Below are 55,318 nucleotides of genomic sequence, written 5' to 3'. Positions count from 1 at the left end.
TTGTGGCTCCTTGGGTTCTTGAACGGATGGAGGCCCTTCATGCGAAGGCCTCGCCACAAAGGCGCAAACGCCGTGCCATATGCACGCGCATCTCGCAGTCCATACCCAAGTCCTTGATTCAAAAGGAATTTTTCAAACCCTCAGGCGATTCAGGCAGGCATCTTGTTTCAATTTCATTTCATTTTTGAAACCATAGAATCCGCGAGATGAACGCCGCCGCCCCATTTCCGCGCCCTCCGCACTCCGCCCGCCCCGCATCGTGGCCGTGGCCCGCCACCGGCTGGGCCGCGTGCTGGCCCGGCTGGCGCCCGCGGTGGCGGCCCAGGCGCAGGTCGAACTGGTCGCGCATGCCTTCGACGAGGCGGTGGACGCCGTGCGCGCGCTGCACGCGCGTGCGCCGGTCGATGCCATCGTGGCGGCCGGCGCCAGCGGCGAATGGCTGCGCCGCCACCTCGACATTCCGGTGGCCATGGTCGAGGTCCGCGGCTTCGACCTGATGCGCGCGCTGGCGGCCGCGCGAGCCATTTCCCCGCGCGTGGGGCTGGTGTCGTTCGACGGTCCTTCGGAGCACCTGGCGCAGCTCGACGCGCTCTTCGGCATGGGCATCGCCCAGTTCAGCTACCGCGGTCCCGGCGACGCGCCCGCCTGCGTGGAGGCGCTGCGCGCCGCCGGTGTCGGCGCCGTGGTCGCGCCGGGCCTGGTCTCGGACCTCGCGGAGCAGGCCGGCATCGCCAGCGTGCTGATGTACTCGGACGACGCCGTGCGGCAGGCGCTGGAAGACGCGATCCACCTCGCGCGCCTCGGCCGCGCCGACCGCGCGCGCCACGAACGGCTCAACACCGTGCTGAGCCAGCTGCAGGACGGCGTGATCGCGGTCGACCTGCACCAGCGCATCGAGGCGCTGAACCCGGCCATGGCGGAGCTGATGGGCGTTGCCGCCACGGAGCTCGCAGGCCGCGTGCTGGGCGACGTCGAACCCGTGCTCGACCTCGGCGCCACGCTGCACCTGCGCGAGGCACCGGCCGACGAGGTGCTGCAGATCGGCACGCGAACGCTGGTGGTGCGGCGCGCGCCCATCGTGGAAGCCGGCGAGGTCACCGGCGCCCTGCTCGTGTGCCGCGACCCGGCGGCGATCCAGCGCGCCGACCGCCACCTGCGCGCCAACCAGCGGCAGCGCGGCGCGCCCGCACGCTACCGGCTCGAGGCCTTCGCCGGGGACAGCCCCGCCGCGCGCCGCGTGCGCGAACTGGCCGCGCAGTGCGCGGCGAGCGACGCCACCGTGCTCATCGTCGGCGAGAGCGGCACCGGCAAGGAGCTGGTGGCGCAGGGCATCCACACCGCGAGCCGCCGCGCGAGCCAGCCCTTCCTGGCCGTCAACTGCGCCGCGCTCGGCGAAAGCCTGCTCGAGAGCGAACTGTTCGGCTACGAGGAAGGCGCCTTCACCGGCGCGCGGCGCGGCGGCAAGACCGGACTGGTCGAGGCGGCGCACACCGGCACCCTGTTTCTCGACGAGATCGGCGACATGCCGCTGGCGCTGCAGACGCGGCTGCTGCGCGTGCTGCAGGAGCGCGAGGTGCTGCGGCTGGGCGCGACGGCCGCGGTGCCGGTCGACCTGCGCGTGATCGCCGCCACCCATGCCGACCTGGCAGCCCAGGTCGACCGCGGGCTGTTCCGGCGCGATCTCTACTACCGGCTCGCGGTGCTGCGCATCGGGACGCCGCCGCTGCGCGAGCGCGGCAGCGACATCGCACTGCTCGCCGCCGACCTGATGGCGCGCCGTGCGGCCAGGGCCGGCGTACCGTCCGCGCAGGCCTCGGCGTGGCTCGCGGCCCTGCTCGAACTGGCTGCGGGCTACGCGTGGCCCGGCAATGTGCGCGAACTCGAGAACATGGTCGAACGCTTGCTGGCGTGCAACGGCTACTTGGCGCCGGATGGCACGCTCGACCCTGCACGGCTGCTGGAGGTGTTCCCAGAATGCGCGCAGGCGCGTCCGGCGCCCGTGCGCGATCGCCTGCTGAAAGGCGCACGCCGCGCCGCCGAACTCCGCCGCGTGCACGAGGTGCTGCAGTCGGTGCACGGCGACCAGGCGCAGGCCTGCGCCGTGCTGGGCATCAGCCGCGCGACGCTGTGGCGGCGGCTGCGCGACGAAGGGGCGGCAGCGAAGCCTGCAGAAGGCGGGATGCCGGCGAAGGCACCGCGCGCCGCGCCGAAGAAGACGCGCGGCTGATCCGCGCGCGCCACAGGCTCACTGCGCCTCGACGATCGTCTTCGGCTCCATGAACGCCTCCATGCCGAACACACCGAACTCGCGGCCCACGCCCGACTGCTTCACGCCGCCGAAAGGGGCCAGCAGCTCGGGCGCGATGCGGTTCACCAGCACCGAGCCGGCCTGCAACTGCGACGCCACGCGGTGGGCGCGCGCGGGTTGCGAAGAGAACACGTAGGCCTGCAGCCCGTAGGCCGAGTCGTTGGCGATGCCGATTGCCTCGTCTTCGTCCTCGTACGCGATGACCGACAGCACCGGCCCGAAGATTTCCTCGCGGGCGATCTCCATGTCGTTGCGCACGTCGGCAAACACCGTGGGCCTGACGTACCAGCCGCGCTCCAGCCCCTCCGGCCGGCCCTCGCCGCCCGCCACCAGCGTGGCGCCCTGCTCCAGCCCGCGGCGGATGAAGCGCTGGATGCGCTCGTACTGCGCCTTGCTGGCGAGCGGCCCAATGGCCGTGGCCGGATCGCGCGGATCGCCCACGCGCAGGCCCGCGACGATGGCGGCGATGCGCTCGCGCACTTCCTTCATCTTCGAGCGCGGCACCAGCAGGCGCGTGCCCGCGACGCAGGCCTGGCCGTTGTTCATGAAGGCCACGTTCAGGGCCTGCGGCAGCACGGCGGCCAGGTCGGCGTCGTCCAGCACGACGGTGGCCGACTTGCCGGTGAGCGCAAGGCTCACGCGCTTCATGGTGTCGATGCCCGCGCGCGCGATGAACTTGCCCGTGGCCGTCGAGCCGGTGAACGAGATCCTGGCAATGTCGGGGCTGGTGCTGATCTCGTCGCCCACGTCGGTGCCGCGGCCCAGCAGGATGTTGAAGACGCCGGCCGGCAGGCCCGCATCGTGCAATGCCTCCGCCACCACCTGCGACTGGATGGGGCTCAGCTCGCTCGGCTTGATGACCGTGGCGCAGCCGGCCGCGATCGCCGAGGCCAGCTTGCTGCAGGCCGTGCCCGCCGTGCTGTTCCAGGGCGCGATGAGGCCCGCCACGCCGACCGGCTCCATGATCACGGTGGCTTCGCCGATGCGGCGCGTGAGGTCGTAGGCCGCCAGCGTCTTCGCCGCACCGGCGAAGCACTGCGAGGCGTACTGGCTCACCCATTGCGCACGCGCCAGTGGGCCGCCGTACTCCTCGATGGTGACGTCGCGAATCTGCTCGGTGCGCGCCAGCACCGCGGCCGAGAGGTGTTCGAGCATGTCGATGCGCTCGGCCTTGCCGGTGCGGCGCAGTGCCTTCTGCGCGCGGACCGCCGCGGCGATCGCGCGCTTCGCGTCGTCGCGGTTGCCCAGGGTGGCGGTGCCGATGCGCTGCTCGGTCGAGGGGTCGAGCACCTCCACCACCTCGCTGCCCTGCACGGGGACGAACGCGCCGTCGATGTATGCCTTGTCGATGTTCCACATGGTGATGCCTTGCCTTTGCGTGGGTTGAAATGCCAGTGAATCTGAGTGCATGGAACGAAGTCTAGGCAGCGTCGATTGTTCTGGGAATATGATGAAACATGGACGAGTCATCACGAAAACCGGAACAATGCACAAGAGCGGACTGACCGAACTCGAGGTGGTGCTGGCAGTGGCGCGGCGGCGCGGCTTTGCAGCCGCCGCGGTCGAGCTCGAGATGTCGACCACCGCGGTGAGCAATGCCGTCGCCAACCTCGAGGCCCGGCTCGGCGCGCGGCTGTTCCATCGCACCACGCGCAGCGTGTCCCTCACCGAGGCGGGTCACCGGTTCGTGGAGCAGATCGGGCCCGCGGTGACGCACATCCGCGACGCGATGGCCGCGGTGAGCGACAGCAAGGCCACGCCCGGCGGCACGCTGCGCATCAACAGCTCATTGGGCGCGGCGCTGATGGTGTTCCAGCCCATCGTGCTGGAGTTCCTGCGGCGCTACCCCGGCATGACGGTCGACATCGTGACCGAGGGACGCATGGTGGACATCATCGGCGAGGGCTTCGACGCCGGGCTGCGCGCCAGCTCGCTGGTGCCGCGCGACATGATCCGCGTGCCCATCACCGAGGACGTGCCGATGACCGTGGTGGGTTCGGCCGAATATTTCAGCAAGCGTCCGCCGCCGGCCAGGCCGGCCGACCTGTCGCAGCACGCCTGCATCCGCGCCCGGCTGCCCAGCGGCATGCCTTCGCCGTGGGAGTTCGCGCGCAGGGGCAAGACGCTGAGCATGGAAGTGCCCGGGCCGCTGGTGCTCGATGCGCCCATGCTGATGCTTGAGGCGGCGCGCCAGGGCACCGGCCTCGCCCAGCTGGCGCACTGGTACGTGGCGGACGACCTGGCCAGCGGCCGGCTGGTGCGCGTGCTCGATGCATGGACGCCGCCCGCGCCGGGGCTGTGCCTGTACTACTCCGGTCACCGCCACCTGCCGGCGGGGCTGCGCGCGCTCGTCGACCTGATCCACGAGCTGGTCGAGGACCGCCGCCAGCGGACGGCGAAGCGGCAAGGCTGAAGCGCAGTCGTCCGCTCAGGCCTTCTCGGCCGCCGCACCGGGAACGTCTGCGGCCGACGCCACGGCCGCCACGCGTTCGCGCAGCCACGCATGGCCCGCGTCATGGTCGTTGCGCCGGTGCCAGACGGCCCGCGTGATCGTGCGGCCCGCGCTGTAAGGCGGCTGGCGCATCAGCAGGTCGCTGCTGCGCGCGAGCGCCTTCGCCAGCGACGCCGGCACGATCGACAGCATGTCGGTGTCGCGCAGCAGCGCGGGAATGGCCAGCGAATGCGGCACCGTCACGCGCAGTCGCGGCGGCAGGCCGGTGGCGTGCAGCGCTTCGCCGAGGGCATGGCGGTCGAACATCTCCGACTGGCGCGCCAGTCCGCGCTCGAGGATGAAACCGTCGACCGCGCCCTCCTCCTGCCCGCCCACCGAGATGGTCACCAGCGGGTAGCGCGCGAGGTCCTTCACCTGCAGCTTGCGCCGCGAGGCCGGGTGCCCCTTGCGCATCAGGATCACCTCGCCCTGCGACATGAGCGTGCGCGTGTTGAGCCGGGCCGGCACCTGCGAAAAGATGCCGATGGCCAGATCGATGCGGCCCAGGTCGATCTGCTCGGCAAGGTCCAGCCGCGTGGAAGGCCGGATCACCAGGTCCACGCCGGGCGCCGACTGCTGCAGTTCGCGCGACAGCGGCGCCACGATGACCGCGGTGACATGGTCGTTCGCCGCGATCACGAAGCGGCGTGCCGACTGCGCGGGTGCGAACGGCTCCACGCCCAGCGCGGCCTCGATGCGGCGCAGCGCGTCGCGCAGCGCGGGCGCCATCGCCATCGCGCGGCCGGTGGGCGCCATGCCCTTGCCGGTGCGCAGGAACAGTTCGTCGCCCACCAGCTCGCGCAGCCGCGTGAGCGCATGGCTCACCGCCGACTGGCTCAGGTTGAGGCGGCGTCCCGCGAGCACCAGGTTGCGGTCTTCGTAGACCGCGTCGAACACCTTGAGCAGGTTGAGGTCCATGCGGCCGATGCTCATCGCGTGTCTCCGTGAGTTGAATGGTGTGCATTCTGTCATTGCAAAGTTGCCAGTTCCATTCAACTCATCGCGCGCCGATCATTCGCGGCACCGTCATCACATGGCACCACGAAGCGAGGCCCACATGGAAACTTCACCGCTCTCCCGCCGCACGTTCGCGCGCCTGGCGCTCACCGTTCCGGCAGCGGGCTGGCTGCTTCCCGCGCTGGCGCAGAACGCCGGCGCACCGGGCAAGCTGCTGGTCGGCTACCCGGCCGGCGGCACGCTCGACACCACTGCGCGGCAGCTCGCCGAGGCCTGGCGCAAGCAGGGCCGCGCGTACATCGTCGACAACCGCGTCGGCGCGGCGGGGCGCATCGCGAGCAGCCTGCTCAAGCGCGAGCGGCCCGACGCGAGCACGCTGCTGTGCACGCAGACCTCGGCGTTCACCATCTACCCGCACGTGTACGCGCGCCTGCTGTACGACCCGGTGGCCGACTTCGTGCCCGTGTCGCCGGTGGTGACCGCGACCTGCGCACTGGCGCTGAGCAGCGCCGTGCCGGCCACGGTGAAGAACCTGCATGACTACGCGGCCTGGGTGCGCAGCGCCCCGGGCAACGCCACGTATGCCTCGCCGGCCGCGGGCTCGCTCGCGCATTTCCTGGGCTACCAGTTCTCCGAGGCGGGCGGGCTGAAGCTGCAGCACGTCGGCTACCGCGGCTCGGCACCCGCCATGCAGGACCTGGTGGGGGCGCAGATACCGGCGTACTTCGGCTTCGTGGCGGACTTCCTGCCCTACCTGCAGCAAGGACGCATCCGCATCCTTGGCGTGTCGGGCGAGAAGCGCTCGCGCTTCATGCCGGGCGTGCCGACCTTCGCCGAGCAGGGCTTCGCCGGCCTGCGCGGCGGCGAGACCTACGGCGTGTTCGCGCCGCCCGGCACGCCCGAGGCCACCGTACAGGCGCTGCACGAAGCCATCGTGGCCGCCAGCAAGGACCGCGCCCTGCTCACCGCGTTCGAACAGGTCGGCCTCGAGGCCACCACCCTGGCGCCGCGCGACTACGCGGCGCTGATCCAGCGCGAGCGCGAGACATGGGGTCCGGTGGTCCGGGCCTCCGGCTTCCGCTCGGAAGAGTGAAGCGCCCGCATCCATCCGGAGCAAGGAGACCACGATGACCCACGACCACAACCATGACCACGATTCCGGCGCAGGCCCGGAAGCCCTCATTGCGCGCAGCATTCCCTTTCTGGAGGAAGTGCAGGACATGACCGCCGGCACCGACACCGAGCGCTGGCTCAACCGGACCTACGGCCCCGGCAGCGAGCTCTACGAGACGCTCGCGCGGCTGGTGAAACAGGGCGTGCAGGACGGCTGGGCCGCCAACGTCGCGCTCGACGGGCCGGTCTACCGCCGCAGCCGCATCGCGGAGCCTTCGGAGCGCACGCGGCACTTCAGCATCACCGCGGTGTACATGGACAGCACGGGCAACACGCAGGGCAACCCCGGCAACAGCTACCGGGGCCAGTACCACGCGCATCCGTACGGGGAGCTCAACATGGTCGTGCCGCTGAACCCGGGCGCCGCGCTCAACGGCCCCAACGGCTGGTGCGAAGCCGGCTGGACCGCGCCTGCGCCCGGCAGCCATCATTTCCCCGAGGCGAAGAACGGTGCGGTGATCGCGCTGTTCTTCCTGCCCGCGGGGCGCATCGCGTACCACCCCGAGCCGCAGGGCTGAGGAGGCAGCGTGCAAACGCAGCAGCAGCAGCAGCCACAGCCGCACGCGGTGCCGACCGATGCGGCGCGCTGCGTGGACGGTGTCCTGCGTGCCCGCCGGTCCGTTCGCGCCTACCGCCCCGAGCCACTGCCGCTGGCCACGGTGATGGACATCCTGCAGGCGGCGGCCGCCGCGCCGAGCAACTCGAACACGCAGCCGTGGCGCGTGCATGCGCTCGCAGGCTCACCGCTGAAAGCACTGGGCGACGATCTCGTCGCGGCTTCCAGGCGCGGCGGCTTTCCAGCACCCGCGCACTTTCCCGATCCGCTGCCGGACGAACTGTGCGCGCACCAGGCGGACTTCGCCGAGCGCTACTACCGCACCCTGGGCATCGACCGCGAGGACGCACCGGCCCGCAGGGCGCAGACCGAACGCAACTACCATTTCTTCGGCGCACCCGTGGGGCTGATCTTCAGCATCGACGCACGCCTGCAGCGCCACAGCTGGCTCGACCTCGGGCTGTACATCCAGAGCGTGATGATCGCGGCCAAGGCACGCGGCATCGACACCTGCCCGCAGGTGTCGTTCGCGCCCTTTCATGCGGTGATCGCACCGCACCTGCAGATGGCACCCGGCGACATCACGGTCTGCGGCATGTCCATGGGCCATGGCGATGCCGAGGCGCAGGTGAACCGCATGGAGATGCCGCGGTGGCACGTGCAGGCGTTCGTGCGGCACGCGGGGTTCTGAGATTCATTGTTGCGCGCCATGAAACATCGCGATGCGGCCGCGCCGTCTTCCCCCTCGAGCATGCCGTGCCTAGCATCAGATCCAGTGGCCCTCAGCCCGAAGACCACACCGTCCGCCATATCGATCACGGGGTGAGCACATGAACCAGGCACAGCTTCAGCAGGAAAACGCCGACCATCAAGGCCGCGGCGGCGTGAGCGCCGAGAACCGCTCGTTCGGATTCCGGCCCGCGTTCCGCAACGCGGACACGGGCAACGTCTATGCATCGCGCTTCGCGGACGGACGGCTCGCGCCGGTCCACGTGATCGACGGCCTGCCCGACGAAGTGGTGGTCGCGCGGTCGGCCACCGGCAAGGTCACGTGCGTGAAGGCGAGCGTGCAGTCGGGCTTCGTGCGCGACGGCTGCTTCTATGACCGCGCGGCGGCCGCCGCCTACCTGGCACGCCGCATGGACGACATCGGGCGGCAGGCCTGGGCGTGAGGGTCCGGCTTTTTTCCATTTCCTCGAGGACGCACGCGGTTTCGGCCAGGACCAGGCCGATGCATTCGCGCTCCGGCCGCGCCGTGGAGACTCCGGCATTCGGTCGCACGCACATGAAAGACCGACCTGGACCGGCCCACTAGACTGGTGCCTTTTCGAGGGAGGAACCGTGCAACACAGCCCGATGCAGTACGCGATTTTCGTGAGCGGAAAAAAGGGACAGGAGGTGCTGCACACGGCACCGGTGGCCGAGCACGACGCGCGCTATCTCGGCGAGCGCGCGCTGCCCACGCTGCAGCCGCTGGACGACGAGACCTACCTGAACGGCCCCGCCATGATCCTGCACACGGGTGCCCGGTCCAGCTATGTGCTGGACGGCCACGACCTGCTCTGGTGCGTCGAATGGGAGCCGGGCCTGCTCGTGCTGCGCTTCTCACCCGATGGCCGCATGGCATGGACGGCGCTGCGTTCGCCGGTCCCGGGGTTTGGCGGACGCAAGCCGATGCCGCAGGATCTCGAGGGCTACGACGAGGATGCCGAAGACCCGCAATACAACCTCGTCTTCCACGCATGGGATGCGCAGTTCGACGAATTCTCCCGCGAGCATTTCGGCTTTGCGCCGGCCGGCGACGAGGCGATTCAACGCCATGCCTCGGCCTTGCGCCACCCGGACAGCCTTGCGGGCCAGGCACGGGCCCGCAACGCCAGGGAGCAGAAGGCATGGATCGCCGAATGCCAGCGCCGCATCGCAAGCTGGGCCGGCGAGGGGCTGCGGCTGGGTTGACGGCAGCGGCTAGGGCTTGCCGGGTTGCAGGTAGCCCGAATAGCACTCGGGACTCTGCTCGCTGCCCTGCACGCAGTCGGAGTGCCGGTACAGCGTCTCGATCTCGATCACCGGGACCGGCTTGCCTAGCAGCACATCCTGCCCGGTCACGCGGCCTTCCAGGCTCAGCAGGGTGTATGGGGCCACGAGGTTCCGGTCGTACCCGCCCGCGCCGCACGCGACGAACTGCTGCGCATCGCGGGGCCACTGCAAAACGCCTCGTGCATCGAAGGTCGCATGCAGCATGGTGAAGCACTGGCGGCCGCCTTCACGCGCGTCGATGGCATTGATGCCGCCGCTCCAGCGCACCCGTGCGCCCAGCGCTTGCGATGACAGCGCCTGTGCTGGCGAGAGATCCACGGCCTGCGGCCTCGATGCGGCTGCAGGCCCGTCGGGCTTGCGATCCGTTCCGGCCGCCGCGCGCGGTGTGGCGGGCGCTTCGTGGCTGGCGGGTGTATGGCAGGCAGCCAGCAAGGCCGCGGCACACAGCGCGGCAGCGATCTGCGGGTGTCGATGAAGGAGCATCGCTGCATCGTACTGTGACGATGCATGCGGCCTGGCGCCGCCGGGTGCGACCTTCGCTTCGGCTCGCCCGGCCGCTGTCACCCCGCCAGGGCGGCCAGCTTCTTTCTTGCGCTGTGAAGAAAACCCGTCCGCTCCATCGGCGCCTGCGCCTTCGAATCGCCCGGCTTGATGATCTCGAAGGCTGAACCGTCGGCGAGTCTGGCATGGAGCGAGTCGCGCGCGGTCAGGGCACCGTAGCGCGTGTGCGAGATCACGTGCACCGCGAAGTTGCGCCTCGTGGCCCTCGACAGCTTGTGGATGGCCTCCGACATCGCCGACTGTTCGGGTGCCTTCTGGCCGTGAACGATGAGTACCTCGATGGTGCCCGCATCGTCCTCGCCGAGCACGAACGCCCGGAGGACAGAGTCCTTGAACCGGGAGCGCAGCATCGCGCGCAGCGGTTCCGCCCCGGCGAAGGACTTCAGGGCGATGCTGCGCAGCTCGGCATGGAAGATGAACTGCGAGTTGACGCCGAACGCCTCGGGCTCGTCGCCCCGGGCCTTGTGGCGCGTGAGGATGCCGCTGGTGACGAGATGGTCGAGCGTGCGCTGCACCTCGTCTTCATCGAGCCGGGTCGCCTTGGCGAGCGCCCTGACCGGGAACTGCGAGTCGGCGCCGGCGTAGGCGACCTTCAGGAGCTTTTGTACTTCGGGGGAAAGAAGAAAGTCGGCAGCGCTCATGCGTTCGGTGTGCGGCGTGGATTCGCGAAGAGGAAGGACGATGAAGGAGTTCGCCGGTCCAGGCTGCATCCGGGCAAGCCGGCAGTCGAGAACGCGAACGGCAAACCCTCATCGTAGTTGCGACATCGGCCGGTCCGGCAACGAGACGTTGCAGGCCCGGCCATGCAATGTCCGTGGGCTATGCTGCACCCCCCTGTTTTTTTTGATTCTGGAACGTCCCGATGGAAGAAGTGAAGATCCTGCAGATCATGCCCGCCGATGGTTGGGTTGCCGTGTACGACGGCGGCGACGAAGGAGAGATGGAAGAGCCGCTGGCCTGCTTTGCACTGGTCTCTGCCGACTACCAGAACGGCGAGGGCCCGCAGACCGAGGTCCGCGGCATGTCGCCCGACGGCAAGTCCATGGTCTTCGTGGAAGACGCCTCGAACTTCGTGACGATCCGCCCGGCCGAGGAAGAGGCCGAGGACGAAGACGACGAGGAAGAAGGCACCGGCAGCGACGACTGAACGTCGCGAAGCGGTGGCACGGGGATCGAGGCGATGCCCGTGCGCCGCAGGCGCAACGCTCGCCTAATTCCGCTCCCGGACAATGCGCGCATGCTGCCGCGCCATCGCATCGTCCCGCTCATCGTCGCCTCGCCCCTTTTCCTTCAGAACCTCGACACCTCGGTGATGGCCACGGCGCTGCCGACCATCGCGCATGCGCTCGGCGTGAGCGTGCTGCACCTGAACCTGGCGATCACCTCCTACCTGCTGAGCCTCGCGGTGTTCCTGCCGGTGAGCGGCTGGTTGGCCGAGCGCTTCGGGGCCAAGCGGGTGTTCTGCGTGGCGGTGGCCTTCTTCTCTCTGGGTTCGACGCTGTGCGGTGCGGCCCAGACACTGCCGCAGCTGGTCGGGTTCCGGGTGCTCCAGGGCCTCGGCGGCGCGATGATGCTGCCGGTGGGCCGGCTCATCCTGCTGCGCAGCGTGCCACCGGCGCAGATGGTGTCGGCCATGGTGTGGTTCACGGTACCTCCCGCCTTCGGACGGCTTGCGGGTCCGCTGTTCGGTGGCGCGATCGTCACTCTGACTTCGTGGCGCTGGATCTTTCTCGTCAACATTCCCTTCGGCCTGATCGCGATTGCCGGCGCGCTGCGCTTCATCAACGACACGCCCGAAGACAGCTCGCCCGCGCCCTTCGACCTCGAGGGCTTCGTGCTGCTGGCGATGGGCCTGACCGCACTGCTCGGCAGCCTCGAGATGGTGGGCAAGGGGCTGCTGCCGGCACCGGCGATCTGGGCGATGGCGGGCTTCGGCGCGCTGGCCTCGCTGGTCTACCACCTGCGAAGCCGCGGCAAGGCGAATCCGTTGATCGACCTGGGCATCCTGCGTTTTTCCACCTACCGCGCATCGATCGTCGGCGGCACGCCGCTGCGCATCGCGATCGGCGCGTCGCCTTTCCTGCTGCCGCTGATGCTGCAACTGGGCTTCGGACTTTCGCCATTGGCATCGGGCAGCCTGACGATGGCGACGGCACTGGGCTCGCTGGCCACGCGCACGGTGATGGCCAGGGCCATTCGCACGGTCGGATTCCGTCCGCTGCTGGTGGGCGCGACCTGCCTCACGAGCCTCTTCTACCTGAGCTGCGGCTACTTCCGGCCGGGCACGCCGCACGTGCAGATCTTCGTCACGCTGATGTTCGGCGGACTGGTCAACTCGATGGCGATGGTGTCGCTGCAGACGCTGGGCTACTCGCAGATTCCGAAGCCCCGCATGAGCCATGCGGCCACGCTGAACAGCATGGCGCAGCAGTTGTCGCTGAGCCTGGGCGTGACGCTCGGCGCCACGCTGGTGACGCTGGCGGCCTGGTGGAACGGCAACGGCGCGCGCGGGCTGACCGCGGAAGATTTTTCCCCGGCGTTCGGCGTGGTGGGCGCCATGACGCTGCTGTCGCTGCTCTCGTTCACCAGGCTCTCGAAAGACGAGGGCGCGGGGCTGCGCTGAGCGTGCCGGCTACGCCACCGCTGCCAGCAGGCTGGCGATGCCGATGCCCAGTGCGGCCAGCGCGTCGCCGGCAATGAGGCCGCCGCCGAAGAGCGACGCGCTGCCCATGTCCTGCGGCGCGTCGTGCCGCGCGGGTGCCCGCGACGACCAGAGGCTGCCCGCGACGCCGCCGGCGCCGAACCACAACGCAGTCGGCAGGTTGATGAAGCCGCCGAACGACAACGCGTAGGGCGAGGGCAGCACGATCGCGTCGATCACGAAGCTGCGCGGGCGCAGCCACTTGCGCAGCGCCTCGATGGCCAGGCCCGCCACGATGCCGACGCCGATGGCGGTGCGCTGGAACGGCAGGTCGTCGGTCAGGCTGCGCAGCACGCCCACGAACTTGTAGGTCATGGCGGAACTCCACTCCGGCGGCTGCTGGCCAGCCTTCATCACGGTCTGATCCTGCAGCAGCACCGGATACGCCGCCATGAAGAGCCGCGCGAACACCACCGCCAGCACCGCGCCCACGACGACGCCCAGCACCTGGTAGCGGAACTGCACCACACGCGAGGTTCCGAGCCGCCAGCCGGTGGAGCGGTCCTGCTGCATGTCGCAGGCCACGCTGGTGGCCACCAGCAGCACCGCGCCGGCCATGAGTCCTGTGCCCGGGTCGCGCAGGCCCAGCGCGGCAAGGATGACGACGGTGACCACGAACGCGGACGAGATCGGGTTGGAGTCGCTCACGCCCACCGAGATGCCGTTGACCAGCGCGAACAGGAACACCAGCGCCACGGCCACCGCCAGGAAGAACACCGGCTGCCCCAGCAGCCAGTGGCCGGTGGCCACCACGGCGGCCGCCCAGCACAGCACCCAGAGCACCAGGCGCAGCGTGTTGACGCGGCGCCAGTCGCCGGATGCCGGTGCCGATGGCGGCTCCGATGCATCGCGCATCGCGGCCTGCCGCCGCCCGCGCGGCAAGGCGTGCGCGAAGATCAGCGCCATGTCCACCAGCGCGGCGCCCATGATCGCGCCCAGCGCGATGAGGAACATGATCTTGCGCGGCGGGTCGCCCGGCTGGAGCCAGCCGATCGACACGAAGTACGGCTGCAGCACCACGCCGATCAGCGCGCCCGTCACGGCCGGAATGCCGATGCGCGCACCCACGACCAGGCCCGCGCCGAAGGTGGAGGCCGACAGCCCGATCGCGCCCAGCACGGCCAGCCGGGCCGACGCCAGCCCGGCCACCACCCCGAGCCCCATGCCGCCGCCGAGCTGCAGCACCGAACGCCGCAGCAGCACGGGGTCGGTCAGCGCCCGCAGGATGTTGGCCACGGCCAGGCCCGACGGGTAGGCCAGGCGCATGCGGTCGACCAGCACCGGCGTGTAGAGCATGCCCACGCCCACGCCGAACATGCCGACGCAGCCGAGGTAGAGCACCATCTGCCAGGCCGGTGGTTGCGGCATGCCCGTCCACGCCATGGCCTGCAGCAGCACGCCCAGCCCGCTCATGCTGGCCACCGAGGCGGCGGCCGTCTGGATGAAGTTGGCGCCATGCCGGCCCGCCGCGCCGTAGCCCGCGGTCACGGCGGACCCGAGCAGGCCCGCCAGCACCTGTCCGCCGACGAAGAAGCCGATGGAGAAGTTCATGTAGGCCGCCGTCACGCCGGCCAGCGGCCCCAGCACGAAGATGCCCAGCGCTGCGAGCAGCAGGTGATAGCGCCAGGAGCCCTCGGCGGGCAGCCAGCGCCAGCGGCGGGTGGTTGGAGAAGAACCGGTGTCCATGGGCGGAATGATGTCGCATCGCACCCTTACGCGCGCGCAGCGCCGGTGAGCGGGCGTTCGACTAGCATTCCGGCCGTTGCGCACAACGCCGGGGCGCTCGCCCGCAACGGAAACGATGGAGCCTGGGAACCATGACGAACATCACCGACGGACCGCAGGAAGACGACAGGTCACCGGCGCCCGAAGCCGACCTCGCGGCGCTTCGAGGCTACTTCGACGAACTGGCAAGGATCGACCGCGAAGGCACGGCGCTCCTGTCGCCCGACGAGGTGATGGCACAGACCGCGCTCTTCGCGTACCACCCTGCCATTCGGCAGCTCGGCGGCCACGTACTCGACGACGCCGACACCAGCAACCACCATGTGCTGCTGGCAGCGCCGCCGCTGGCGGGCAGCGTGCTCTTCCTCTCGCATGACGGCGACACGCGCGTGGTGTTCGACGCGGTTTCTGCCTTTATGGAAGCCGTTCGCACAGCGCGCGAGAGGGACATCGACGTGCCCGACCTGCACCCGGCCGTTTCGCCGCCGGCCTCCGACCAGCAAGGCCTGGGCGCCTTCATCCGCAGCCTGCTCGAGAGCGGCGATGCGACCGAGCTGGTGGTCGCCCTGGTTCCGTCGCTCGACCTTCGGGACACCGGCCTGCTGGTGCAACTGGCGGAGGACGAGGATTTCTATCTCGGCGAAGCCGTTGCCCTCGAGATCGCGAAGCGTCCGTCGGCCGGGCTCATGCCGGTCGCCGAGCGGTGCGCTGCCCACCCGCACCCGCAGGTCGCGCAGGCGGGCGACCAGGCCGTCCACAGGATCCGCGCGCTGATGAGATAGCCGCGCAGCTACCAGGCCACCGACGCCACGCACCGGACCGGTTGTCCGGTCGCCTTCGGCTTCGCGGTGGCGGACCCATCGGTGCGCTTGTGAGACCAGGCTTCGGAGGCGCCGGACTGGGTCGAGCTCCACCGCTCGTTGTCGGTGCCGGCGAACCAGCCCAGGCCATGGTCGATCAGGTTCTTCTGCACGCTCGCACCTGCGGCACTGCAAGGCGTTCCCGAGCCCAGCTGGCAGATCGCCGGCAAGTACCAGTTCAGGCCCGCGAGCGTGCTCGCCTTGCAGGCCCCGGCCGCGTGGAAGGTGCCCGAGCCCATGGCGGCCAGCATGGCCTGGGTGTTGGCCGCGCCGTCCGTCAGCGAGACCGCGCCCGGCACGGCCACGCCCGTGCCCCAGTTGTAGTAAGGGCCGGGCAGCACGCTGAGATCGGCGCTGTCCACCACGGTCGCGACATTGGCGGCCGGCACGTCGAACACCAGGTAGCCCTTGAGCGAGAAAGCGACCGTGACGGTGCGCGCCGGCGTGTTGTCGCCCTGGATGCTCACCGCCTCGCCGGCCACATAGGGTGCCTGCGAGCTGAACGAGAGCGTGCAGTTCGCGCCGGGCGCGACGGCCGTGCAGGCGGAGTCGTCCACCGTCACCGCGCCCCAGCCGCCCGGCAATGTCGCGCGGACATTGAGCGCGGGCGCCGCGCCGGTGTTCGTCACCAGCAGCGTGCTCGCCGCGCCCTTGACGGCCACGATGACCGGCGACGCGGCAACCGACAGCGTGGTCGCTGCGCTCGAGCACACCACGCCCACGTTCGTCACGTTGACCGCTGCCACCGTTCCCGATCCGTTGCTCACGGTGCAGGTCTGCGCCGCAGGCTGGGTGAGCACGGTCACGTCGTAGGCAGCGCCGGCCGCGATCGCCGTGGCGAAGGTGAAGGACCCGTCGGCGTTCAACGCCAGGTTGTCGCCTCCGTTGTTCTGCAGCACGACGCTGCCCGACAGGCCCGTGACCGTGCCGCCCACGGTAGAAGTGTTGGCGGCGCAGGCCACGGCGACGTTCGTGACGTTCGCCGCGCCCATGGTGGCGCTGCCGTTGGAGACCGTGCAGGTCTGCGTGGCCGGCTGCGTGAGCACGGTCACGTCGTAGGCGGCGCCCTGCGCCACCGGCACGCTGAACGTGAAGGCGCCGTCGGCGGAAAGCGTGAGCGCATCCCCGCCGTTGTTCTGCAGCACCACGGTGCCGGCCAAGCCGGTGACGGCTCCGGCCACCGTGTAGGCGTTGGCCGCGCAGACGACGGCAATGCCGTTGACCGGGTTCGTGCCGACCGTGCCGCTGCCTTGGCCGACGGTGCAGGTCTGCCCCGCGGGTTGCGTCGCGACGGTCACCGCATACGCGCCGCCGCTTGCAATGGCTGTGGCGAATTCGAAGGCGCCGTCGCTGGTTGCCGTGAGCGTCTCGCCTGCATTGTTCTGCAGCACCACGCTGCCGACGAGGCCGCTGATGGTGCCGCCGATCTTCTGCGGCCCGGCAGCGATCGCGTAGCTGCGCGTCCACGGTGCGGCATTGGCGAGCGTGGCGTTGTCGAGCACGGCCTTCGACGGATCGAGCGTGAGCGACAGCGTCTGCCCGGCCTCGCAGTTGCCGCCGGAAAGCCGCGTCGTGGCCACCGTGCCGGTCGAGTCGAGCGAGGTGTTGGCGGCGGGCGGCGTGGTGCAGTTGCCGCCCACGGCGAAGAAGCCATCCGCCAGGCTGTTGATGCGCACGCTGTAGGTCGCGCTGATCCGCGTGGGCGGGGCCGCGCCCTGCGCGTCGTCGTCGATGGTGACGCTCGCCTGCCCGGCAGGCGTTTGCGCCGGCGGAAGCACGAACGGCACGAAGCCGGAGGAGCCGCCTCCCCCGCCGCCGCAACTTGCCAGCAGCAAGGCCAGTGCACTGGCACCACACAGATCGCGGATGCAACGGAACGTGGAACGGAGGTACATGGTCATCTGAATCCAGGGACGAGGTTGGAAAAAGATGCTAGCCAGCACCGTGCGCGGAACCCATCCCCGAAACCGGTTGAAAACACGCCCTTTCGCCATGGTTCGAGCGCCGCGGCAAGGCACATGCCAACAAACCGGAAGAAAAAAGTTCCAAGGTGAGGCCGAATTGCTGCAGCACATTCCCCGACGGGTTCATCGCACCCCGCCGGACTTTCCAAGAGCCAGCCGCAGGTATCCTCGCGGGCGCGCTGCGACGGTCCGCAGCAGGCCATTGACGGACGCTCCGAAGCATGGAAGACAAACATTCACGCGACCCCTGGATGGATCGGCCCCACGATGCGATGGCGGCATGGGAGCGCTCGCTGCGGCCCACGAAATCATCCAGCCTGATGTGGCCGCTGATCGGGGTGGCCGTGGCCGCCGGCGTGGCTTGCCTGATCTTCAGCAGTTGGCCAGGTGCAGGCCCGGTCCGCCGTGCCACGGAGCGCCCGGGCACTTCCGCACCTTCACCCGGCGCGACAGCGCCTGCAGCGCCGGCAGCGCGAATGGACCCGCAGCCGCAGCATGAGCCCGCTGCGCCACGCACGCAAAGCTTTGCGAAGTGCATCTCCGCTGCGGGAGCCATCAGCTATTCCGACGGCGCTTGCCGGCAAGGCACCAGAGCGGCGGCCGTGACGGTGAATCCCGATCTCAATCTGGCCGACGGAATGTCGGATGCCGAGAGGCAGGCCTCCATCCGCAACAACAGCGCCATCGCCCGATCCGTTGCCGAGCACGAGCGCCGCGTGGCAATGAACGTCGACGGCCCGAGCACGGAATGCGCAAGTCTCAAAGCGCTGATCGCGTCGATCGATGCCGCCGCGCTTCGGCCCCAGCCGGCATTCGAGCAGGACCGCCTCAAGGACGAACGCAGGCGCGCGAACGACCGGGTCTTCGCGCTGCGCTGCAGCTGAGCAGGCTGCAGGCCGAGGTCTCTCGGGTGCAGATGCCCGACCGCTGGAGCGTGCAAGCGCAACGCCGTTGCGCGAGCGTGGCGGCGCCTACTTTCCCTGGAGCAGCAACCCCAGCGGGGCAAGCGGACCGACCGACATGAACTCGTACTGCGCGAAGCCGCCGCTGGCGAGCGGCAGCGCCCCGATCGCGGCCCTGGCTTCATCGACGGAGCCGACATCCATCAGGAAGATCACGCCGGGCTTGTCGGTGCGATACCAGAACTGCTCGATCCTGCCGTCGAGGTAGAGCTTGAGCGTGTCCGGCACTTCCGTGGGCATCACCTGCTGCTGCTCGTCCGGCGAGAGCTGCCTGACGATGGAACCGATGGCGAGGACTTTCATGGAGGGACTCCTTGTGCAATGTTCATTGCGTGGTTGAGGAGCCACCGAGACTAGGCGCGCGGCGTCGAAACGCGAACAGTCGCAAACGACATCTTTAACGTCATTCCCGCCAATAAGATTCGAAGCGGATTCGCGCATCTCCAAGATCCGGCGATATAGTCGCGAACGACAAACCCGAGGTCATTCCCGCCATGCAGATCTTCGTGCTCGCCCTCGACGGCGTCTTCGACACCGGCCTCACCGTGATGCTCGACGCGCTCGGCCTGGCCCACAAGTTCGCAGCCTCGCAGATGGGTGGCGCGCTCACTTTCGAGGTGACGACGGTGAGCGTGCGCAAGACGGTTCGCACTGCGCATGGGCTGGCGGTGCCGGTCGAGCCGGTGACGTCGAGCCGGAGGCCGGACTGGGTCGTGGTCCCGGCACTGAGCACGACGACGCCCGAACTGCTGTTGCCTGCGCTCGAACGGCGCGACGTGAAGGAAGCCCGGCAGCTGCTGCGAATGTGGCACGCACAAGGCGCGCATGTCTCGGCCTCGTGCATCGGGACGTTCCTGCTGGCCGAGACCGGGCTTCTCGACGGCGGCGAGGCCACCACCACCTGGTGGCTCGGCCCCCTGTTCCGGCAGCGGTATCCGAAGGTCCTGCTGGACGAATCGCGGATGCTCGTGCCGTCGGGGCGCATCGTGACGGCGGGCGCCGCCATGGGGCACTTGGACCTGGCGCTCTGGCTCATCCGCAAGGCCAGCCCCGAGCTGGCCGCCGTCGTCTCGCGCTACCTGCTTGCCGACCTGCGCTCCTCGCAGGCGCCCTACATCGTTCCCAACCACCTGGCGCAGGCAGACCCCGCCATCCAGCGCTTCGAGCGCTGGGCGCGAGACCACCTGAAGGAAGGCTTTTCGCTGGACGAAGCCGCGAACGCGCTGGCCATGAGCCCGCGCACGCTGCAGCGCCGCTGCCAGGCGGTGCTGGGCAAGTCGCCGCTCGCGTACTTCCAGGATCTGCGGGTCGAGCGCGCAAGATCGCTCGTGCACGGCAGCGACCTCGACCTGGACACGATCGCGGCCGAGGTCGGCTATGCAGACGGCTCCACGCTGGGAACGCTTCTTCGCGATCGGCTGGGGCGAGGCGTGCGCGACCTGCGTGCCGACCTGCGCTGACGCCAGCGGGTGCGGGGAGAGGCCGCGCAAGTTGCGGCGGCGCATCGGCGAAAATCCGGCCCCGCTCCCGCGCCCCACCCGACTCTCCAGGCTCTCGTGACCCCCACCGTACTCAAGGGCTTCATCCTCACGCGCCACTGGCGCGACACGCCGGCCGGCACCGAAATCGAATACTGGCTGGCGACGGACGACGGGCCGCGAAAGGTGGTGCTCTCGGCCCGAACCTCCGTCGCATTCGTCGAGACCCGCCACCGCCCCGCGGTGGAGGCGCAACTGGCAACCATGCCCGGGCTGCACCTGCGCGAACTCGATCTGAAGACCTTCCAGCAGGAACCCGTCGTCGGCGTCTACGCAAGGCAGTTCCGCCAGCTCGGCCGGCTGGCGCGCGCGCTGCAGGCGCAGGGCGTTCCCGTGCTGGAGGCCGACGTGCGGCCCCATGACCGCTACCTGATGGAGCGTTTCATCACGGCGGGCGTGCAGGTCGAGGGCGGTCACGCGGACCGCGCCACCATCGTCGACTGCAGGCTCAAGCCCGCCCCCGAGTTCCGGCCCGCGCTCAAGGTGGTGTCGCTGGACATCGAGACGAGCCAGCACGAGGCGCTCTATTCGATCGCGCTGGACGGCATGCCGGAACGCGTGGTCTTCATGCTGGGCGAACCGCCGGCCGAACCCACGTCCGGAGCGGGCAAGCCCGCGGACTTCGCACTGGTCCACTGCCCGACACGCAAGGCCATGATCGAGCAGCTCAACGACTGGCTCGCGCGCAACGACCCGGATGTGGTCATCGGCTGGAACGTCATCCAGTTCGACCTGCGCGTGCTGCAGAAGACGGCCGACGAATGCGGCGTGCCATTCCAGCTGGGGCGCGAGCGCCGGCCCGTCGAATGGCGGACCCATCCGGGCAAGCAGGGCTACCTCTTCGCGCCCACGCCCGGCCGCGTGATCATCGATGGCATCGACGCGCTCAAGGCCGCGGTCTGGAGCTTTCCTTCCTTCAGCCTCGAGGCCGTTTCGCAGGCCATGCTGGGCGAGGGCAAGGCCATCGGCGACGAATACGACAAGATGGCCGAGATCGAGCGGCGATACCGGCACGACAAGCCCGCGCTCGCGCTCTACAACATCCGAGACTGCGAACTGGTGCTGCGCATCTTCGAGAAGGCGAAGCTGCTGCAGTTCGTGATGGAGCGCGCCCACACCACCGGGCTGCAGGCCGATCACTTCGGCGGCTCCATCGCCGCGTTCAGCCACCATTACCTGCCGCGCATGCATCGCCTGGGCTATGTGGCGCCGAACGTCGGCGAGATCCCGAGCAAGGCCTTCCCGGGCGGCTACGTGATGGACTCGAAGCCGGGGTTCTACGACTCCGTCGTGGTGCTCGACTACAAGAGCCTCTACCCCTCGATCATCCGGACCTTCCTCGTCGATCCCGTGGGTTTCATCGAAGGCTCGAACTCGGGCGACCCCGCGGCGGTCGTGAAAGGCCCGAAGGGAACCGTGTTCTCGCGCGAGCGCCACTGCCTGCCCGAGATCGTCACCACGCTATGGCGCGCCCGCGACGAGGCCAAGCGGCTGAAGAACGAGCCGCTGTCACAGGCTCTGAAGCTGCTCATGAACTCCTTCGCCGGCGTGCTCGGCGCGGCCGACTGCCGCTTTTTCGATCCCAGGCTGGTGTCGGCCGTGACCCTTCGCGGGCACGAGATGATGAAGCTCACGCGCGAGTTCGTGACGAAGCGCGGCTACGAAGTCATCTACGGCGACACCGACTCCATCTTCATCTGGCTCCGGCGCACCCACGCCAACGAGGAAGCGCATGCCGTCGCGGCGGGCCTGGTGAAGGACATCAACGACTGGTGGACGCGCGACCTGCGCGAGCAGCAGGGCCTGGAGAACTTCCTGGAGATCGAGTTCGACACCCATTACCGCAAGTTCTTCATGCCGACCATCCGCGGCTCGGACGTGGGCAGCAAGAAGCGCTACGCGGGCCTGAGCGTGGACGCCGCGGGCAAGGAGGAGATGGTCTATCGCGGCCTGGAGATGGCGCGCAGCGACTGGACGCCGCTGGCGCGCCAGTTCCAGGAAGGGCTGCTGTCGCGCATCTTCCATGGCGAGCCCTACCGCGAGTTCGTGGCAGCGTATGCGCAGGCGACGCTGGCAGGCGACAAGGACGACCTGCTCATCTACCGGAAGCGCCTGCGCCACCGGCTCGACGCCTACCTGGTCAACGTGCCGCCGCAGGTGCGCGCCGCACGCATCGCGGACGAATACAACGAGCGCGTCAACCGGCCCCGCCAGTACCAGAACGGCGGGTGGATCCGCTACGTCATGACCCGCAACGGACCCGAGCCGATGGAAACGCGCCATTCGCGCATCGACTACGAGCACTACCTGAGCCGGCAGCTGCAGCCGATCGCCGACGCCATCCTGCAGCCCATGGGAGAGAGCTTCGCGGCGCTGACGACATCGCAGCGAGGGCTCTTCTAGGGCTGCGGCGTCAGCGCATCAAGGTGTTCGACGGCAGGGTCTCGTCCAGCAGCTTGCGCCCGGTCTCCACGCCGGCCACCGGCAGCAGTTTCGCGTCGAGCAGCCCTACCTGCACCAGCACGCTGGCCTGGTCCCAGTAGATGTGCTCGTGGTAGAGCTTGTCGCCGCGGAACTTGATGACCGCGAGCAGCGGCACCTCGACGCGCTTGCCGGTGGGCTTGACGCCCGGCAGCATCCACGGAATCTCGGTGGTGTGGGTGAAGCAGAACAGCATCTCGTCGACCACCTGCGTGGCGCCCACGGTACGCGAGATGGGCACCAGAGAGGTGTCGGGCGGGTTGCTGTTGACGAAGTGGTTCGTGTAGAAGGCGTGCAGGTCCTTGTAGCCCACGCCGCCGGTCATGGTCGGGATGTGGTTGACGTAGGGCTCGGCCACCATCGTGCCCATGGTGTCGTCGACGTTGCGCGTGCCGAACTCGTACTCGCAGTGCTTGTCCCACAGCGCGGAGAGGTCGTAGTCGGGGCCGATGGCGCCTTTCAGCGTGGCGATGCTGCGCTCGTGCGCCATGAGCGCCGACGGCTTGTGGAAATGCTCGCCGCCGGCGCGCGCGAAGGCGTGGTCCATGCCGGGGTACACGTGCAGCGACACGCCGGGGCGGCCCTTGAGCGTCGCGAGGATGCGGTCGCGCGCCTCGGGCGGGCAGAACTTGTCGAGCTCGGCGATGTGCAGGGTGAGCGGGCTGCGGATCCTGTCGGCCTCGTCGAGCGCGGCATCGATGCCCACGCCGTAGTAGCCGACCGACACGTCCGCATCGGTGCGGCAGGCCGCGAGGTACGCGAGCTTGCCGCCGAGGCAGAAGCCGAGCACGCCGACCTTCTTGCCGGGCACCTCGGCGCGCGCGCGCAGCGCGTCGATGGCGGTCTGCATGTCTTCCATGCCCTTGGCCTCGTCGAAGCCGCCGTACAGCGCAAAGGCGCGCTGCCAGTCGGCCTCGCTGTAGCCGAGTTCGACGTTCGGCTCCTGGCGCCAGAACAGGTCGGGCACCAGCGCCACGTAGCCTTCCTCGGCGTAGTAGTCGGCCACCTCTCGCATGGTGTGGTTGATGCCGAAGATCTCCTGCGCGATCACCAGTCCCGGCCCGCTGCCGCTCTTCGGAACGGCAAGGTAGCCGCGGAAGCTGCCGCTGCCGTCGGCGGCCTTCATCTGGATGTACTGGCCCGAAGCCTGTGCCTTGTCTTGCATGTGGGTTCTCCGTTCTGGGTCTATTGCAAACATTCCGGGTGCCGCGTCGTCACCTGGTAGTAGCCAGAGTGAAAGACCAGCGGCTCGCCCTCGAAGCGGTCGTAGCGCTCGACTTCGCCGATGAAGATGAGGTGATCGCCCCCGTCATATTGCCTGACGTTGCGGCAGACGAAGCGGGCGATGACGTCGTTGAGCAACGGCACGCCCGCGGTTCCCTCGCAGCAGTCGACGCCGCCGAACTTGTCGGCCTGCGGCGTGGAGAACCGGCGGGACAGGTGATGCTGGTGCGCCGCCAGCACGTTGATCGCGAAATGGCTGGCGCCGGCGAAGTCGGCCACGCTCGGCGCGTTGCGCGCCAGGCTCCACAGCACCAGTGGCGGGTCGAGCGACACCGACGAGAACGAGTTGGCCGTCATGCCCACGCGCCGCCCGTCGATGGCGCGCGTGGTGATGACGGTGACGCCGGTCGAGAACTGCCCCAGTGCCTTGCGGAAATCGCGCCGGTCGAAGCGGTCGGCCGCGGCTTCGCGCGCCTTCTCTTCCAGGAAGCGGTCGGCCTGCGACGCATCGAACCACCAGGGCGCGAACGCGCGCGGATCGTCGAAGCCGTTGACCACCGTGCTGGCCACCGCCGGCATGTGCGTGGCGCTCTGCAGCAGCTTGTGCAGGTGCGGCTTCGGCGGCGCGAGCAGGCTGTTCGTCCAGCCGGTGGCCCAGCGGGCGTAGCCTTCCCAGTAGCGGTCGAACGTCTCCTGCATCCAGGCGGTGTCGAAGGCCGCATCGCCGTGCGCCAGGATGCGGCCCAGATAGATGGCCGCGCTCTTGGCCGCGTTGTTCGAGCCCTGCCCGGTGATCGGATCGTTCAGCACCACGACGTCGGCCAGCCCTAGCACGTGGCGCCCCGACGGCAGCCTGGCGACCGGCCTGCGCACCGTCGGCGCGACGCTGCCGACCAGCACGCCGTTGTCGTCGGTGAGCTCGATGTCCCGGCAGCGCTCGGCCTCCCAGGGCAGGAAGGTCTCGAGAACCTGCCTGCTCCGCGCCAAATGCTCCTGCGGCGTCTTCACGTCGGACCAGCAGTCCATCGGCCCGCCGGGCACGCCCTCGAACACCATGATCTCGCACGGCCCGGTGGTGGTGAGCGCGGGGAACACGAAGTATTCGCCCACGCCCGGAACCAGGTTGAAGCTCACGGCCGGGAACGGTTCGCGCGGCCGCATGCCCTTCACGTAGGTGAGCGCCAGCACGCGCTGCGGCGCATCGAACGCGCAGCGTCCGGCGTCGCGCTCGAACAGCTTCGAGATCTCTCCCTTGCCGCTCGCCACGACCACCAGGTCGTGCGACTGCGCGCAGGCCTCGAGTTCGCCGAGCCCCACGTCGTGCAGCACGAGGCGGCCGCCGCGCTGCTCGAAGGTGTTCATCCAGCCGTGGATCTTCACGCGCTGGTCGACCGACTGCGCCGCGCCGTCGAGCCGCGCGCTCCACTCGATGGCCTTGCCGCCCTGCGGGTTGCGCACCGTCATGCCGATGCCTTCCACGTCCGGGCACAGGCCGGCCCAGAAATCGAGGCCGAGTTCGCGCTCGGTCTGCAGCGCGGTCTCGAACATGCACTGGCTCGACATCACCGGCCCGTCGAAGATCTCCTGCGCCGTGCGGTTGGAGAAAACCGTCACATCGTGCCCCGCCGCCTGCAGGCCGAGCGCGAGTTGCATGCCGGACTGTCCGGCCCCGACGATGGCCACGCTTCTTGCCATGTGCTCGATCCGGTTCAGGCCGCTGCCGCGCAGGTGTCGATGTAGCGGTCGGCCTCCGCAGGGTCGGCGAACCACGGGAAGAAGGTGCGCGGGTCGTCGAAGCCGTTGGCGATCGCACTGGCCAGAGGCGGTATCGCGCCGGCGCTGCCGAGCAGCTTGAGCACGTGGTCCGGCGGCGGTGCGAGCAGCATGTTGGTCCACCGCGTGACCCATTGCGAATAGCCGAACCAGTAGCGGTCGAAGGTCTGCTGCATCCATGCGGCGTCGGCGGCATCGCCGCCGCGCGCGAGGATGCTCTTCAGGTACACGTCGGCGCACTTGGCCGCGTTGTTCGAGCCCTGGCCGGTGATCGGATCGTTGAGCACCACCACGTCGGCCAGCCCGAGCACCTTGCGGCCCGAGGGCAGCGTGGCGACGGGCTTTCGCACCGTCGGCGCGAAGCGCCCGGCAAGCGTGCCGTTGTCGTCGGTGAGCTCGACGTCCCTGCATCGCGCGGCTTCCCACGGCGTGAAGGTGTCGATGATCCATTGGCTTCGCGCCAGGTGCTCCTGTGGCGTCTTCACGTCGGCCCAGCAGTCCATCGGGCCGCCGGGCACGCCCTCGAACACCATGATCTCGCATGGCCCGGTGGTGGTGAGCGCCGGGAACACGAAGTACTCGCCCACGCCGGGGATCAGGTTGAAGCACACGGCCGAGAACGGCTCGCGCGGTGCCATGCCCTTCACGTAGGTCAGTGCGAGCGCGCGCTGCGGCTTGTCGTAGCTCGACTTGTGCGCGTCGCGCTCGAACAGTTTCGAGATCTCGCCCTTGCCGCTCGCCACCAGCGTGAGGTCGTGGGTCTGCGTGCAGGTCTCGAGTTCGTCGATGCCGGCGTCCTTGAAGACCAGCTCGCCGCCCTTCTTCTGGAAATCGGCCATCCACGCGGGGATCTTCACGCGCTGGTCGACCGACTGCGCGCTCGAGTGCAGCCGCGCGGCCCAGTCGATCACCTTCGCACCCTTCTGCTCCGGGTGCGGCACGGCCAGGCCGATGCCGTCGACCGTCGGGCACTCGCTGCCCCAGTGGTCCAGCCCGAGGTCGCGTTCGATCTGCAGCGAGCTGTGGAACATGCACTGGCTCGACATCACCTTGCCGTGGCGGATGTCGTCCCCCGTGCGGTTGCTGAACATCGTGACCTCGTAGCCCGCATCCAGCAGGCCGAGCCCCAGTTGCAGGCCCGACTGGCCCGCGCCGACGATGGCGATTCGCTTCATGGTGGTGCTCCTTGGTCGTCTGCGTGTCGGATGGCCGGTCAGTCCATCAGCTTCGGAATGGCGGGCACGGCCTGCTCGGGGCCCATGGCGGAGTACCCGCCGTCCACCGCGTAGTCGGCACCGGTCACGAAGCTCGCATGCTCCGAGCACAGGAACAGCACCACCTGCGCCACCTCGTCCGGATCGCCGACGCGGCCCAGCAGATGGAAGGGCGCGGCGACGCGGTCGGTCTTGGCGCGGTCGCCGTGCGTGAGCTGGTTCATCACGGCCGACCAGGTCCAGCCCGGCGACACGCTGTTCACGCGGATGCGGTCGGGGGCCAGGTCCATCGCCATGTTGCGCGTGAGCTGAGCCATCGCGGCCTTGCTCACCGGATAAAGCCAGCGGCCGGTCTGGGCCACGCTCGACGAGATGCTGGTGAAATTGACCACCGCACCGCCGCCGGCCGCCACCATGTGCGGATGCACGGCCTGCAGCATGGCCACCGCGCTTGCCACGTTCACGTTGAACGAGGTGAGCCAGTCGGCGCGCGGCGACTTGAAGCCGTCGTCCACGTAGGAGCACGCCAGGTTGACGAGAAAGTGCACGCCGCCGTGCCGCTCGGCCGCTTCCGCCACGCAGGCCGCCACCTGCGCGTCGTCGGTGATGTCGGTGCGCACGAAGCGCGCACCGGCGCCGAGCGAATCCGCCAGCACCTGTCCGTTGTCGGCATCGATGTCGGCGATGACGACCTTCACGCCGGCCGCATGGAGCGCACGCACCACGCCGGCGCCTATCAATGTGGAGCCACCGGTGACGATGGCGCTCCTGCCTTCGAGTCCCTTGAACATGACGCTTGATCTCCTTCGTGGATCGGCCGGGCCGGGCTGGCCCGTGGGGTCGTACGTTAGGAGCCGGGAGGCCGCGGACGCATCCCGCAAGCGCATGTGCTGTCCCTGCCGCGCATGTTTTTTGCCGAGGGGCGATCCGAATTGTGGGTGGGGACGGTTTTTGCTAGGGTCGCTTCGCCCCCCACTTCGCGCCATGGAAACCGCCGCCATCACCGCAGGGCTGCCGCTGCAGCGCTATCGACTGTTCGAGAGCCACGACATGGACGAGGCGCGCGAGAGCGTGGCGCGCGTGTTCTGCCCGCACGGCCTGACCATGCTGCGCCCGCGCACCGAACTGGACGCCTGCCACCACAGCGCGCGGCTGCACCGCGACGTGAGCCTCAACTATGTGCAGTACGGCCCCGGCGTGCAGATCGACCCGGGCTACCTGCAGGAGTTCTTCCTGTTGCAGATTCCGCTGCGCGGCGGCGCCGACATCCGCTGCGGCGCGCAGCACATTGAGGCCACGCCCCGGCTGGCGTCGCTGCCCTCGCCGACCGAGCCGCTCGCGATGCGCTGGGCCGACGACAGTCCGCACCTGATCGTGCGGCTGGCCCGCTCGGCATTGCTGTCGCGGCTCGAGGCGCTGCTTCAGGCACCGGTGCGCCAGGCGCTGGTGTTCGACCTCGGCGTGCCGCTGGACGACCCGGCGCTGGCGCCGCTGGTGCACTTCATCGACTACCTGCGGCGCACGCTCGATGCGGGCACCGCCCTGCAGGCAGGCAACCGGCTCGCCGAGCACGCCGAGGAATACCTGATGTCGAGCCTGCTGATGTCGGCGGGCCACAACCATTCGCGCGCGCTTGCGGGCAATGCGCAACGCGGGCTGCTGCCCCGCGTGGTGCGCAAGGCGCAGGAGTTCATGGCGGCGCACGCGGAGCAACCCGTGTCGCTGGCCGACGTGTGCCGCGAGGCCGGCTGCAGCGCACGCGCCCTGCAGCTGGCGTTTCGCCAGCATGCGGGCCAGGGGCCGATGGAATTCCTGCGCGAGCTCAGGCTCGACCGGGTGCGCGCCGACCTCCTGGCAGCAGGCGCGAGCCAGGGCACCGGCGTGCGCGAGGCGGCGCAGAAGTACGGCTTTCTCCACCTGGGCCACTTCGCTGCGCAGTACCGCGCGCGCTTCGGCGAGCGGCCGTCCGAGACGATGGAGCGCGGTGCGGTGCGCCGCTGATCGCACGCTTCAGCCCTTGTGGCGAAGCCCGCGTGCATGACCGTCGCGTTATTCTTCGCGCCCCACGACATGGAGACGACCGGCATGCACATCGAACACGGCGGCGAAGGCCCCGACCTGCTTCTGCTCCTGCACGGCATGGGCGCAACAGGCGCGGTGTGGTCGCCGATGCTTGCGGAAGCCGGGGCCCGCTGGCATGGACGCTGGATGGCACCCGACCTGCCCGGCCACGGGCAGTCCGGCCGGCAGGCGTCCTATGCGCCCGGCCAGATTGCAGCCAGCGTCGCGCGTGCCGTGCTGCCGCACCTCGACCCCGCGGGCCGGCTCGTGGTGCTCGGGCATTCGCTAGGCGGGGTGGTGGCGCTGGCCCTGGCCACCGGCTGGTTCGGCGTTGCGCCGCACCGGGTCTTCGGCGCCGGCATCAAGGTCGCGTGGAGCGAAGACGAAGTCCGCCGCATGGATTCGCTGGCCGCGCAGCCGGCCCGCAAGTTCGCGACGCAGGAAGAAGCCTGGGACCGCTACCTGAAGGTGTCGGGCCTGGCCGGCATCGCCGGTGCGGCGTCCTGCGCGGTTGCGCGCGGCATCGCGCACGAAACCGATGGCTGGCAGCTTGCGATGGACCCGCGCGCCAATGGCGTCGGCAAGCCGCCGCTGGCCGAACTGCTGACATTGGCGCGCTGTTCCGTCCACCTGGGCCGCGGCGCGCACGATGCGATGGTGACGATCGAGCAGACCCGCCTGTTCGACCCCGAGGCTCGCGACCTCGGGCCGAATGGCCACAACGTGATGGTGGAGGCGCCCGGCACGGTCTGGGACTGGCTGGCCTCGTTCGACTGAGTGGCACGAAGCGCGCCGCAAGGTATCGTTTCACGAAACTCCCTCACGGACTTCACTGCGACTTCACCGGGGTCGAGCACACTGCCTTTCGACAGCGGTTCGGCGCTGGTAGAGGTAGAGGCAGGGAGGGAGAAAAAAACCGCTCAGGGAACAACCTCGATGCCGACCGCTGTCACCTTTCGTTTTCGTTCACAGGCCCGCCTTCCGGCGGGCCTTTGCTTTTCCGGTGCATTCGAGAACGGCACGCCGATGCCCAGCGCGCATCGTTCACGCGCCGCCTTGGGTGATGAGGCGCGGCCGCCGCAACGTCAAATGACATCTCCGGTTCAAAGAAAATCGGCGCCATGTTCCTCCCTTCGCCGCGCGCCACCGAACGGGCCCAGGCCCTGGCCGCGAGGCTCGGCTGCGACGTCGGCGATTTCACGGAACCCTACGGGGTTCCCAAGCCGGCGCTGCTGGGCAGTCTCTCGGGGTTCGCAGTCACGCTGAAGGAATTCGGCGGACGCTGGGACCGCACCGACCGCGTGTATTTTTTCGCCAGCTGGCCGATGCTCGAGGCCGCGCTGCAGCATGTGCTCGAGCAGCGCGACAGGTCGCGCGCCGGCTGAACGCGCGCAAGTTGGCCGCGCGCGGCCGCGGATCAGAGCGCGTCGCCGTCCGCCAGCGACGGCGTCTGCGCGATGCGCTCGGAGATCACGCGGCAGGCTTCGAGCAGCGGCGCCACATAGGCCTGCTCGGGATGCTCCTTCTGGCGGAACACCAGCGTGCTGACGCTGATGGCCGCCACGGGCGCGCCGGTGGCGCCGCGGATGACGGCGCCGAAGCAGAAGATGCCCGCCTCGTTCTCCTCGTTGTCGACCGACCAGCCCCGCTGCCGCGTCTGCTCGATCTGCGCCCGCAGCGCGGCGGGCTCCACCGTGGTGTTGCCGGTGTAGCGCGGCATGGGCAGCCCCTTCATCAGCGCCTTCAGGGCCGTGTCGTCGAGTGCGGCCATATAGGCCTTGCCCACTGCCGTGGCGTGCAGCGACACGCTGGTGCCGATGCGCGAACTCATGCGCACCGCGCTCGGGCTCTCGAGCTTCTCGATGTAGACCATGTTGTTGCCGTTGGGCACGGCCAGGTGCACGGTCTCGCCGGTCTGGTCGCGCAGGCGCTTGAGTTCGTCCACCGCCGCGAGGCGGAGTTCGGAACGGCCCCAGCTGCGGCTCGCGAGCTGGATGAGCCTGGGGCCGAGCGCGAGCGTGGCGCTGTGCTGGTTCTCCACCAGGAGCCGCTCGGCGATGAGCGCCGCCACGATGCGGTGCACCGTGGGGCGCGGGTAGCCGCTGGCGCGCATCAGCGCCGCGACGTTCACCGGCTCCTGGGCGTCGGCCACGAGCTGCAGCACGTGCATGAACTTCGAGAACGATGCGGTGCCGGCGACCTGTGCCTGCACGGGCGCGGCGGCGGGCGAAGGAACGGGAGAAGAAGAAGACCGGGGAGCGGGCATAGGGCGATGGAGGAGCCTGCGGCTGGAGGGCCAGGAGCCCGGAAGAGGGGCCGGGCCATTATCCATGCGCCCTTTTTCCGCCCTGCCGGGATGGCGCCCGGCGAGCGCGCCTCAGCTCACCATGTAGCCGCCGTCCACCGGCAGGATCACGCCCGTCATGAACGATGCCGCCGGCGTGCAGAGGAACACGGCCGCGCGCGCCACGTCGTCGGGCGTGCCCCAGCGGCCCATCGGCGTGCGCGCCAGGATGGGGCCGGCGCGCGCCGGATCGTCCTGCAGCGCCTGCGTGAGCGGCGTGGCGATCCAGCCAGGCGCCACCGCGTTCACGCGGATGCCGTCGGCCGAATAGGCGATGGCCAGCGACTTGGTGAGCTGCGCCACCCCGCCCTTGCTGGCCGCATAGCCCGGCACCAGGCCGCCGCCGAAGAAGCTCAGCATCGACGCGGTGTTGACGATGCAGCCCTTGCTGGCCTTCAGCCGCTCGCGCGTGGCGCCGCACACGCGCATGGTTCCGGTGAGGTTCACGGCCAGCACCTTCTCGAACACCTCGAGGTCGTGCTCCGCGCCGCGCTGGATGATGCCGGCGCAGTTGAAGACGATGTCGAGCCGGTCGATGTCGGCCAGCGCGTCGTCGACGCTGCGGGCCGAGGTGACGTCGGCCTGCCGTGCATCGATGCCGCCGTCGAGCGTGCCGTCGCCGGCGCCGAGGCCGAGCACCGTCACCTGCGCGCCGAGCGCGGCCAGGTGGTTGGCGATGACGGCGCCGATGCCCTGCGTGGCGCCGCTGACGAGCGCGCGCTTGCCGTTGAAGAGTCCTGGCTGATAGGTCATGTCGTGTGTGTCGGTGGTCAGTTCTTGATGTCGAGCTTGCCCATCAGGGTCTTGAAGTAGGCGGCGTCGCGTGCCATGACGGCCTTGAACGCCACGTCGTCCGCGTAGGCGAAGCCGAGATTCTGCTTGTCGAGCACGGCGCGGAACGCGGGTTCGTTCGCGGCCTTCCTGCTGACGTCCTTCAGGTAGGCGACCACTTCGGGCGGCGTGTTCTTCGGCGCGGCAATGCCGCGCCAGGTGCCCAGCACCAGGTCGATGTTGCGTTCCTTGAGCGTGGGCACCTTCTCGAAACCCTTCACGCGCTGGTCGGCCATGACCGCGAGCATCTTGAACTTGCCGGCCTGCACGTAGGTGGTGACTTCGGCGGGGCTCACGGCCACTGCGTCGATGTGGCCGCCGAGCAGCGCGAGCACCGCGGGGCCCGCGCCCTGGAACGGCAGGTGGTTGAACTTGACGTTGGTCTTGTCCTCGAGCGCGGCCGCGGCCAGGTGCCAGATGGAACCGTTGCCCGCGTTGCCGACGCTGATCTTGCCGCTGTCCTTCTTCGCGGCGGCCAGGAACTCCTCGATGGTGTTCCACGGCGCGTCGGCGCGCACGGTGATGGCGGCCTGGTCGGCGTTGAGCTGCGCAATGGGCGTCATGTCGTTGTAGGTGAACTTGGCCAGGCCCATGTTGGGCAGCGTGGTGACCTCGACCGTGACGACCGCCAGGCGGTAGCCGTCGGGCCTGGCGTTGATCACGTCCTGCCAGCCGATCGCGCCGCTGGCACCGGGCTTGTTGACGATGACCACGCTCTGCGGCATGTGCTTCTGCGAGGCCTCGGCGAAGGCGCGCGCGAGTGCGTCGGTGCCACCGCCGGGCTGGAAGGGCACGACCAGCTCGATCGGGTGGTTGGGAAAGTCGCGCGCCTGCGCAGAGGCATGGCTCGTGAAGCCGAGCGCCGCCGCGGGGAGCAGGGCGAGGGCCGCGAGGCGGCGCAGGTTCATGTGGACGAATCGAATCATGGGTTGTCTCCGTGGGTCCAGGCCGGGACCCGGTTGTCGGTTCTTGTGGGGGAAGTGAAAAAGAAGTGGGTCAGTACGTGGCGCGCCCTCCCGACAGGTCGAACACCGCCCCGGTGTTGAAACTGCACGAGCCCGAGCACAGCCACGCCACCATCTCGGCGACCTCGCTGCTCTCGCCCAGGCGCCGCATCGGGCTCTTGCCGATCATGGTCTGCACGTGCGCGGGCGACATCTGCGCCAGGATGGGCGTGCGCACCGCGGCCGGCGCGATGGCGTTCACCAGGATGCTGGTGGTCGCCAGTTCCTTGCCCAGCGACTTGGTCAGCGCCAGCACGCCGGCCTTGGCCGCGCTGTAGGCCGAGGCGTCGGGCGTGCCCTCCTTGCCGGCGAGCGACGCGATGTTGACGATGCGGCCTGCGCCGGCGCCCTCGTTCGCGGCACGCATGTGCGGCACCACGGCGCGGCACACGTTGAATGTGCCGACAAGGTTCACATCGACGATGCGCCGCCACACGGCGGGGTCGTAGGCGTCGAGCGCCATGGTGGGTCCGGCGAAGCCGGCGCTGTTGACCACGAAGTCGATGCGGCCGAAGCGCGCGGCCGCCTCGTGCGCGGCGCGCTGGACGATGGCGCCATCGGTCACGTCGACCTGCCAGGCGTCGTCGCCGGCAGGCTCGGCCATGTCCCACACCGCCACGCGCGCGCCGCTGTGCCGCAATTGCGCGGCCACCTCGGCGCCGATGCCGCTCGCGCCGCCGGTCACCAACGCCACACTGCCGGCGAAGTCGTAGCGCGCGCGGCCGTAGCCCGCGGGTGATGCGCTCATCGGATGAACTGCTTGGTGAAGTCCGCGCCCAGCCCCACCGACTCGAAGTGCTTGCGGCACATGTCGATCTTGGTGAACACGTCCTCGTAGCCCATGCCCTTGCCCCAGGGGTCGGTGTAGTACATGACACCGTTGACCTGGAAGTACGTGATCATTTCCTCGACGTCTTCCGGCACGTACAGCGTGTGCGTCTCGCCCGGCGGCTCGTACACGTAGCTGCCTTCGGTGGCTTCCCAGTCGTGCTCCAGGTAGCGCCACCGGCCCTTCAGCACGAAGCCGTGCACGGCCTGCGGATGGCGATGCCGGCTCAGCACGCCCGACTTGCGCACGCGCAGCAGGTTCATCCAGTAGCCCTGGCTCGCGTTCAGGCACAGCGGGCGGAACCACACGTTCTCTGCCTGCGGCACCCACAGCCGCTCATCGGTCGGAATGGCGTGGGGCACCACGATCTCGGGCAATGCGTCCGGAGGGTTGGGGTACTGGTAGGGCGTCTTGGGGTTCGGGTCCGAATCGTCGAGGGGCATGGTTTTGTCCATATTGTGGATACACGTCCATATTGTAGACAATCCTACCGAAAGCGCCGCCCTGTGTAAAACCCTGACGAACTGGCGCCACGCCGAAGTCCTCCACAAAATCTCCCAAATGGGCCGCGATCATTCGGTGGTCCGCTTGATTCCTCCGGCGGACACCTCCCTCCACAGGCCCTTTGCGAGATCGGGGCCATTCAGCCCGCCTTGTGCGGGCTGTTTTTTTTGGAGGTGCGTCCTTGCGATCCGCACCGGGCAGGCGGGATCGTCCGCACCGCGCGCAAGCAAGCGGTCGGATGCGGGTCGTCGGAAGAAAAGCGTCGCTCAGGGCTAGCGCGCCCACGGGCTCGCCCGCCCTTCATTCAATCGGAGCGATGTCCGGATCGCCTTCTCTGTGGCCGTGCCGTCGATGGCGTCGTGCAATCGCGCGATGCCGCAATGGAACGGTCAGCGGGCGAGCGACGCAGCGGCGCGCGCGCTCACACGCACTCGGGCGCGACCGTGTCCAGCACCCTTGCCAGGTGCTCGACGAGCCGGCCCGAATAGGCCTGCGCGGGATGCAGGATGTCCGCCATCTCCGTGGCGCGCACCGGCACGCTGCCCCAGTCGGCGAAGGGCACGGCCAGATCCCGCGCCACGCGCCGCACGGCCGCATCGCCCAGCGCGCGCACCTCGGTGCCGGTTAAGGTGCGCGACAGGCCTGTGAGCACCACCTGGCGGCCTTCCGCCCTGGCCTTAGCGACCATCGCGCGCAAGGCGCTCTCCAGTGGCAGCCCTTGCATCGCGTCGTTGAGCCCGTGCTCGATGACCACGATGCGGCCAACGCGTTCCTCGCTTGCGAACGACGCCGACCGCGCGCTCGCGGTCTCGCCGTTCACCGTCCGGTCGACGACGCGGTAGCGAGGGCGCAGGCGGCGCAGCGCGTCCGCCGGCGGTTCCCGCAGTCTTCGGTCGCCGAGGTAACCGCCGTGCAGGATCGAATCGCCGTACAGCTCGACGCTGCAGGCAGCACCCAGCTTGGGTCCCGGCGCATCCGTCGCAGCCGAGCGGACAGGGGCGACAATCGGTGCGACACGGGACGGCGAACAGCCGGCGGCAAGCGTCACACCCAGCGCGGCGGCCGCAAGAGCGAAGGCCTGGAGCCGTCGGGCATGGCGGGTCGGGATGCGGATGGAACAAGGCACCCATCGACAGTAAGGAGCAATTGAGGCGAAATTGTGGAGCAGATGGTCTCGACGGGATGCGTGCGCTTACTTTGTGCAGAAGACCTGAGCCCTTAGGAGAAACAGCGGCCGCATCCGACGAAGCTGGATGGTCCGTCCGTCCAGTTCTGTGCCCATGTGCAAGGACTCGCCAACCGGCTTGGCTTTTCAGTCGGCGACCTTGTGGACATACACGGCAAGATCGGACCCGAATGGCTTGGAATGCCTGTCGCAGTTCATCCCTGCGTTGAGCAAGTCGATCGCCACCACGTCGCGTGACGCATGACCCGCATTGCCGTGTCGCAGCTCCGCGTCGCGATCAGGGAGTTTTCACAGGCGCACTGGGATGAAACTGCACGGGCTATTACCCCGCCAGAGGCTGCTTGAGGCTGCACTGCGCCACCTACCGAAGCGGCGAGGCAGGAACTGTCGAGCATGCGACGCCCTCAACGAGCCATTGCCACGGCCTGCATGGGGTCGTAATAGATCGCGGGAACGTGGCGACCATCAGCCGGATCGAATTCCAGTTGGACAACGACATGCACGAGCATGTGCAGCAGATGGAGAATTTCTTCCAGCGCGAGGCTGCGCCCCTCGTCCGATGCTTTGATCAGTAGCGCCACGCGCATGAAGGCATCGCGCGGTGAGTTCGCGTGGACTGTGGTGATGCCGCCCGGGTGGCCCGAATTCAGGACGTTCTGGACATAGAAGAATGTCTCGTCGCCGCGCAGCTCCGCCAGCAGCACCCGATGTGGTGTTTTGCGCATGACTGCCTGGAGCACTTCCTTGGCCGTGGCCCCGACGATGCGTTCGCCGACATGGCCTTCCCGCCGATAGAAGAGGGCCTGCGAGTTGGAATGACTGCGCAGCGGCATCTCTGGCGTGTCCTCCACCGTGATCAGGCGCTCCCATGCGGGGACGAGTTCAACAAGCGCGCGCACGAAGGAGGTCTTGCCGCAACCCGTCGCGCCGGACACCAGGATGTTCTCCCGGCCGCTCACCGCATTGGCGAGCAGTGTCGGCCATTGGCCTGCAACAGCGAGCTTCCACCGCGCCAGTTGCGAGGGCTCGAGCAATGCAGCCAACCCGTCGCGGTCTGCGGAAGACAGGCCCGGCGCAAAAGCGTGCCGCGTGCGATCGAAATAGCCCTGTGCGGCAAACTGCTCGATGGAGAACGGCTGGCTGGTGTGCTTTCGAATGTTGAGGTAGATCATGCCGCGCGCGGCTGCTGGCGGCATGGTCATCTCGACGCGCTCGCCGCCGGGCAGATACGCCGAGAGAATGGGATGTCCATCGTCGAACGGTTTCCGTGAAAGATTCGCGAGGAAGCCGCCCAGCGTCTGAAGGTAGTCGAAGTCGACTGCAGGTGCACTTACGCCGCGCCAGACGCCGCCGCGCCACAACTGCACCGTGCCAGGCGCGTTGACGGCGATCTCGTTGACCTCGGCGTCGTCGAGCCAGCCCTGCAGCAGCCGCAGATGCGCCAGGATCGAGAGGTGTCGGTCCGCTTCGCTCATGGCATTGATGGCGCGTCGACAGGCCGCAGGGCGTACACGCTCGAGAAGTCGATGTCCCGTGCGACAAATATCTTGATGATCTCGCCTTGGTTCTTGTAGAGGGAGGGCCGTGCCTGTCCCCCCTGACGCAGCATTTCCTGGACGACCGACTGCGTGGTGCTGTCGGTGTTGCCAAGCTGGGACAATGTGCCCTGCGTGCCGATGTTGTACGTGTCGCCAGACTGGTTGGCAGCGCGACGCGTAGCGCGCGCATCGTCTTTCGCGATCGCGACCTGCTTCGCATCCTCGAACAGCGAAAACAAGAGCGCACCCGCGAAGCGCTCGATCCACTTGTTGTCGACGCTGCCGGTTGTGCCTGCGCGTCCGAGCGGATCCGCGCCCGGCGAGGCCAGTGGCACGACGACGAAATGGGGCGTTACCGCACGGGTCCACAAGGTAAAGATCGTGTGCTGCCCAGGCTGTACGCCGGCTGCATACTCCCCTTCCAACGTGGTACCGGCCTCCATGAGAACGACCTTGCCATCCATGGACATGACCGGCGCGCTCAGAAGGCATTTCAGAAAACCCGGCTGATCGCTCAAGATCGCCGTGAGCAGCGTGCAGTCCGGCAGAGTTCCTTTGGCTAACGTCAGCGAGGGATTGCCGATGAGCGAGGCGCTCACGCCCGCGGTGGCTGTGCCGCTGAGCGAACGCCCTAACACGGTGGACCCAGCGGTCTCCGCTGCTGCGGGAGGCGCCGGCGCGATTGCCGCCGGGGCACCTCCGAGCGCCACCCCGGGCCGCACGCCCACCGCGGACGCAGCGAACGCGATCGAGCTCCTGAGGCGGCGCTCGCGAACGCGCTGCGCCAGGGACTCATCGCTCGAAGGCGCAGAAGACGCGACGGGCACAGAAGGCACGGATTCCGGGCAATTCAATCCGATCGGCAATCGCAGGCCGCCGGGACATTCGACGTACGACGGCGGAGGCACTGCCTGCCCGCCCAAGGCCATCGGGATTCGGACCTCCGGCACATTGACTGGGCGCGCCTCGGCATGAACCTCATCCTTGCTGTGCGAGGCAGCGCCAAAAAGACCGAAGTAGTGGTTGCGGCTCGCAACGCCCCAGAGGATCAGCAATGCCGCGACGCCGGCAGTGGCCAGGAGGATCAGCTTCTGACCTGGCGCAACCGCGCGTGGCGGCTCGACCACGCCGTCGCGGTCTTCCTCGGCCAGTGGCGGCTCCTGGTTGACCTTGAACATCCCATCACCCTCCCGGACTCCGCAGCGCACGCTGCACCTTCTCGCTGGCGGTGCCCGTGGCCGCCGAGTCCGTGGGCCGCAAGGGCGCTCTGTTCGTGATGCCGGCCACCTGATTGCCTCGGCGCAGCAATACGCGCTCGACCACACGATGCAGCACCACTGTGTCTCCTTCCACGTGAAAGTCCACCAGACTCTCTGTGCCGTCGGGTTCGACGACGAAGGCGGCAGGCAAGGGATGCGCCGCCGAAAATCGCATGAATGTCTGGCGCCCGTTGTCATGCATGGCCAGGGGTTGCAGCTCCTGCGAGCCCACAATCCAGTAGTCCCGATTCAAGACCCCTTCGAGGGCCGCGCCGACCAAGTCGCGGTGCACCTGCTGGCGCTCCAACTGCGCGCGGTCCGGCATGCTGCCGAGACTCTCGCCGGGATACACGAGTCGCACCCAGTAAGCGACATCCCGGGTGCCTCGCGCCACGATCCGCAGGACGAAAAGATACGAATGCCGATCAGTGAAAACGGTCAGGTTCGTGTCGGCTTTGACATCCTTGGGCTTGATCAGCAGCAAGCGGCCACTGCTCGCCACGTGCCAAGCGTCACGATCGCCCATCGCGAAATCCTGCACCTGCTCTCCCTGCCCCAGCTCGATCGTCGTCACCACGCCCTCCGCCGCACGTATGCGAATGACATCGTCGCTCGTGTAACGCACGGTCTGGATTCGCGCGTCACGCGTCGTTGCCACGGTGCCGATCTCCGCCCTTGCGTTCTGCCAGGAGAGCGCAGCCCCGAGCACCAGCCATGCGACTGCAAAGGGCCTCATCGCGCGCCCGCCGCCAAGGGCCGAGAGGTTGCAGAAGAAGAGCCAGCTGAGGAGCCGGCTGAAAAGGCAGCCGCGTCTGCATCACGGTTCGGGTGACCGAACAACTCCCCGCTCGCAGCGGTCGATGTGAGCACTTGCGGCGCACCCTCCTGGTCGCGTCGATAGTTCATCGCACAGAAACCGAAGGCGTTGATCTGCAGATCCTTGATCTGCGCCGGGACATTGGAGGCGTCGTACTGCACCGTCAGCGTCGAGATGTAGCGCGTGCGCACCGGCGGCGACACGCCCCGCGTCACCGTCTTGTCGAAGCGAACCTGAGTGACGCGAAGATCCTCTCGGTCGGTCGGCAAGAACGTCACGTTGAGGATCTCGGCGCGCTCGGAGTCCGTGGCACTCATCGTGTTGACGGGCGACTGCGCATTGAGGTGCGGATTGAAATAGGCCTCCCACTCGCCGCGCACGGGGCCGCAGGACATCAGATAGGCCGTCCTGTAGTTGGTCTCCGCCTCGCCACGCGTGAAGCCCTCACGCGCAAGCACATAGCGAGCGACGTCCGACAGCAGGATCTTCTGGTCACGAGCAAGGCCGACTCGGACCAATTCCCCAGGCGCCTGCACATCGTAGGCCCCTGTCGCGTTGTCCACGCGGATCACGGCGGGCACGAACTGCTTGAGCGGCAGCAACACGCTGACGCTCAGCATGCTCAGCCCGCTGAGCACCGCGCAGACCCAAGCAATGCCCGTGCTCCGGGCGGCCCGGCGCTCAAGGTCGAGCCTGCGCTGCGCATCCCAATCGACTGCAGCCGCGAAGTAGACCTGTTTGTCCATCACCGCGCGCCATTCGCCGAGGTTGCGTTGATCGGCCGCGGCTCTCCGGATGGCCAGCCCGGCGGAGCCTTGGATGTACTGCACCCCGCGACCGCCACGAAGAGGCTCAACAAGAGCACCGATGTAAAAATACGTATTGCCACTTCACCCCCTTCCTGCCCGCCGCATGCGCGCCAGAGCCCCAAGACCTGGGAAGAATGTGCCGCCACTGCCGCCGGTCATCGATGCACAGATGGCAGGAATCTGCAAAAACATGCAGAACATCGCCAACGAGATTAGGATCACTGGAATGCATATCGCAATGACGCTCAGGTTCCCGCCAGCGTCAATAAGTTGCGCCGCCATAGCAGACACCTCTCCTCCACCGGATCTGTCAATTTGAGAGGCAAGTCTGGAAAGGTACACATCGACGACGCCTATGAACAAGAAGATGAACAGTGCTGTGAAGAGGTGGTAGAAGACGAAATACAGCGCAGTCGAGATCCACGAGAAAAACAAGCTCCTTGTCTGTGGTAACACCAGCGCTAGTACGAAGAATGGACCGACGGCAAGCACGAGACTCAGGCCGAGCTTCGCGAAAATCACGGCAAACAAGGCTGTTGACAGCAGCAGATATGCAGCCGCGGTCACAAGCAACGTCAGCAGGAAGACCGTGATGGCTGCCCCGATCGCCAGATCGCTCGCGAAGCTACTTGCAGCTGTGAAGAGTGCCGAGATCAGATCGACGACTTTCGTGTTGACCTGCCCCAGCAGCGTGGGAGCGTCGGATGAGGAATGGCTCGCGGCTGCCGTCAACTCGGAAGGCAGATTGAAGATCGGGGTTGCCACCCAACCCAGATAGCCGTTGCCCATCACGTGCAGTACCAGCATGAACCCGATGAACTTAAGCAGCCAGTCGGTCGCAGGCACCGCCACCTTGCCTTGCATCAGCAGATAGCACCAGATCAATACGCATATTCCGAGCACGATCCAGGCCACCGGAATCACATACGCGGAGATGCCGCTCGCTGCACCCTCATAAAAACCACTGAGCGCCTTGTCAAAGTGGGTGTATATATCACCGATGATGTTGTCAGCCATTGCGTCACCTCATCATCCGTTACCTTCAGAACCGCGTGTCCAGCGGCTTGCGAAGCGAACCGGCTTTTTCTAAGGTCGCGCACTGCCGATCTCGGCGATGAAGTTTTACAGTTTCAGCATGGCACGCAATACCGAGGTCCTTCAAGGGGTCAAGGTTTCCCCTGTCTGCTTCGGCAGCCACGAACGCGGCGTCGACTTCGAGAGCGCTCGAGTTTGATTGGTTGCCGCAAGCCGCGAATGAAACCGTGACAAACGCCAGGGAGCAACTGACGAAGATTTTGAATGAACACATAACCTCAAAACCGAATGCCACCGGCAGACCCACGGGCCAGTCCCGCGTTGAAAGCGTCCGTCGCAGCCTGCCTTCGCAGTTTTACGTCGGCCTCCTGAATCGCCCGGATCGTTGACAGCTTCATCTGTTCGTTCTGCATTCGAACGGTCTCCACCTGGATGCGTGCCTGCACTTCGGAGATCGCCTTCTGGTCAGTCGAACCGTTGATCGACGCCACGAAGGTCTGGAGATTGCGAATGTTTTCCGCAGCCTTTCGATAGCCCAGTTCGCCGATGTGCTTCTGAAGAGCGAGCTGCTGCCATTGCTGGGCACACTGCGTGCGCCGCGACGCATCCAGGTTCAGTTCGGCGCACGTCCGCAACTGACTCGCTCGCACAATGTCGTCAAGGCTGCCGGAAATCCCCGCGAATGCACCCGTGCCGTCCCGCAGCGACCGCGCCGCTGCCGAAAAATCCTCAGGCAGATACTGCTTGGCCAGGTCGCTGTTCAGCAGGCTGCCCATGTTTCGGCCACCCTGCAGCGTCTTGTATAGCTGCTTCATCTGATCGAGCTGCTTGTCCATCGCATTTAGCTGCTCCACCCACTTGGCAATGGTCTCGATCTGGTTGACGGTGGCCGGAACGTCACTGGTCACCGTCACCGGTATCTGCGCCTGCGTCGCTTGCAGAAGGCCAAGGCACATGGCACCAGCGATCAGTACCCCTCGACAGCAATGGACGATCGTCATCACACTCTCCTCTGATGGAAAACAGGCAGCCACAAATGCGGATCTGGTCCCACTTCCGCAATGACCGTTCGCATCACCTCAACGTTGTCCAGGCTGCCGGACAGCACCGAGAGCATGTCCTCCAGACCGGACAGATCCATACGTGCAAGAACGGATTCGGCGCCCTTCTTCAGAAGGAACTGACCGGAGTTCTCCTCGGTATGCTTGACGAGGTGAAACTCGCGCGGCGTGAGTTTCAGCCCGTCGATGTAGTCTTCTTCCTCCGCTTCGCTGTTGGGAAGCAGCAGTTGCGTCGGGAACTGTGAAAGCAAAGTGCTGCCCAGCGGAGACCTGCTAATGTCGCTCGGCTCCTGCGTGTCGAGCCCGATCACGCCATCTTCCTTGCGTATCGTCTTGCCCTTGTCCTCGATGAACCGTTGCATCAGAGGGTCCTTCAATGCACGCCAGGCTTCTGCGATGTCGATGATGTGAGGCGCTCCGGCGACCTGTTGCGCGATCTTGTGGGTCAAGTACCGAAGGATCGGTGTGCGCGCTTCTTCAATGTCCAGGAAGCTGGTCATGTCGAAACCGAAGGTGTCGCAGCCCGCCAGATCAAAGCGGTCTTGCGGGTTGTCCAGCACCCATGCGAACGCGCCAGCGTCGCACCATCGGCCCAGCGCATGGTAGAGACTGTGCTCCTGGTGGGTCGACAGCGCATCTCGCACGCGTGCGTAGCGACGCTGCTGCGGCTCGAGTTGATAGACCTGCCGGATGCCCCTCAACAGGTCCTCCTCGTCGCGGTGGGACATGACGTACTTTCCGCCGAACTGCGCGTTCCACGTCATGATGCTCAAGATCACCGCGATGTTCTCGGGCGTGGGTGGCAGCGAGAACGGGTTCATCCCGGTCGGCTCGCCCGCAGCGATGAGGAAGTAGCGCCCACCCATGGCGCGAATGCAGATCTCCTCGCCGTAGTCCTTGTCGAAGCTGAAGATCCTCAGCACCTTGCCGCCCCTCGTAGCCGCTTTCCGGGCTAGCAGCCGAAGCGCTAGCTTGAGAACCGTCTTTCCACTTCCTGATCGGCCGATGATCTTGTAGTTGCCCAGTTCCTTGCGATGCGCCCGTTGCCCCTGCCCTGCCGCAGCGGCACCGCTCCTGGGCAACTCAACCGAATCCGGAGCGTCGTCATAGTCCAAACGCACGCCTTGCTCGAGAAGGCGGTCGCGACTCACATGAAAGTTAAAGTAATACGGCCCTGAGGCTGCCGTCTTCAGCAGCGCGATTGGCGGGCCCCACTGGCTGCCATAGGCGTTTCCCGTGGGATGGTTGTGCATGGGAAATAGCTTTGCGAAGTTGCTGCTGCTGATCGGCATCGCACGGATGCGCCCATGCCGAAAATTTCCCGGCAACACGCTGAAATACGCGCAGATCAGTCCGCCTTCACGCTCGCGCGCAACGCCCATGCTCTTTTGGTCCAGTAAGGTGACCGCCGAACTGACATTTCGGTTAAGGTCTTTCACTGTGTCTCCATAGACGACCAGCACGAGTTCGTGATCAAGCATCGAGAACCGCCCGGCCTGGAGCTTCGTGCGCGCGGCAGCAACCTCTTTGAGTTGCTCTTCGTTGTCGCTGGTGCTTTTGATCCTGTTGTACTGAGATTTCAGCAGCGCATCTGCCCGGTCGAATGCCATGACCGTGATGGACTGACTGAGCACGAACTCGAAGGGCGCCGACAGAAGCCCATCGAACACCTTGACGTCGAGTTGCTCGGCGGTGTACGGGGCCACGAGCGTGAGACACGCGGCGAGTCGCGAACCTGCGGCATGCTGGATCTCCACCGTCTCCGCGCCGAAGTGCAGTGCCCCAGCCTGGAGGCACTGGCTCAGTTCGAATGCCCCGAGTCGCACCTGGCGGTCAGCATGGTGAACAAGTCGTCCGTAGAACTGTGCCACCCGTGATCGCAGTTGACCGTCAACTTCCGAAGTGCCCAGCAACCGCGGGTGATACCGCTTGGCGCTGGCCAAAAGTTGGACCGACACTCGCTGCAACTCTTCGACCGCGCCTTTGCGCAGGCGGGCCATGGTGTCTGCGGCACCCCGCGCGAGACGAAGGCCTATGCGATCCGCACCGTTGCCGGCAATGCGATAGACCGGTGAAAGAAACAGATGGTTGACGAACTGGCGCTCACCTTCGAACTTGCCTGCGTACTGCTTTGCGAATTCGCGCGACAACGCGTTGTCATACGCGACGGCCGAAACGTCGTGGTGCACCTGGCGTCGCTCCACGTGCGTCCATAGCGCCACATGAGGGCTGCGGGCAACGTTGTTGATCGCGGCGAGCCATTGCTGGTTCAGGCCGTCGAGTTCTCGGTGCCCGATCGTCTCGAAAGCGACGCCCTGCAGCGCGATGGTCCGGGTGAGATCTCCTTCATGCGTCACCACCGTATGCTCATCGATCTGCTGGGAGTAAGGCAGGCAGCTTGCAACACTGCGCTCACCCTTGAGGACCGCGTGGGCGCGCATCAGTTCACCTCCTTGCGACTCGGATGCGGGCTGAAAACGATGGCACCGTCTCTTGCACGCCGATGGCTCACGAACCAACGGTGCCGGTAGTTGGCCACCACGTTACGCACCCAGAACGGATTTTCGTTGGTTCGAAGCACGAGGATGACGTGCAGCGGAATCAGCAGCAACGTCCAGAAACCGATCACGCGCATGCCCAGCAGCAGCGTCATGCACTCTGCGCCGAACACCGGCAATGGAACGTAAGCCTGCAACACCGGGACCTGCGGCCCGCGATACACGGACACCCGCTCCAACGGTGGCTCCTCGTACCTGTGGTTGGCCATGAATGGACCTCAGAGGCTAGAGATACCGGAAGCCGAACCGCCGACCGCATCCTTCACGAACTGGATGATGGCGACGACGCCGAATGCCAGCGCCGTGCCAAGCAGCGCTTGGAAAAAAATCTTCTTCGGGTCCTCTCGACCGAGCCAGTTGCCAGTGACCCAGTTCAACAGTGTCACGAGACAAGCGATCGCACCGATCACGCCGACGACGCCGTAGATGGTGTTGAAGATATTGACGCCAGCCTGCTTCAGGCTCTGTGCAAATGCGCAATTGGATCCCATCAATGCGGCTACCCAGGCCGCCTGGCGCCATGGAAACTCGCGAATTCGCGCGACCATGGCTGCGTACGATTCTGGATGCTTGACCAGCCAAAGTGACTTCATGGCGTCCTCCAAGTTGGTGCTTTTCAGTGAAGCCCGGCTTCTCAAAAGCCAGGGACCGGCATGGCCTTCTCGAAGATCTCGCTGGCCTGCTGCGAACGACTATCCGTAGCCTCGGATTCCGCCGACCTGCCGCTCGAACTGCGCCGCCCCGGCATTTCGCTGCGCGCCGACGGCACAAGTTGGAGGACCGCTGTATTGGCGCGTAAGAGGGCGGACTTACCCGAAGCATCGGCATGCCGGATGATGTTGGTGGCATAGCCCTCGCTCACATACCGACCGATTCCGCCGCTGTTGTAGCCACGAAGCGCTGCACGCACAGCGCCATCCCCAACATAGCCAGCTCGGCCCGCCGCGCGATAGAAGTCGGCCAGGATCGCTTGCCCCAAGCTAAGGTTGGTGCAGGGATCAAACGCCCGTTCCCAACTCAGGCCTGAACGCAGCACGTTGCTAACATGCACTTGAGCCAAACCCACCGAAAACGACCTGCCCGAATCCACCAGCCGCCTCGCGGTGACGACCGCTTGTTCAAGGGAGTGAGGCTGAGTGACTGATCCCTGACCTGCATCTGCGCCAATGGCGAAGGGTTGCCAAGCGGACTCGATGTGCACAAGTGCCCGCATCAAGCTTGGCGCCACCTGTGGGGCACATTGTTCGAGCAGGATCGGAATATCAACCATTGCTTCGTCCTTTTGATCGAAAGCAGGCGCAGCACATTCAAGTAGTACAGTTCAACAAGACATTTTGGCTTTCATCTTGTTTTTCAAGACTACGCTTTTCGTTTTGTCTTGAACAGCAAAACTTACGCATTGGAACAATTCATGTCCGCTGAGAAGTCCGCAGATGAAGACTCCGCGATGTCTCGCGGCGCGCATGCCGTGCGCGCATTGCTGGAGCGGCACGGCATTGCCAAGCATCGGCATTCGGCATTCATCGGGGAGTTCTTCGCGCTGTCGCGCGCTGCCGCTCACCAACGCATCAGTCGAAGCACGGCCTGGACGCTGGAGGAGCTCAGCGCACTCGGCGCTCACTTCGGCGAGACGCTCGGCCATGTGGTGGCCCCGCTGGAAGATTCCTCGTCTGAATCCTCATTGCAGTCGTTCCGCGCCACGTTGTGCCTCGGCGCCTCGAGCATTCCATGCAGGATCTGGCTTCGTCCCGACAACGCTGCGGCGCCGGGCGACGCATTCGTTGCGCTGCGCACGGGCAATGAGCATCTCGTGATGCCGGCTGGATCGACACCCGACGCACATGCGCTGCGCATTGCACGGCTCGAGGTCGATCAGAAGCTCTCACCGCATCACCGTATTGCTCTTTGGACCAAGAATTCCCGTGCAGGGAAAAAGCTTTGCGCGCAGTTGGAAAACGCGGGTCTTGAGCCGTACCAATTTTCGGTCGGTTCGGCCTTTCTGGACGCCGCAAGGCGCGAGCCATTCGATGGTTACGTGATTGATTGGCCCATCCCAGAAAGCGACACTGCAAGCGTGCATGCGGCATTGAGCGAGCGCAGGTCCCCGAGCGCGGTCGTGCTGATCTGCCCCCCGCTTCGTGACGATCCTCGTGCTGTGGCTGAGCTTGCCGAGACGATCACCAGTTTCAAGGCTCAGTTTCTTGAGAAGCCCGTCCAGGCGGCACTGCTTGTGTCAGCCTTGAGCATTCGCGTTCCCGTTGTCTGATCATTGCACCGCACGCAGTAGGCCGCCGCGCATCCACCTAAGGCAATTGACTCCTCGATCAGCTTCGCGTCGATAGGCGAGTATCTCGCCTTTCAGAGACCTTCAGCGTCTTCGGTCGAAGCGTGGCAGCCAACCTTGCTTGGGCATTGGTGGCGATTGGCTTCCCATCGATGCGTGCGCGCAGAATCGCGGCTTCGCCCGTCGCCTCCCGCAACTCGAGCGCCGCGTATTTCTTGGGCTCCCGACTCATCGCTGTGGCCAACCTCGAGGCATCATCGGTGAAGAGGGTGACATGATCGCGCGCACGCGAAACTGCAACATAGAAGATCGCACGATTGCTCGACAGGCTGCGGGTGTTGGCGTCAACGAGCACGCGATCGCACGTCAGCCCCTGCGCCGAGTGAACGGTGCTGGCGTAGGCGTGCTGGAGGTGCGCGCCGCGGCTTCGTTGCACACTGACCTTCCCCCCGGCACCCTCCAGCGTGAGATGGGTGGCGTCCACGGCAGTTACGCGAAAGCGCTCGCCATTGCGCAACCCTTGTTCAGCATCATGGGCACTTGCCCTTACCCAATCTCCAGGTGCCATCTCCACCATCTGCGGCTGATACACGCGCAGCATCGATCGGGTTGACGGATCGAACTCAATGGACCGCCCGTCTTCGCCTCGTACTACAAGGACATTGCGCGCCTCGCCGTGATGCACATCGACAATTTGAAGGTGCTCGCCTTTGGGAAAATCGTCACCGTAGCTGCGCTGAGCGATGATCACCTGTCCTGCGTCATAGCTCTGGGTCGACCGAAGCTCGGCGCGGGTCATGTCGACGGGTTCCAGCACACACACCTGCTCGCCGCCTTCGAGACTGAGATTTCGTCGGATCAACGCATTGATTTCGCGTCGCGCTTCGTTGGTGCCAGCCACGATCAGCGTGTGCGTGCGTTCAGGCTCTGAGAGTCGGACGTAGGCCTCGGCGATCAGAGAACGTCGTTTTGCATCCACGCGCACCTCGACGATGCTCGGCTCGAGGCGCTGCACAGCCAATGGCACCTCGCCGCGCGCTGCATGAATCACGGCCGCGCAGATCTCTGGGTTACGTTGTCGTTGTATCTCGGTGAGGAAGGCTTTGGTCATGCCTGCATCCTGCAACTGCTCGAACGGTTTGCCCGCCTCGACCGCATGGGTCTGGTGTCGGTCCCCGAGAAGAACCAGGCGGGCACGGCGCTGCTCGATCAGCGCCATCAACCGTTCCAGCTGGTGAGCGGGCACAACCCCTGCCTCATCGAGAAAGACGATGGTTCGGTCATCAAGGCGATCATGGTCGCGCCTACGCGCCAGCATCGACGCAAGGGTCTGGGACGCCATCCCCAATGTCGCAAGTGCGCGAGTCTGCGATGTATAAGGGGCCAACCCGATCACTTTGAAGCCGCTGAGCGTGGAAAGCCGCGTTGCCTGCGACTTGATCTCTTGAACCGCTTTGCTGAGCATGTGGCTTTTCCCCGTCCCAGCCAGCCCCTGGACGCCGACGAAGCGGTCCCGGGACGTCAGGATCATCGTCACCGCGGCCCGCTGGCCCTCATTAAGATCGGACGTCTTCAGCAGTGACAACACCCGACTTGTCCCGGCGACAGGGTAGACGGCACCTCTGCCCGCGCGCTCGATGGCCAGGAGGTGCTGCTCGCTGCGACACGCGGCGGGTGTCGCAAAGCGTTGCTCCGTGGCGACCAATGCGCCGCGCGCGATGGCCGCGTCGACGGCTGCCGTTGCCTGCGAATGGGTCTGTCCGCGGGTCGCCATCGTCAATGCAATCCAGGACGAACGCGCCAGCTTTTCACGCTCATCATTTGCCTTGAATCTGTTCGCGGCCGGATCCTTGGCGAGTTCTGTTGCCGTCAGGCTGAGTGAGCGCGCTGTTTGATACAGCGCGATCTCCTGCACCAGTCGGCCATCTTTGCGCGCCCTGTCAAGCGCGGCGCATACGTCCGAAGCGCACGCGTGCGTCGCCGCCCTCCCATAAGCAACCTCAAGCAATTCACTTCGAGAGAAAATGCCCTGGCGCTCAGCCAGGTGGGCGATCGCAAATTCGACCGCATTGTCCGATGTCACGGCCGCGCGACGTCTCTCGGCTGTAATACGGCTCAAAACGATGCCCATGCGGTGCGTCGGGCGGTCGACGCCCGACGTCGATTTCTGCGATGTCGGCACATCCAGGCCGGCCTCACGAAGCGATCGTTGCCAATGCTCACGAAGCCAAACCCGGTCGCTCTGCGTTTTTCGTGGGCGAGACGCCAGCGCAAGCACCTGCTTCTGAGCTGCACTCGCATGGTCTCGGTCGCGGCCGCTTGCAGCAAGGAGACGTTCGATCTCGCGGCTGCGCTGACTGAATAGCACGATGGCAGCTTCGGGGATGTGCGCAAGTTCCCAACCACCCTTGCGTGTCGCACGCAACTCGAAACCAAGTTGCCGCAGTTTGGTTGCCAGTGTATTCCGGTAGAAGGCCCCGACCAATCTAACGTTGCGCAGCAGATCCTCGTTAGCCAACGCGCGCCACTGTCCGTCGCCGCGCTGCGTCAGGTTCATGACCACAACGTGAGTGTGCAGTTGCGGGTCCTGTGCGCGCGACAGTTCGTGCCGGAACGCCGCGGCGACCAGCGTGTCAGTGCGCTCGCGATATGAAAGGCCGCGCTCCTTCTTGCGCGCCACCGCAAAGGTCTGGAGCAACTGCACGCTTTCCCGGACCGCTGCGTCGTGCGCCTGAACAACGCGCATATCCTCCATCATCAACGCCTGCAAGCTCACCGACTTGGGCGCGCTGAACGTGAAATCGATTCCGTTGCGCTGCGATCCCGCATGCGTGCGGCTGGTCCGCACGCGGCGCCCGTCAGGAAGCTCGCCCTCGAGTAAGCGTCGGAATTGTTCACGCTGGACAGCGTCCCCCGACTCGAGCCCGATCAAGGCGACACCTGACCCGAGCCACTCGCCATGATGGCCCTCCTTGCCGTAGTAGTCGTCGGCCGTCTCGAAATAGTGTGCGGCACCTGCGGCATTGGAAACAAACTTGAAGGAGAGCATGGCAAGCCGGCTTCTACGTTCCGGCTGGCGCCGTAAAGAGCAGGCTCGAAGCCTGAGGGTGCTGAAGAAACGCGTCCGCAATCACGAGGGGGGCTACCACCACAGGCCGCTTCTTGTAGCGCATCTGCACACGCGCCAACGGAAAATTGCCCGCCAACTTCACATAGCCTGTCAGGTTCGGCAGGAGATGAAATTCGGCAGGCGACACGATCCGCTCGGTGTCCTGGCGCATTCCAGCAGCCGCCCGCCCTGTGCCGGCCCGCCCCTGCCCGTTCCCTTGCGCGCGGCGTACCACGGTGTGTTCGCCCAGAGCACGAGAGAACTCCTCCGCGGTGTAGGTGTCGAGTTCGGAGATGCCGCAAAGGAACACGCTTCGGAAACAGTTGCGCAACGTGAGTGCGTCTTCCCGCCCGTAGATATTGTTCAGTTGAGCCAGCGACTGCACGCCTGGCATGATGCACAACCCCTTCTTGCGTCCTTTCGTGGCGGCATCGACGATGTAGTTGAGTTTCTCAAGCGAATCCAGTTCGTCGCACACGAGGTGCAGACGGCGCGCACGCTCCTCGTGCAGCGACAGCACGCTCGCACAGGTCACGTCGACCCAGCACGAGATCAGAGGCTTGAGCGCCTGCAGCATGTCTTCGCGCCACGTGATCCAAAGGCTGCCCTGCCCGTTCTCCAGCCAATCGCGAAACGAGAAATCACCGGACGGGAGATATTTGTGGGGCGTGATGTATTGCGTAAGAACGGTCCGGATGCTCGCCAGTGTCTCTGTTGCTCCGTGGAAGCAGCCTGCCGCCGGCGTGCCGGCGAGCAATGTCTTCAACTCGTCGTTGCCTGCACCCGTCAGCCAATGCACGAGGCGCTCGGTCGTGCCCTGTCCCTGACGCACCAGCACGGTCAGGGTTTCGCTGACGATCGTGCGGCCCATGCTGTTCCACGTCTCCTGCTCGGTCGATGGGCTGCGCGGGATCATGCTGATCGCGTACTGCTCGCAGTCATAGCTCGTGCGGATTTCATTGAAGATGCTCCATCCTTGACTGCGCTGATCGAAAGGATTGAGGATTCGGTCGCCCGGCGCGTGGAAATGCCGCATCGACGCGCCGTCAGGATCGATGCAGATGAGTCGATCGCCGCGCGCAAGGACGCTCTCGATGTAGCCCGCAACGCACACGCTCTTGCCCGTTCCCGTCGAGCCGCCGACGAAGAACTGCGTGTTTTCGACCGCGTGGGGTATCGGTATGCCAGCGAAGCACAACTGGCCCTTACCTTTGCGAGTCTGCGCTACGAGAATCGGCTGGCTAACCATGCGTGGGCCACGCAGGCGTGTAACGAAGGATGCACCGCCGAAGTGGGTGGTGTACCGTCGCACCACCCACACGAAAACGGCGGTGCCGACGAGCAGCCCGCATGTTGGCCCTGCCCACAAGGCCGGCACATCTGCCGTGGCCTTCGCTGCAAACCACAGCCCGCGCGCGAAAATCGACATCGGCATACGGTAGTAGATCGCGACGCCTATCAACCATCCGAGCAACGTGCTGCACACCGCGCCGAGCGCCAACCAACTGCGCAGTGCAGTGTCCTGCGTGACATTGGCGCCAAGCATCAGCGGCCCCTGAGGTAGAGCTCCACCGCCGACGCATCGACGAATTGGTCGGCCTGTACTCGCACGCTCTCACCAACAGAGCGACGCACCATGAGGTACGTCCCACACAGCAGGCTGAGCACCAGCTCAGGATCGCCCGCGAGGGGCCTGGCGACGCGCGGAGCGGCTAGCACATCGCACATCCGCTCCATTTCAAGGCGCAACGCCTGCAATGCTTGGGTATTGGGCTGTGATGCGTCGAAGTACACACGCTTGATGTGGGTGCCCAAGGCTTTGTCGTTGGAGACGGCAAATAGGCGCAGCAACGCAGCCTCTTCCATGTCGTTGAAACGCAGCGGAACGTACTTGCTCATGTGTTACCTCCGAAGCAGGGCGATAAGGGCGACTCCGCGTGTTGGTGTTACTGAGCTAGGCGCTGGTAACACTGTGGAATCGAACCCTGGCGCGGGTTTGCAGGCACCCTGTGGGTGCGTATGGTGTGACCCCCTAGGCGAGGGCGACGACGTCGGCTCATCCGCGCGCGGTCTGCGCCTCGCCCCGAGCCTGCACAGAATCGCGGGGACCTGCAACGCGCACGCCCCCGAGGCGCCGAAAGAGGGCGGGACCTCGGGTCGGTCCGCAGGACCGTCCCGGCGCGTCTGACTCACCGGCCGCAGGCCGGCAGCGATGTGGATGCGCGATGCCTCCATGCTGTGCTCCTTCTGTTGCCGCAACGCGTGCCGCGTGTCGGTGGCGTGTCTGTACCGCATCCCATGTGTCGCCATCGCTTGAAATGTCTCGCGAGACCATACAAAATGACCGGCACGACTTCAAATGTATCTCCACACCGGACAACAAGGCAACCGACCATGACACCCGACGAACCGGAGCGCGACGTCCTCACGCTGCTGCAGCGTCGTGCGGCAGCGCTCGTGGCGCTGCGCCTGCGCAGTGTCTCGGTGGTTATTGCGCGGCTCGCCGGTCTGGTGGGCGAGGCCCATGCGCTGGGCCACAGCCACGCCGACATCCACGCGCGCCTTCGCGCCGCGGGGTTGGGCGTGAGCTGGAACAACTACCGCGCGGCACTGGTGCGCGCGCGCCGCCGCGCCGCACGTGCCCGAATAAGCGAGACCGCGTCCTCGGACGTCATACCGGGCGGTGTGGGCGGGACCGTGTCGTCGGACGTCGGTGCCGGACCGGCGGCATCGCCCGCCGGGACGCGCGAGCCCGGCGCCTCGCCCGTGGCGTTACTCGACGCATTGGCGAACGCGCAGCGCGCGGCGTCGCGCGACTACGCAACGGCCGCACGCGCGCTCGCGCGCAAACCCCGGAGCACACCCCCATGAAAATCTGCGTCCTCAACCTGTCGGGCAACGTCGGCAAGAGCACGCTGGCGGTCCACCTGCTGGCCGCCTTCTCGCCGGGCGCGCGCGTCGTGAGCGTGGAATCGATCAACGCCAGCGAGGTCGACCAGGTCGACGCGCTGGACGTCGAGGCCTTCAGCGCGAGCCGCTTCAGAGAGATCTTCCGCGAGCTCATGGTCCACGACGAGGTGATCGTCGACGTGGGCGCCTCCAACGTCGCCGCGTTCATGGGCGAGATGGCGCGCTACCGAAGCGCGGTGGGGGAGTTCGACCTTGTGCTCGTGCCCACGGTGCCCGCGGACAAGCAGCAGCGCGACACCATCGCGACGATCGACTGGCTGCATGCGCTCGGGGTCGAGTCGCGGAAGGTGCGCGTCGTCTTCAACCAGTACCCCGGCGACAGCCTCGACCCCATCGCGGCCGTCTACGCGCAGGTGGTCGGCTACGGCGCGTCGGATGGATGCGGCAACGCAGTGTTCGAGCCGTACGCAGTCGTCGCGCACAGCGAGGCCTTCGAGCTCGCCAAGGGCAGCCGGCGCACCTTGCGCGAGATTGCGGCCGACACCACCGACTGGAAGGGGGCGCGCGCCGACGCGCGGCGTGCGGGCGACATGGAGGCGCTGGAGCGCGCCATGGCCGCGCAGATGACGCACGACCTCGCGGTGACCGCGCAGGACAACCTGGCGCAGGTGCACGCGCTGCTGTTCCCTGCGCCGGTGCGCATGGCGCGCAAAGCCGCGGCATGAGCGCCGCTACCGCGCAGCAGGCGGCGCTGCGCATCCTGCTGGAGGACATCGAGCCCCTGCTGCAGCGCGCCGAGGCGTCCGCCGCGAGCGCGCAGGCCGCGCACGAGGGACTGCAGGCGGACCTCGCCACGCTGGGCACCCTCGTACAGCGCAGCACCGAGGCCCCCGCCGCAATTGCAGAGAGCGCGGGGCGGCTCGCAAGTGCGGCCGCGCGCATCGAGGCTTGCCTGAGTGTGCGGCCGAGCCTTGCCGCCACGGCCGTGCCACCGCAGTGGTGGCGCAGCACGCGCCACGCGCTGCCGTGGTGGCTCGCCGGCGCGCTGTGCGGTGCGGCCTGCGGTGCAGGCGCCGTCGCCGCCATCGCGCAAGGGCAGCGCGATGACGCGCACCTGGGGCAGGCGCTGCAACGATCGTGGACCTCGCTCGATGCGGCCACGCGGGCGAAGGTCGAGGCCGCGCTGCGACGTTAGACCGAAACGGCCTTGACCTGCGCCGGGTCGCTCAGGACCCGGTCAAAACGTGTCGTGCAAGCCTGCGCACCGTTCCCATCCAGCGGTGACACGCAGCGATCGAATGCCTGGCTGTGCGCGCATCTTCCAAACCTAGGAGGGCACCAGAAGGACCGGGTCTGTTGCCCCCGGGGGTCGAACCGGAGATGCGAGGGACCGGCCGGGGTGCTGCCGACGCGGCCCGGCCCCGTGCCGGGCGCCGTCACGCGTGCGCGTCGTCGTCGCTTTTCTCACCGCCCTATTCGTCCCTTCCGTCGTCCCTTCCGTCGTCCCTTGCCTCGCCTCCTTCCTCGTCAATGTCCGCATCGGCATGCTCGCCTTCGCGAGCACGGACGTCCGGGTCGTGTGGGCGCGAGGGCGCGGGCAGCCAGCGGATGCCTTCGCGCGGCCGCGCACAGTGCAACGCGAGCGGTGCTTTCTTCATCGCAGACAGATCGGCCGATGGCTCGGTCCCGTTCGCCTCGCGCACGGGCGCGAGCATCGTGCGCTTGCTCACGTGCTGCAGGAAGCGCTCGGTCGTCGCCTGCCACCCGTCGGCCATGTCCACGCCGAGCGCCTGTGTGTCATCGCATCGCTGATGTCGGCGCGGAGGGGCGCCGCGGGATGCGGCGCGCGCGCCGATGGCATTGACGCTGCGCGCGATGCAGTACGCCGCAGGTCGAGCAGAACCTGCTGCGACTGCGCGAGCAGCCAAACGAAGAGCGCCTCTGGACGTCGGGCATCCGGTCACCCCCATTCGCTTCCGCCTGCGACGGCACGGCGACGGCCGGGCTGTCGGCAAAGGCGCTGGCGAGCGACGCGAGCGTGCCGTCGCCGCACACGTGCGTCGTCATGCACGATTTGCCGTGGCCGTGCCGCCCGAACACGGTCTCGGCCATCGGGTGCACGAGCACCGCCAAGGCAACCTGTCGCGATCGCACGAGCGGCCTGCAGCGCCGCCGTGCGGTGGGCGCCCAGATCGCGCATCCGGCGCTCGCTGAGGTCCGCACGCGCAGGCCTCGTCGTGCCGCCAACTTCCGCGTCTGTCCCGCCCTCCACCGTCTCGGTGGACGACTTGGCGAAACGCGCGTGCAGCTTCAGCGGCCGGCGCGGGCACAACGGATTCGCATGGGCCGCCCCCCGGGCCACGCACTGCGTCGTGCGCCCTTGCGTCCGGGTGGGGCTGGCCCGGGCGTCCCACCGCAAGAGGGTCACGCGAACGGTTCGCTGGCGCGCGAAGTGACCGCGCCTCAGTGCCTCAGTGCGTCTCCGGCATTCGAACCACGGCCAGCTTCAGGCCCAGCATCCCGAAGATCCGGTTCATCGTCTGCACGGTACCCGCGCTTCGGCCTTGCTCGATGTCCTGGATCGTCTTCGTCGAGACGCCCGCGAGGGCCGCCATCTCCTCGCTCGTCAGGCGCATCTTTTTCTTGAGGTGGCG

The 55,318-nt window shown here is 67.1% G+C and carries 53 protein-coding genes and 1 pseudogene (1 of these 54 running past the window's edge); 20 read left to right on the top strand and 34 right to left on the bottom strand.

Going from position 1 to position 55,318, the window contains the following annotated elements; translation table 11 throughout:
• Nucleotides 1-259 precede the first annotated feature (259 nt).
• On the top strand, nt 260-2,227 hold the full coding sequence (prpR, locus tag AACL56_RS30490; protein WP_339093824.1) for a propionate catabolism operon regulatory protein PrpR: 1,968 nt from the start codon (nt 260-262) through the stop codon (nt 2,225-2,227).
• An 18-nt stretch (nt 2,228-2,245) separates the two neighbouring features.
• On the opposite strand, the gene AACL56_RS30485 is transcribed toward prpR, so the two are convergent.
• Nucleotides 2,246-3,667 carry an aldehyde dehydrogenase family protein gene (locus AACL56_RS30485; RefSeq protein ID WP_339093822.1) on the bottom strand — a complete coding sequence of 474 codons (1,422 nt, stop codon included), beginning with the start codon at nt 3,665-3,667 and terminating at the stop codon, nt 2,246-2,248.
• A 127-nt stretch (nt 3,668-3,794) separates the two neighbouring features.
• Here AACL56_RS30485 and AACL56_RS30480 point away from each other — a divergent pair, with 127 nt between their 5' ends.
• On the top strand, nt 3,795-4,721 hold the full coding sequence (locus tag AACL56_RS30480; RefSeq protein ID WP_339093821.1) for a LysR family transcriptional regulator: 927 nt from the start codon (nt 3,795-3,797) through the stop codon (nt 4,719-4,721).
• Nucleotides 4,722-4,736: 15 nt separating this feature from the next.
• Here the strand turns inward: AACL56_RS30480 and AACL56_RS30475 are convergent, their stop codons facing one another.
• Nucleotides 4,737-5,732 carry a LysR substrate-binding domain-containing protein gene (locus AACL56_RS30475; RefSeq protein WP_339093820.1) on the bottom strand — a complete coding sequence of 332 codons (996 nt, stop codon included), beginning with the start codon at nt 5,730-5,732 and terminating at the stop codon, nt 4,737-4,739.
• A gap of 124 nt (nt 5,733-5,856) precedes the next feature.
• Here AACL56_RS30475 and AACL56_RS30470 point away from each other — a divergent pair, with 124 nt between their 5' ends.
• The 5 genes from AACL56_RS30470 to AACL56_RS30450 all read left to right on the top strand — a co-directional run bounded on the left by AACL56_RS30470 (nt 5,857) and on the right by AACL56_RS30450 (nt 9,441).
• A complete protein-coding gene (locus tag AACL56_RS30470) occupies nt 5,857-6,849 on the top strand; it encodes a tripartite tricarboxylate transporter substrate-binding protein (RefSeq protein ID WP_339093818.1) in 993 nt (330 codons plus the stop codon).
• 34 nt (nt 6,850-6,883) lie between these two features.
• Complete coding sequence (locus AACL56_RS30465; RefSeq protein WP_339093816.1) at nt 6,884-7,447, top strand: DUF4863 family protein; 564 nt, start codon at nt 6,884-6,886, stop codon at nt 7,445-7,447.
• Nucleotides 7,448-7,456: 9 nt separating this feature from the next.
• Nucleotides 7,457-8,176: a nitroreductase gene (locus AACL56_RS30460; RefSeq protein ID WP_339093814.1), complete on the top strand. Its 720-nt coding sequence runs from the start codon at nt 7,457-7,459 to the stop codon at nt 8,174-8,176.
• Nucleotides 8,177-8,315: 139 nt separating this feature from the next.
• The gene (locus AACL56_RS30455; protein ID WP_339093812.1) at nt 8,316-8,657 is read left to right on the top strand and encodes a hypothetical protein; all 342 of its coding nucleotides are present in this window, start codon (nt 8,316-8,318) and stop codon (nt 8,655-8,657) included.
• 184 nt (nt 8,658-8,841) lie between these two features.
• On the top strand, nt 8,842-9,441 hold the full coding sequence (locus AACL56_RS30450) for a hypothetical protein (RefSeq protein WP_339093810.1): 600 nt from the start codon (nt 8,842-8,844) through the stop codon (nt 9,439-9,441).
• 9 nt (nt 9,442-9,450) lie between these two features.
• Here AACL56_RS30450 and AACL56_RS30445 read toward each other — a convergent pair whose 3' ends face one another.
• Together AACL56_RS30445 and AACL56_RS30440 are read right to left on the bottom strand one after the other, a co-directional pair.
• A complete protein-coding gene (locus AACL56_RS30445) occupies nt 9,451-10,005 on the bottom strand; it encodes a hypothetical protein (RefSeq protein ID WP_339093808.1) in 555 nt (184 codons plus the stop codon).
• Between the two features lie 77 nt (nt 10,006-10,082).
• Nucleotides 10,083-10,724 (bottom strand): hypothetical protein, encoded by a 642-nt coding sequence (locus AACL56_RS30440; protein WP_339093806.1) that lies wholly within the window; start codon nt 10,722-10,724, stop codon nt 10,083-10,085.
• Nucleotides 10,725-10,945: 221 nt separating this feature from the next.
• Between AACL56_RS30440 and AACL56_RS30435 the strand changes: the two genes are divergently transcribed.
• Both AACL56_RS30435 and AACL56_RS30430 read left to right on the top strand, forming a co-directional pair.
• Nucleotides 10,946-11,230, top strand: coding sequence for a hypothetical protein (locus AACL56_RS30435; protein ID WP_339093805.1), 285 nt, complete (start codon nt 10,946-10,948; stop codon nt 11,228-11,230).
• A 90-nt stretch (nt 11,231-11,320) separates the two neighbouring features.
• The gene (locus AACL56_RS30430) at nt 11,321-12,706 is read left to right on the top strand and encodes an MFS transporter (protein WP_339093803.1); all 1,386 of its coding nucleotides are present in this window, start codon (nt 11,321-11,323) and stop codon (nt 12,704-12,706) included.
• Nucleotides 12,707-12,715: 9 nt separating this feature from the next.
• Here AACL56_RS30430 and AACL56_RS30425 read toward each other — a convergent pair whose 3' ends face one another.
• On the bottom strand, nt 12,716-14,470 hold the full coding sequence (locus tag AACL56_RS30425; RefSeq protein WP_339093801.1) for an OPT/YSL family transporter: 1,755 nt from the start codon (nt 14,468-14,470) through the stop codon (nt 12,716-12,718).
• 131 nt (nt 14,471-14,601) lie between these two features.
• On the opposite strand from AACL56_RS30425, the gene AACL56_RS30420 reads away from it, so the two are divergent.
• Nucleotides 14,602-15,291, top strand: coding sequence for a hypothetical protein (locus AACL56_RS30420; protein WP_339093799.1), 690 nt, complete (start codon nt 14,602-14,604; stop codon nt 15,289-15,291).
• A gap of 8 nt (nt 15,292-15,299) precedes the next feature.
• Here AACL56_RS30420 and AACL56_RS30415 read toward each other — a convergent pair whose 3' ends face one another.
• Nucleotides 15,300-17,264 (bottom strand): hypothetical protein, encoded by a 1,965-nt coding sequence (locus AACL56_RS30415; RefSeq protein ID WP_339093797.1) that lies wholly within the window; start codon nt 17,262-17,264, stop codon nt 15,300-15,302.
• Nucleotides 17,265-17,554: 290 nt separating this feature from the next.
• On the opposite strand from AACL56_RS30415, the gene AACL56_RS30410 reads away from it, so the two are divergent.
• Complete coding sequence (locus tag AACL56_RS30410) at nt 17,555-18,217, top strand: hypothetical protein (protein WP_339093795.1); 663 nt, start codon at nt 17,555-17,557, stop codon at nt 18,215-18,217.
• Nucleotides 18,218-18,304: 87 nt separating this feature from the next.
• Here AACL56_RS30410 and AACL56_RS30405 read toward each other — a convergent pair whose 3' ends face one another.
• Entirely contained in the window at nt 18,305-18,598 is a 294-nt protein-coding gene (locus tag AACL56_RS30405; protein WP_339093793.1) for a hypothetical protein, read from the bottom strand.
• Between the two features lie 191 nt (nt 18,599-18,789).
• Here AACL56_RS30405 and AACL56_RS30400 point away from each other — a divergent pair, with 191 nt between their 5' ends.
• Both AACL56_RS30400 and AACL56_RS30395 read left to right on the top strand, forming a co-directional pair.
• Nucleotides 18,790-19,755: a GlxA family transcriptional regulator gene (locus tag AACL56_RS30400; protein WP_339093791.1), complete on the top strand. Its 966-nt coding sequence runs from the start codon at nt 18,790-18,792 to the stop codon at nt 19,753-19,755.
• Between the two features lie 96 nt (nt 19,756-19,851).
• Nucleotides 19,852-22,236, top strand: coding sequence for a DNA polymerase II (locus AACL56_RS30395; protein ID WP_339093789.1), 2,385 nt, complete (start codon nt 19,852-19,854; stop codon nt 22,234-22,236).
• A 10-nt stretch (nt 22,237-22,246) separates the two neighbouring features.
• Here the strand turns inward: AACL56_RS30395 and AACL56_RS30390 are convergent, their stop codons facing one another.
• From AACL56_RS30390 to AACL56_RS30370, 5 genes and pseudogenes are all read right to left on the bottom strand, one after another.
• The gene (locus AACL56_RS30390) at nt 22,247-23,479 is read right to left on the bottom strand and encodes a dienelactone hydrolase family protein (RefSeq protein ID WP_339093787.1); all 1,233 of its coding nucleotides are present in this window, start codon (nt 23,477-23,479) and stop codon (nt 22,247-22,249) included.
• 20 nt (nt 23,480-23,499) lie between these two features.
• Nucleotides 23,500-24,024, bottom strand: coding sequence for a flavin reductase family protein (locus tag AACL56_RS30385; protein WP_339095284.1), 525 nt, complete (start codon nt 24,022-24,024; stop codon nt 23,500-23,502).
• Nucleotides 23,998-25,233, bottom strand: a pseudogene (locus tag AACL56_RS30380) (styrene monooxygenase/indole monooxygenase family protein); the annotation flags it as partial. The pseudogene AACL56_RS30380 and the gene AACL56_RS30385, both read right to left, overlap by 27 nt.
• Before the next feature lie 14 nt (nt 25,234-25,247).
• On the bottom strand, nt 25,248-26,486 hold the full coding sequence (locus AACL56_RS30375) for a styrene monooxygenase/indole monooxygenase family protein (protein WP_339093785.1): 1,239 nt from the start codon (nt 26,484-26,486) through the stop codon (nt 25,248-25,250).
• A 38-nt stretch (nt 26,487-26,524) separates the two neighbouring features.
• The gene (locus AACL56_RS30370; RefSeq protein ID WP_339093783.1) at nt 26,525-27,316 is read right to left on the bottom strand and encodes an SDR family oxidoreductase; all 792 of its coding nucleotides are present in this window, start codon (nt 27,314-27,316) and stop codon (nt 26,525-26,527) included.
• A 208-nt stretch (nt 27,317-27,524) separates the two neighbouring features.
• Here AACL56_RS30370 and AACL56_RS30365 point away from each other — a divergent pair, with 208 nt between their 5' ends.
• From AACL56_RS30365 to AACL56_RS30355, 3 genes are all read left to right on the top strand, one after another.
• The gene (locus tag AACL56_RS30365) at nt 27,525-28,526 is read left to right on the top strand and encodes an AraC family transcriptional regulator (protein WP_339095282.1); all 1,002 of its coding nucleotides are present in this window, start codon (nt 27,525-27,527) and stop codon (nt 28,524-28,526) included.
• Between the two features lie 36 nt (nt 28,527-28,562).
• Nucleotides 28,563-29,363 carry an alpha/beta fold hydrolase gene (locus AACL56_RS30360; RefSeq protein ID WP_339093781.1) on the top strand — a complete coding sequence of 267 codons (801 nt, stop codon included), beginning with the start codon at nt 28,563-28,565 and terminating at the stop codon, nt 29,361-29,363.
• 344 nt (nt 29,364-29,707) lie between these two features.
• Nucleotides 29,708-29,971 carry a hypothetical protein gene (locus AACL56_RS30355; protein ID WP_339093779.1) on the top strand — a complete coding sequence of 88 codons (264 nt, stop codon included), beginning with the start codon at nt 29,708-29,710 and terminating at the stop codon, nt 29,969-29,971.
• A gap of 32 nt (nt 29,972-30,003) precedes the next feature.
• Here AACL56_RS30355 and AACL56_RS30350 read toward each other — a convergent pair whose 3' ends face one another.
• The 16 genes from AACL56_RS30350 to AACL56_RS30275 all read right to left on the bottom strand — a co-directional run bounded on the left by AACL56_RS30350 (nt 30,004) and on the right by AACL56_RS30275 (nt 45,631).
• Nucleotides 30,004-30,852: an IclR family transcriptional regulator gene (locus AACL56_RS30350; RefSeq protein WP_339093777.1), complete on the bottom strand. Its 849-nt coding sequence runs from the start codon at nt 30,850-30,852 to the stop codon at nt 30,004-30,006.
• 111 nt (nt 30,853-30,963) lie between these two features.
• Nucleotides 30,964-31,683 carry an SDR family NAD(P)-dependent oxidoreductase gene (locus AACL56_RS30345; protein WP_339093775.1) on the bottom strand — a complete coding sequence of 240 codons (720 nt, stop codon included), beginning with the start codon at nt 31,681-31,683 and terminating at the stop codon, nt 30,964-30,966.
• 17 nt (nt 31,684-31,700) lie between these two features.
• Complete coding sequence (locus AACL56_RS30340; RefSeq protein WP_339093773.1) at nt 31,701-32,687, bottom strand: tripartite tricarboxylate transporter substrate binding protein; 987 nt, start codon at nt 32,685-32,687, stop codon at nt 31,701-31,703.
• A gap of 70 nt (nt 32,688-32,757) precedes the next feature.
• A complete protein-coding gene (locus tag AACL56_RS30335; RefSeq protein ID WP_339093771.1) occupies nt 32,758-33,513 on the bottom strand; it encodes an SDR family NAD(P)-dependent oxidoreductase in 756 nt (251 codons plus the stop codon).
• Nucleotides 33,510-34,037: a 2,4'-dihydroxyacetophenone dioxygenase family protein gene (locus AACL56_RS30330; protein WP_339093769.1), complete on the bottom strand. Its 528-nt coding sequence runs from the start codon at nt 34,035-34,037 to the stop codon at nt 33,510-33,512. Before AACL56_RS30330 ends, AACL56_RS30335 begins: the two co-directional genes overlap by 4 nt.
• Before the next feature lie 482 nt (nt 34,038-34,519).
• On the bottom strand, nt 34,520-35,146 hold the full coding sequence (locus tag AACL56_RS30325; protein WP_339093767.1) for a GDSL-type esterase/lipase family protein: 627 nt from the start codon (nt 35,144-35,146) through the stop codon (nt 34,520-34,522).
• A 542-nt stretch (nt 35,147-35,688) separates the two neighbouring features.
• Entirely contained in the window at nt 35,689-36,759 is a 1,071-nt protein-coding gene (gene virB11 / locus AACL56_RS30320) for a P-type DNA transfer ATPase VirB11 (protein WP_339093765.1), read from the bottom strand.
• Entirely contained in the window at nt 36,756-38,000 is a 1,245-nt protein-coding gene (locus AACL56_RS30315; RefSeq protein ID WP_339093763.1) for a TrbI/VirB10 family protein, read from the bottom strand. The genes virB11 and AACL56_RS30315 overlap by 4 nt, the downstream gene beginning before the upstream one ends.
• A gap of 4 nt (nt 38,001-38,004) precedes the next feature.
• Complete coding sequence (locus tag AACL56_RS30310) at nt 38,005-38,817, bottom strand: TrbG/VirB9 family P-type conjugative transfer protein (protein ID WP_339093761.1); 813 nt, start codon at nt 38,815-38,817, stop codon at nt 38,005-38,007.
• Entirely contained in the window at nt 38,814-39,728 is a 915-nt protein-coding gene (locus AACL56_RS30305; protein ID WP_339093759.1) for a virB8 family protein, read from the bottom strand. The genes AACL56_RS30310 and AACL56_RS30305 overlap by 4 nt, the downstream gene beginning before the upstream one ends.
• A gap of 60 nt (nt 39,729-39,788) precedes the next feature.
• Nucleotides 39,789-40,724, bottom strand: a complete 936-nt coding sequence (locus AACL56_RS30300) for a type IV secretion system protein (protein WP_339093757.1) — start codon at nt 40,722-40,724, stop codon at nt 39,789-39,791.
• Nucleotides 40,725-41,020: 296 nt separating this feature from the next.
• Nucleotides 41,021-41,743: a P-type DNA transfer protein VirB5 gene (virB5, locus tag AACL56_RS30295; RefSeq protein ID WP_339093755.1), complete on the bottom strand. Its 723-nt coding sequence runs from the start codon at nt 41,741-41,743 to the stop codon at nt 41,021-41,023.
• Nucleotides 41,743-44,244 (bottom strand): conjugal transfer protein TrbE, encoded by a 2,502-nt coding sequence (locus AACL56_RS30290; protein WP_339093753.1) that lies wholly within the window; start codon nt 44,242-44,244, stop codon nt 41,743-41,745. The genes virB5 and AACL56_RS30290 overlap by 1 nt, the downstream gene beginning before the upstream one ends.
• On the bottom strand, nt 44,244-44,570 hold the full coding sequence (locus AACL56_RS30285; RefSeq protein WP_339093751.1) for a hypothetical protein: 327 nt from the start codon (nt 44,568-44,570) through the stop codon (nt 44,244-44,246). Before AACL56_RS30285 ends, AACL56_RS30290 begins: the two co-directional genes overlap by 1 nt.
• A 9-nt stretch (nt 44,571-44,579) precedes the next feature.
• Entirely contained in the window at nt 44,580-44,954 is a 375-nt protein-coding gene (locus tag AACL56_RS30280) for a hypothetical protein (protein ID WP_339093749.1), read from the bottom strand.
• Between the two features lie 41 nt (nt 44,955-44,995).
• Nucleotides 44,996-45,631: a lytic transglycosylase domain-containing protein gene (locus tag AACL56_RS30275; RefSeq protein ID WP_339093747.1), complete on the bottom strand. Its 636-nt coding sequence runs from the start codon at nt 45,629-45,631 to the stop codon at nt 44,996-44,998.
• A 141-nt stretch (nt 45,632-45,772) separates the two neighbouring features.
• On the opposite strand from AACL56_RS30275, the gene AACL56_RS30270 reads away from it, so the two are divergent.
• A complete protein-coding gene (locus tag AACL56_RS30270; protein ID WP_339093745.1) occupies nt 45,773-46,627 on the top strand; it encodes a helix-turn-helix domain-containing protein in 855 nt (284 codons plus the stop codon).
• A gap of 58 nt (nt 46,628-46,685) precedes the next feature.
• On the opposite strand, the gene mobF is transcribed toward AACL56_RS30270, so the two are convergent.
• From mobF to AACL56_RS30255, 3 genes are read right to left on the bottom strand one after another with little or no spacing between them, the layout of a single operon-like run.
• Entirely contained in the window at nt 46,686-49,694 is a 3,009-nt protein-coding gene (mobF, locus tag AACL56_RS30265; RefSeq protein ID WP_339093743.1) for a MobF family relaxase, read from the bottom strand.
• 13 nt (nt 49,695-49,707) lie between these two features.
• A complete protein-coding gene (locus AACL56_RS30260) occupies nt 49,708-51,300 on the bottom strand; it encodes a type IV secretion system DNA-binding domain-containing protein (RefSeq protein ID WP_339093741.1) in 1,593 nt (530 codons plus the stop codon).
• A complete protein-coding gene (locus AACL56_RS30255; protein ID WP_339093739.1) occupies nt 51,300-51,653 on the bottom strand; it encodes a hypothetical protein in 354 nt (117 codons plus the stop codon). Before AACL56_RS30255 ends, AACL56_RS30260 begins: the two co-directional genes overlap by 1 nt.
• Nucleotides 51,654-52,148: 495 nt before the next feature.
• Between AACL56_RS30255 and AACL56_RS30250 the strand changes: the two genes are divergently transcribed.
• The 3 genes from AACL56_RS30250 to AACL56_RS30240 are packed head-to-tail and all read left to right on the top strand — an operon-like array spanning nt 52,149 to nt 53,859.
• Nucleotides 52,149-52,625 carry a hypothetical protein gene (locus AACL56_RS30250; protein ID WP_339093737.1) on the top strand — a complete coding sequence of 159 codons (477 nt, stop codon included), beginning with the start codon at nt 52,149-52,151 and terminating at the stop codon, nt 52,623-52,625.
• Nucleotides 52,622-53,389 carry a StbB family protein gene (gene stbB, locus AACL56_RS30245; RefSeq protein ID WP_339093735.1) on the top strand — a complete coding sequence of 256 codons (768 nt, stop codon included), beginning with the start codon at nt 52,622-52,624 and terminating at the stop codon, nt 53,387-53,389. Before AACL56_RS30250 ends, stbB begins: the two co-directional genes overlap by 4 nt.
• Nucleotides 53,386-53,859 carry a hypothetical protein gene (locus tag AACL56_RS30240; RefSeq protein ID WP_339093733.1) on the top strand — a complete coding sequence of 158 codons (474 nt, stop codon included), beginning with the start codon at nt 53,386-53,388 and terminating at the stop codon, nt 53,857-53,859. Before stbB ends, AACL56_RS30240 begins: the two co-directional genes overlap by 4 nt.
• A 277-nt stretch (nt 53,860-54,136) precedes the next feature.
• Here AACL56_RS30240 and AACL56_RS30235 read toward each other — a convergent pair whose 3' ends face one another.
• From AACL56_RS30235 to AACL56_RS30225, 3 genes are all read right to left on the bottom strand, one after another.
• A complete protein-coding gene (locus AACL56_RS30235; RefSeq protein ID WP_339093731.1) occupies nt 54,137-54,445 on the bottom strand; it encodes a hypothetical protein in 309 nt (102 codons plus the stop codon).
• Between the two features lie 16 nt (nt 54,446-54,461).
• Nucleotides 54,462-54,776 carry a hypothetical protein gene (locus tag AACL56_RS30230; RefSeq protein WP_339093729.1) on the bottom strand — a complete coding sequence of 105 codons (315 nt, stop codon included), beginning with the start codon at nt 54,774-54,776 and terminating at the stop codon, nt 54,462-54,464.
• 359 nt (nt 54,777-55,135) lie between these two features.
• Nucleotides 55,136-55,318, bottom strand: the 3' portion of a protein-coding gene (locus AACL56_RS30225) for a helix-turn-helix domain-containing protein (protein WP_339093726.1). Its footprint extends 108 nt past the window's final position; the window shows 183 of its 291 coding nt (coding positions 109-291); its start codon lies beyond the right edge, outside the window — the gene reads right to left on this strand; it ends in the stop codon at nt 55,136-55,138.

Source organism: Variovorax paradoxus, assembly GCF_902712855.1.
GTDB lineage: Bacteria > Pseudomonadota > Gammaproteobacteria > Burkholderiales > Burkholderiaceae_C > Variovorax > Variovorax paradoxus_Q.
This window is presented reverse-complemented; position numbering and strand designations above follow the sequence as displayed.

Excerpts from the sequence above, each read along its gene's own strand:
- AACL56_RS30485 (WP_339093822.1), bottom strand. The coding sequence starts at position 3,667 with ATGTGGAACATCGACAAGGCATACATCGACGGCGCGTTCGTCCCCGTG.
- AACL56_RS30480 (WP_339093821.1), top strand. The coding sequence starts at position 3,795 with ATGCACAAGAGCGGACTGACCGAACTCGAGGTGGTGCTGGCAGTGGCG.
- AACL56_RS30475 (WP_339093820.1), bottom strand. The coding sequence starts at position 5,732 with ATGAGCATCGGCCGCATGGACCTCAACCTGCTCAAGGTGTTCGACGCG.
- AACL56_RS30470 (WP_339093818.1), top strand. The coding sequence starts at position 5,857 with ATGGAAACTTCACCGCTCTCCCGCCGCACGTTCGCGCGCCTGGCGCTC.
- AACL56_RS30465 (WP_339093816.1), top strand. The coding sequence starts at position 6,884 with ATGACCCACGACCACAACCATGACCACGATTCCGGCGCAGGCCCGGAA.
- AACL56_RS30455 (WP_339093812.1), top strand. The coding sequence starts at position 8,316 with ATGAACCAGGCACAGCTTCAGCAGGAAAACGCCGACCATCAAGGCCGC.
- AACL56_RS30450 (WP_339093810.1), top strand. The coding sequence starts at position 8,842 with ATGCAGTACGCGATTTTCGTGAGCGGAAAAAAGGGACAGGAGGTGCTG.
- AACL56_RS30445 (WP_339093808.1), bottom strand. The coding sequence starts at position 10,005 with ATGCTCCTTCATCGACACCCGCAGATCGCTGCCGCGCTGTGTGCCGCG.
- AACL56_RS30440 (WP_339093806.1), bottom strand. The coding sequence starts at position 10,724 with ATGAGCGCTGCCGACTTTCTTCTTTCCCCCGAAGTACAAAAGCTCCTG.
- AACL56_RS30435 (WP_339093805.1), top strand. The coding sequence starts at position 10,946 with ATGGAAGAAGTGAAGATCCTGCAGATCATGCCCGCCGATGGTTGGGTT.
- AACL56_RS30430 (WP_339093803.1), top strand. The coding sequence starts at position 11,321 with ATGCTGCCGCGCCATCGCATCGTCCCGCTCATCGTCGCCTCGCCCCTT.
- AACL56_RS30425 (WP_339093801.1), bottom strand. The coding sequence starts at position 14,470 with ATGGACACCGGTTCTTCTCCAACCACCCGCCGCTGGCGCTGGCTGCCC.
- AACL56_RS30420 (WP_339093799.1), top strand. The coding sequence starts at position 14,602 with ATGACGAACATCACCGACGGACCGCAGGAAGACGACAGGTCACCGGCG.
- AACL56_RS30415 (WP_339093797.1), bottom strand. The coding sequence starts at position 17,264 with ATGTACCTCCGTTCCACGTTCCGTTGCATCCGCGATCTGTGTGGTGCC.
- AACL56_RS30410 (WP_339093795.1), top strand. The coding sequence starts at position 17,555 with ATGGAAGACAAACATTCACGCGACCCCTGGATGGATCGGCCCCACGAT.
- AACL56_RS30405 (WP_339093793.1), bottom strand. The coding sequence starts at position 18,598 with ATGAAAGTCCTCGCCATCGGTTCCATCGTCAGGCAGCTCTCGCCGGAC.
- AACL56_RS30400 (WP_339093791.1), top strand. The coding sequence starts at position 18,790 with ATGCAGATCTTCGTGCTCGCCCTCGACGGCGTCTTCGACACCGGCCTC.
- AACL56_RS30390 (WP_339093787.1), bottom strand. The coding sequence starts at position 23,479 with ATGCAAGACAAGGCACAGGCTTCGGGCCAGTACATCCAGATGAAGGCC.
- AACL56_RS30375 (WP_339093785.1), bottom strand. The coding sequence starts at position 26,486 with ATGAAGCGAATCGCCATCGTCGGCGCGGGCCAGTCGGGCCTGCAACTG.
- AACL56_RS30370 (WP_339093783.1), bottom strand. The coding sequence starts at position 27,316 with ATGTTCAAGGGACTCGAAGGCAGGAGCGCCATCGTCACCGGTGGCTCC.
- AACL56_RS30360 (WP_339093781.1), top strand. The coding sequence starts at position 28,563 with ATGACCGTCGCGTTATTCTTCGCGCCCCACGACATGGAGACGACCGGC.
- AACL56_RS30355 (WP_339093779.1), top strand. The coding sequence starts at position 29,708 with ATGTTCCTCCCTTCGCCGCGCGCCACCGAACGGGCCCAGGCCCTGGCC.
- AACL56_RS30350 (WP_339093777.1), bottom strand. The coding sequence starts at position 30,852 with ATGCCCGCTCCCCGGTCTTCTTCTTCTCCCGTTCCTTCGCCCGCCGCC.
- AACL56_RS30345 (WP_339093775.1), bottom strand. The coding sequence starts at position 31,683 with ATGACCTATCAGCCAGGACTCTTCAACGGCAAGCGCGCGCTCGTCAGC.
- AACL56_RS30340 (WP_339093773.1), bottom strand. The coding sequence starts at position 32,687 with ATGATTCGATTCGTCCACATGAACCTGCGCCGCCTCGCGGCCCTCGCC.
- AACL56_RS30335 (WP_339093771.1), bottom strand. The coding sequence starts at position 33,513 with ATGAGCGCATCACCCGCGGGCTACGGCCGCGCGCGCTACGACTTCGCC.
- AACL56_RS30330 (WP_339093769.1), bottom strand. The coding sequence starts at position 34,037 with ATGCCCCTCGACGATTCGGACCCGAACCCCAAGACGCCCTACCAGTAC.
- virB11 (WP_339093765.1), bottom strand. The coding sequence starts at position 36,759 with ATGAGCGAAGCGGACCGACACCTCTCGATCCTGGCGCATCTGCGGCTG.
- AACL56_RS30315 (WP_339093763.1), bottom strand. The coding sequence starts at position 38,000 with ATGTTCAAGGTCAACCAGGAGCCGCCACTGGCCGAGGAAGACCGCGAC.
- AACL56_RS30310 (WP_339093761.1), bottom strand. The coding sequence starts at position 38,817 with ATGAGGCCCTTTGCAGTCGCATGGCTGGTGCTCGGGGCTGCGCTCTCC.
- AACL56_RS30300 (WP_339093757.1), bottom strand. The coding sequence starts at position 40,724 with ATGGCTGACAACATCATCGGTGATATATACACCCACTTTGACAAGGCG.
- virB5 (WP_339093755.1), bottom strand. The coding sequence starts at position 41,743 with ATGACGATCGTCCATTGCTGTCGAGGGGTACTGATCGCTGGTGCCATG.
- AACL56_RS30290 (WP_339093753.1), bottom strand. The coding sequence starts at position 44,244 with ATGCGCGCCCACGCGGTCCTCAAGGGTGAGCGCAGTGTTGCAAGCTGC.
- AACL56_RS30285 (WP_339093751.1), bottom strand. The coding sequence starts at position 44,570 with ATGGCCAACCACAGGTACGAGGAGCCACCGTTGGAGCGGGTGTCCGTG.
- AACL56_RS30280 (WP_339093749.1), bottom strand. The coding sequence starts at position 44,954 with ATGAAGTCACTTTGGCTGGTCAAGCATCCAGAATCGTACGCAGCCATG.
- AACL56_RS30275 (WP_339093747.1), bottom strand. The coding sequence starts at position 45,631 with ATGGTTGATATTCCGATCCTGCTCGAACAATGTGCCCCACAGGTGGCG.
- AACL56_RS30270 (WP_339093745.1), top strand. The coding sequence starts at position 45,773 with ATGTCCGCTGAGAAGTCCGCAGATGAAGACTCCGCGATGTCTCGCGGC.
- mobF (WP_339093743.1), bottom strand. The coding sequence starts at position 49,694 with ATGCTCTCCTTCAAGTTTGTTTCCAATGCCGCAGGTGCCGCACACTAT.
- AACL56_RS30260 (WP_339093741.1), bottom strand. The coding sequence starts at position 51,300 with ATGCTTGGCGCCAATGTCACGCAGGACACTGCACTGCGCAGTTGGTTG.
- AACL56_RS30255 (WP_339093739.1), bottom strand. The coding sequence starts at position 51,653 with ATGAGCAAGTACGTTCCGCTGCGTTTCAACGACATGGAAGAGGCTGCG.
- AACL56_RS30250 (WP_339093737.1), top strand. The coding sequence starts at position 52,149 with ATGACACCCGACGAACCGGAGCGCGACGTCCTCACGCTGCTGCAGCGT.
- stbB (WP_339093735.1), top strand. The coding sequence starts at position 52,622 with ATGAAAATCTGCGTCCTCAACCTGTCGGGCAACGTCGGCAAGAGCACG.
- AACL56_RS30240 (WP_339093733.1), top strand. The coding sequence starts at position 53,386 with ATGAGCGCCGCTACCGCGCAGCAGGCGGCGCTGCGCATCCTGCTGGAG.
- AACL56_RS30230 (WP_339093729.1), bottom strand. The coding sequence starts at position 54,776 with ATGGCCGAGACCGTGTTCGGGCGGCACGGCCACGGCAAATCGTGCATG.